This is a genomic window from Bradyrhizobium sp. 199 (assembly GCF_023073355.1).
Taxonomy (GTDB): domain Bacteria; phylum Pseudomonadota; class Alphaproteobacteria; order Rhizobiales; family Xanthobacteraceae; genus Bradyrhizobium.
Map to the genome: position 1 here is coordinate 1,577,919 of NZ_JADPJI010000005.1, position 53,726 is coordinate 1,631,644.

General features: G+C 64.0%; 58 protein-coding genes and 2 tRNA genes (1 of these 60 only partly in view). 20 read left to right on the forward strand and 40 right to left on the reverse strand.

The window, feature by feature from the left end; all coding sequences use genetic code 11:
- The 3 genes in view from IVB28_RS16055 to IVB28_RS16065 are tightly spaced (at most 26 nt apart) and all read right to left on the reverse strand, a layout consistent with a single transcriptional unit that may run on beyond the window.
- Nucleotides 1-287, reverse strand: the start of a protein-coding gene (locus IVB28_RS16055; RefSeq protein WP_247527431.1) for an amino acid ABC transporter permease. It extends 1,234 nt beyond the left edge of the window; only the first 287 of its 1,521 coding nucleotides appear in the window; its start codon is at nucleotides 285-287; the stop codon falls past the left edge of the window.
- Entirely contained in the window at nucleotides 284-1,489 is a 1,206-nt protein-coding gene (locus tag IVB28_RS16060) for an ABC transporter permease subunit (protein WP_247527433.1), read from the reverse strand. The genes IVB28_RS16055 and IVB28_RS16060 overlap by 4 nt, the downstream gene beginning before the upstream one ends.
- Nucleotides 1,490-1,515: 26 nt before the next feature.
- Nucleotides 1,516-2,532: an amino acid ABC transporter substrate-binding protein gene (locus tag IVB28_RS16065; protein ID WP_247527434.1), complete on the reverse strand. Its 1,017-nt coding sequence runs from the start codon at nucleotides 2,530-2,532 to the stop codon at nucleotides 1,516-1,518.
- A gap of 390 nt (nucleotides 2,533-2,922) precedes the next feature.
- Between IVB28_RS16065 and metC the strand changes: the two genes are divergently transcribed.
- Together metC and IVB28_RS16075 are read left to right on the forward strand one after the other, a co-directional pair.
- A complete protein-coding gene (metC, locus tag IVB28_RS16070) occupies nucleotides 2,923-4,107 on the forward strand; it encodes a cystathionine beta-lyase (RefSeq protein ID WP_247527435.1) in 1,185 nt (394 codons plus the stop codon).
- A 154-nt stretch (nucleotides 4,108-4,261) separates the two neighbouring features.
- Complete coding sequence (locus IVB28_RS16075; protein ID WP_247527436.1) at nucleotides 4,262-5,953, forward strand: Na/Pi cotransporter family protein; 1,692 nt, start codon at nucleotides 4,262-4,264, stop codon at nucleotides 5,951-5,953.
- Between the two features lie 97 nt (nucleotides 5,954-6,050).
- On the opposite strand, the gene IVB28_RS16080 is transcribed toward IVB28_RS16075, so the two are convergent.
- From IVB28_RS16080 to IVB28_RS16105, 6 genes are all read right to left on the reverse strand, one after another.
- Nucleotides 6,051-6,389, reverse strand: a complete 339-nt coding sequence (locus tag IVB28_RS16080) for a lipid-A-disaccharide synthase N-terminal domain-containing protein (protein ID WP_018641850.1) — start codon at nucleotides 6,387-6,389, stop codon at nucleotides 6,051-6,053.
- Nucleotides 6,386-7,123: a glycosyltransferase family 2 protein gene (locus tag IVB28_RS16085; RefSeq protein ID WP_247527437.1), complete on the reverse strand. Its 738-nt coding sequence runs from the start codon at nucleotides 7,121-7,123 to the stop codon at nucleotides 6,386-6,388. Before IVB28_RS16085 ends, IVB28_RS16080 begins: the two co-directional genes overlap by 4 nt.
- A gap of 63 nt (nucleotides 7,124-7,186) precedes the next feature.
- Nucleotides 7,187-8,032 carry a phosphatase PAP2 family protein gene (locus tag IVB28_RS16090; RefSeq protein ID WP_247527438.1) on the reverse strand — a complete coding sequence of 282 codons (846 nt, stop codon included), beginning with the start codon at nucleotides 8,030-8,032 and terminating at the stop codon, nucleotides 7,187-7,189.
- 1 nt (nucleotide 8,033) lies between these two features.
- Nucleotides 8,034-9,776 (reverse strand): glycosyltransferase family 39 protein, encoded by a 1,743-nt coding sequence (locus tag IVB28_RS16095; RefSeq protein ID WP_247527439.1) that lies wholly within the window; start codon nucleotides 9,774-9,776, stop codon nucleotides 8,034-8,036.
- Nucleotides 9,777-9,826: 50 nt separating this feature from the next.
- Complete coding sequence (gene pbpC, locus IVB28_RS16100) at nucleotides 9,827-11,887, reverse strand: penicillin-binding protein 1C (protein WP_247527440.1); 2,061 nt, start codon at nucleotides 11,885-11,887, stop codon at nucleotides 9,827-9,829.
- 131 nt (nucleotides 11,888-12,018) lie between these two features.
- Nucleotides 12,019-17,223, reverse strand: a complete 5,205-nt coding sequence (locus IVB28_RS16105; protein ID WP_247527441.1) for an alpha-2-macroglobulin — start codon at nucleotides 17,221-17,223, stop codon at nucleotides 12,019-12,021.
- A 403-nt stretch (nucleotides 17,224-17,626) separates the two neighbouring features.
- Here IVB28_RS16105 and IVB28_RS16110 point away from each other — a divergent pair.
- Nucleotides 17,627-17,703 (forward strand) — tRNA-Arg (locus tag IVB28_RS16110).
- A 131-nt stretch (nucleotides 17,704-17,834) separates the two neighbouring features.
- Nucleotides 17,835-18,077 (forward strand): hypothetical protein, encoded by a 243-nt coding sequence (locus IVB28_RS16115; protein ID WP_247527442.1) that lies wholly within the window; start codon nucleotides 17,835-17,837, stop codon nucleotides 18,075-18,077.
- A gap of 67 nt (nucleotides 18,078-18,144) precedes the next feature.
- On the opposite strand, the gene IVB28_RS16120 is transcribed toward IVB28_RS16115, so the two are convergent.
- Complete coding sequence (locus IVB28_RS16120) at nucleotides 18,145-19,431, reverse strand: hypothetical protein (protein ID WP_247527444.1); 1,287 nt, start codon at nucleotides 19,429-19,431, stop codon at nucleotides 18,145-18,147.
- A gap of 115 nt (nucleotides 19,432-19,546) precedes the next feature.
- Between IVB28_RS16120 and IVB28_RS16125 the strand changes: the two genes are divergently transcribed.
- Nucleotides 19,547-19,774 (forward strand): DUF2171 domain-containing protein, encoded by a 228-nt coding sequence (locus IVB28_RS16125; protein WP_247527446.1) that lies wholly within the window; start codon nucleotides 19,547-19,549, stop codon nucleotides 19,772-19,774.
- Between the two features lie 354 nt (nucleotides 19,775-20,128).
- Here IVB28_RS16125 and IVB28_RS16130 read toward each other — a convergent pair whose 3' ends face one another.
- On the reverse strand, nucleotides 20,129-20,278 hold the full coding sequence (locus IVB28_RS16130) for a hypothetical protein (RefSeq protein ID WP_247527448.1): 150 nt from the start codon (nucleotides 20,276-20,278) through the stop codon (nucleotides 20,129-20,131).
- Between the two features lie 259 nt (nucleotides 20,279-20,537).
- On the opposite strand from IVB28_RS16130, the gene IVB28_RS16135 reads away from it, so the two are divergent.
- Nucleotides 20,538-20,699 (forward strand): hypothetical protein, encoded by a 162-nt coding sequence (locus IVB28_RS16135; RefSeq protein ID WP_247527450.1) that lies wholly within the window; start codon nucleotides 20,538-20,540, stop codon nucleotides 20,697-20,699.
- Nucleotides 20,700-20,988: 289 nt separating this feature from the next.
- Here the strand turns inward: IVB28_RS16135 and IVB28_RS16140 are convergent, their stop codons facing one another.
- The 3 genes from IVB28_RS16140 to IVB28_RS16150 form a co-directional block, all read right to left on the reverse strand.
- A complete protein-coding gene (locus IVB28_RS16140; protein ID WP_247527452.1) occupies nucleotides 20,989-21,783 on the reverse strand; it encodes a hypothetical protein in 795 nt (264 codons plus the stop codon).
- A gap of 176 nt (nucleotides 21,784-21,959) precedes the next feature.
- Nucleotides 21,960-22,178, reverse strand: a complete 219-nt coding sequence (locus IVB28_RS16145; RefSeq protein WP_247527453.1) for a hypothetical protein — start codon at nucleotides 22,176-22,178, stop codon at nucleotides 21,960-21,962.
- A gap of 90 nt (nucleotides 22,179-22,268) precedes the next feature.
- Entirely contained in the window at nucleotides 22,269-22,505 is a 237-nt protein-coding gene (locus tag IVB28_RS16150) for a hypothetical protein (RefSeq protein WP_247527455.1), read from the reverse strand.
- A 259-nt stretch (nucleotides 22,506-22,764) separates the two neighbouring features.
- Between IVB28_RS16150 and IVB28_RS16155 the strand changes: the two genes are divergently transcribed.
- Nucleotides 22,765-23,112 (forward strand): DUF6481 family protein, encoded by a 348-nt coding sequence (locus IVB28_RS16155; RefSeq protein ID WP_247527457.1) that lies wholly within the window; start codon nucleotides 22,765-22,767, stop codon nucleotides 23,110-23,112.
- A 125-nt stretch (nucleotides 23,113-23,237) separates the two neighbouring features.
- Here the strand turns inward: IVB28_RS16155 and IVB28_RS16160 are convergent, their stop codons facing one another.
- On the reverse strand, nucleotides 23,238-23,483 hold the full coding sequence (locus IVB28_RS16160; protein WP_247527459.1) for a pentapeptide MXKDX repeat protein: 246 nt from the start codon (nucleotides 23,481-23,483) through the stop codon (nucleotides 23,238-23,240).
- Between the two features lie 335 nt (nucleotides 23,484-23,818).
- Here IVB28_RS16160 and dctP point away from each other — a divergent pair, with 335 nt between their 5' ends.
- From dctP to IVB28_RS16175, 3 genes are read left to right on the forward strand one after another with little or no spacing between them, the layout of a single operon-like run.
- Nucleotides 23,819-24,841 (forward strand): TRAP transporter substrate-binding protein DctP, encoded by a 1,023-nt coding sequence (dctP, locus tag IVB28_RS16165; RefSeq protein ID WP_247527461.1) that lies wholly within the window; start codon nucleotides 23,819-23,821, stop codon nucleotides 24,839-24,841.
- Nucleotides 24,838-25,392 (forward strand): TRAP transporter small permease, encoded by a 555-nt coding sequence (locus tag IVB28_RS16170; protein WP_247527462.1) that lies wholly within the window; start codon nucleotides 24,838-24,840, stop codon nucleotides 25,390-25,392. The genes dctP and IVB28_RS16170 overlap by 4 nt, the downstream gene beginning before the upstream one ends.
- On the forward strand, nucleotides 25,389-26,747 hold the full coding sequence (locus IVB28_RS16175) for a TRAP transporter large permease (protein WP_247527463.1): 1,359 nt from the start codon (nucleotides 25,389-25,391) through the stop codon (nucleotides 26,745-26,747). The genes IVB28_RS16170 and IVB28_RS16175 overlap by 4 nt, the downstream gene beginning before the upstream one ends.
- Nucleotides 26,748-26,865: 118 nt before the next feature.
- On the opposite strand, the gene IVB28_RS16180 is transcribed toward IVB28_RS16175, so the two are convergent.
- Nucleotides 26,866-27,549, reverse strand: a complete 684-nt coding sequence (locus tag IVB28_RS16180; RefSeq protein ID WP_247527464.1) for a GntR family transcriptional regulator — start codon at nucleotides 27,547-27,549, stop codon at nucleotides 26,866-26,868.
- A gap of 229 nt (nucleotides 27,550-27,778) precedes the next feature.
- Here IVB28_RS16180 and IVB28_RS16185 point away from each other — a divergent pair, with 229 nt between their 5' ends.
- The 4 genes from IVB28_RS16185 (at nucleotide 27,779) to IVB28_RS16200 (ending at nucleotide 31,662) form a co-directional block, all read left to right on the forward strand.
- On the forward strand, nucleotides 27,779-28,387 hold the full coding sequence (locus IVB28_RS16185; protein WP_247528565.1) for a TRAP transporter small permease: 609 nt from the start codon (nucleotides 27,779-27,781) through the stop codon (nucleotides 28,385-28,387).
- Nucleotides 28,387-29,652 carry a TRAP transporter large permease gene (locus tag IVB28_RS16190; protein ID WP_247527465.1) on the forward strand — a complete coding sequence of 422 codons (1,266 nt, stop codon included), beginning with the start codon at nucleotides 28,387-28,389 and terminating at the stop codon, nucleotides 29,650-29,652. The genes IVB28_RS16185 and IVB28_RS16190 overlap by 1 nt, the downstream gene beginning before the upstream one ends.
- A gap of 25 nt (nucleotides 29,653-29,677) precedes the next feature.
- Nucleotides 29,678-30,661 carry a TRAP transporter substrate-binding protein gene (locus IVB28_RS16195; protein ID WP_247527466.1) on the forward strand — a complete coding sequence of 328 codons (984 nt, stop codon included), beginning with the start codon at nucleotides 29,678-29,680 and terminating at the stop codon, nucleotides 30,659-30,661.
- Between the two features lie 74 nt (nucleotides 30,662-30,735).
- Entirely contained in the window at nucleotides 30,736-31,662 is a 927-nt protein-coding gene (locus IVB28_RS16200; protein ID WP_247527467.1) for a dihydrodipicolinate synthase family protein, read from the forward strand.
- Nucleotides 31,663-31,664: 2 nt separating this feature from the next.
- Here the strand turns inward: IVB28_RS16200 and IVB28_RS16205 are convergent, their stop codons facing one another.
- Genes IVB28_RS16205 through IVB28_RS16220 form a run of 4 tightly spaced genes read right to left on the reverse strand, consistent with a single transcriptional unit; the run spans nucleotide 31,665 to nucleotide 37,387 of the window.
- Nucleotides 31,665-32,576: a hydroxymethylglutaryl-CoA lyase gene (locus IVB28_RS16205; RefSeq protein ID WP_247527468.1), complete on the reverse strand. Its 912-nt coding sequence runs from the start codon at nucleotides 32,574-32,576 to the stop codon at nucleotides 31,665-31,667.
- Nucleotide 32,577: 1 nt separating this feature from the next.
- Complete coding sequence (locus IVB28_RS16210) at nucleotides 32,578-34,581, reverse strand: acetyl/propionyl/methylcrotonyl-CoA carboxylase subunit alpha (protein WP_247527469.1); 2,004 nt, start codon at nucleotides 34,579-34,581, stop codon at nucleotides 32,578-32,580.
- A gap of 4 nt (nucleotides 34,582-34,585) precedes the next feature.
- Complete coding sequence (locus IVB28_RS16215; RefSeq protein ID WP_247527470.1) at nucleotides 34,586-36,190, reverse strand: carboxyl transferase domain-containing protein; 1,605 nt, start codon at nucleotides 36,188-36,190, stop codon at nucleotides 34,586-34,588.
- 24 nt (nucleotides 36,191-36,214) lie between these two features.
- Nucleotides 36,215-37,387: an isovaleryl-CoA dehydrogenase gene (locus tag IVB28_RS16220; protein ID WP_247527472.1), complete on the reverse strand. Its 1,173-nt coding sequence runs from the start codon at nucleotides 37,385-37,387 to the stop codon at nucleotides 36,215-36,217.
- 112 nt (nucleotides 37,388-37,499) lie between these two features.
- Between IVB28_RS16220 and IVB28_RS16225 the strand changes: the two genes are divergently transcribed.
- On the forward strand, nucleotides 37,500-38,528 hold the full coding sequence (locus IVB28_RS16225; RefSeq protein WP_247527473.1) for an AraC family transcriptional regulator: 1,029 nt from the start codon (nucleotides 37,500-37,502) through the stop codon (nucleotides 38,526-38,528).
- A gap of 10 nt (nucleotides 38,529-38,538) precedes the next feature.
- Here IVB28_RS16225 and IVB28_RS16230 read toward each other — a convergent pair whose 3' ends face one another.
- The 4 genes from IVB28_RS16230 to IVB28_RS16245 form a co-directional block, all read right to left on the reverse strand.
- On the reverse strand, nucleotides 38,539-39,918 hold the full coding sequence (locus tag IVB28_RS16230) for a TIR domain-containing protein (protein ID WP_256466990.1): 1,380 nt from the start codon (nucleotides 39,916-39,918) through the stop codon (nucleotides 38,539-38,541).
- Between the two features lie 264 nt (nucleotides 39,919-40,182).
- Nucleotides 40,183-40,554 carry a DUF3551 domain-containing protein gene (locus tag IVB28_RS16235; protein ID WP_247527475.1) on the reverse strand — a complete coding sequence of 124 codons (372 nt, stop codon included), beginning with the start codon at nucleotides 40,552-40,554 and terminating at the stop codon, nucleotides 40,183-40,185.
- A gap of 146 nt (nucleotides 40,555-40,700) precedes the next feature.
- Entirely contained in the window at nucleotides 40,701-41,192 is a 492-nt protein-coding gene (locus tag IVB28_RS16240; RefSeq protein ID WP_247527476.1) for an Lrp/AsnC family transcriptional regulator, read from the reverse strand.
- 246 nt (nucleotides 41,193-41,438) lie between these two features.
- Nucleotides 41,439-41,744, reverse strand: coding sequence for an ETC complex I subunit (locus tag IVB28_RS16245; RefSeq protein WP_247527477.1), 306 nt, complete (start codon nucleotides 41,742-41,744; stop codon nucleotides 41,439-41,441).
- 254 nt (nucleotides 41,745-41,998) lie between these two features.
- On the opposite strand from IVB28_RS16245, the gene IVB28_RS16250 reads away from it, so the two are divergent.
- A complete protein-coding gene (locus tag IVB28_RS16250; protein WP_247527478.1) occupies nucleotides 41,999-43,171 on the forward strand; it encodes an OpgC domain-containing protein in 1,173 nt (390 codons plus the stop codon).
- A gap of 42 nt (nucleotides 43,172-43,213) precedes the next feature.
- On the opposite strand, the gene IVB28_RS16255 is transcribed toward IVB28_RS16250, so the two are convergent.
- From IVB28_RS16255 to IVB28_RS16280, 6 genes are all read right to left on the reverse strand, one after another.
- On the reverse strand, nucleotides 43,214-43,408 hold the full coding sequence (locus IVB28_RS16255) for a hypothetical protein (RefSeq protein WP_247527479.1): 195 nt from the start codon (nucleotides 43,406-43,408) through the stop codon (nucleotides 43,214-43,216).
- A gap of 1,190 nt (nucleotides 43,409-44,598) precedes the next feature.
- A tRNA-Pro gene (locus IVB28_RS16260) sits at nucleotides 44,599-44,675 on the reverse strand.
- A gap of 97 nt (nucleotides 44,676-44,772) precedes the next feature.
- On the reverse strand, nucleotides 44,773-45,258 hold the full coding sequence (locus tag IVB28_RS16265) for a DUF192 domain-containing protein (protein ID WP_247527480.1): 486 nt from the start codon (nucleotides 45,256-45,258) through the stop codon (nucleotides 44,773-44,775).
- Nucleotides 45,259-45,472: 214 nt separating this feature from the next.
- Nucleotides 45,473-46,135, reverse strand: a complete 663-nt coding sequence (locus IVB28_RS16270) for a cold-shock protein (protein ID WP_247527484.1) — start codon at nucleotides 46,133-46,135, stop codon at nucleotides 45,473-45,475.
- 197 nt (nucleotides 46,136-46,332) lie between these two features.
- A complete protein-coding gene (locus tag IVB28_RS16275) occupies nucleotides 46,333-47,094 on the reverse strand; it encodes an NAD-dependent protein deacetylase (RefSeq protein ID WP_247527486.1) in 762 nt (253 codons plus the stop codon).
- Nucleotides 47,063-47,338: a hypothetical protein gene (locus IVB28_RS16280; RefSeq protein ID WP_247527488.1), complete on the reverse strand. Its 276-nt coding sequence runs from the start codon at nucleotides 47,336-47,338 to the stop codon at nucleotides 47,063-47,065. The genes IVB28_RS16275 and IVB28_RS16280 overlap by 32 nt, the downstream gene beginning before the upstream one ends.
- Between IVB28_RS16280 and IVB28_RS16285 the strand changes: the two genes are divergently transcribed.
- Nucleotides 47,337-47,501: a hypothetical protein gene (locus IVB28_RS16285; protein WP_162832225.1), complete on the forward strand. Its 165-nt coding sequence runs from the start codon at nucleotides 47,337-47,339 to the stop codon at nucleotides 47,499-47,501. The two genes, IVB28_RS16280 and IVB28_RS16285, sit on opposite strands and share 2 nt — an antisense overlap.
- A 64-nt stretch (nucleotides 47,502-47,565) precedes the next feature.
- On the opposite strand, the gene IVB28_RS16290 is transcribed toward IVB28_RS16285, so the two are convergent.
- Nucleotides 47,566-47,856: a hypothetical protein gene (locus IVB28_RS16290; RefSeq protein WP_247527490.1), complete on the reverse strand. Its 291-nt coding sequence runs from the start codon at nucleotides 47,854-47,856 to the stop codon at nucleotides 47,566-47,568.
- Between the two features lie 280 nt (nucleotides 47,857-48,136).
- Here IVB28_RS16290 and IVB28_RS16295 point away from each other — a divergent pair, with 280 nt between their 5' ends.
- Nucleotides 48,137-48,367: a hypothetical protein gene (locus IVB28_RS16295; RefSeq protein WP_247527491.1), complete on the forward strand. Its 231-nt coding sequence runs from the start codon at nucleotides 48,137-48,139 to the stop codon at nucleotides 48,365-48,367.
- Between the two features lie 196 nt (nucleotides 48,368-48,563).
- Here IVB28_RS16295 and IVB28_RS16300 read toward each other — a convergent pair whose 3' ends face one another.
- The 5 genes from IVB28_RS16300 to IVB28_RS16320 all read right to left on the reverse strand — a co-directional run bounded on the left by IVB28_RS16300 (nucleotide 48,564) and on the right by IVB28_RS16320 (nucleotide 50,439).
- Entirely contained in the window at nucleotides 48,564-48,761 is a 198-nt protein-coding gene (locus tag IVB28_RS16300) for a hypothetical protein (protein ID WP_247527492.1), read from the reverse strand.
- Nucleotides 48,762-49,424: 663 nt separating this feature from the next.
- Nucleotides 49,425-49,571 carry a hypothetical protein gene (locus tag IVB28_RS16305; RefSeq protein ID WP_247527493.1) on the reverse strand — a complete coding sequence of 49 codons (147 nt, stop codon included), beginning with the start codon at nucleotides 49,569-49,571 and terminating at the stop codon, nucleotides 49,425-49,427.
- Nucleotides 49,572-49,718: 147 nt separating this feature from the next.
- Nucleotides 49,719-49,856, reverse strand: a complete 138-nt coding sequence (locus tag IVB28_RS16310; protein ID WP_247527494.1) for a hypothetical protein — start codon at nucleotides 49,854-49,856, stop codon at nucleotides 49,719-49,721.
- Between the two features lie 34 nt (nucleotides 49,857-49,890).
- Entirely contained in the window at nucleotides 49,891-50,091 is a 201-nt protein-coding gene (locus IVB28_RS16315; RefSeq protein ID WP_247527495.1) for a hypothetical protein, read from the reverse strand.
- A gap of 51 nt (nucleotides 50,092-50,142) precedes the next feature.
- Nucleotides 50,143-50,439 carry an HU family DNA-binding protein gene (locus tag IVB28_RS16320; protein WP_247527496.1) on the reverse strand — a complete coding sequence of 99 codons (297 nt, stop codon included), beginning with the start codon at nucleotides 50,437-50,439 and terminating at the stop codon, nucleotides 50,143-50,145.
- 351 nt (nucleotides 50,440-50,790) lie between these two features.
- Here IVB28_RS16320 and IVB28_RS16325 point away from each other — a divergent pair, with 351 nt between their 5' ends.
- A complete protein-coding gene (locus tag IVB28_RS16325) occupies nucleotides 50,791-51,282 on the forward strand; it encodes a hypothetical protein (RefSeq protein ID WP_247527497.1) in 492 nt (163 codons plus the stop codon).
- Nucleotides 51,283-51,517: 235 nt separating this feature from the next.
- Nucleotides 51,518-51,820, forward strand: a complete 303-nt coding sequence (locus tag IVB28_RS16330) for a hypothetical protein (RefSeq protein WP_247527498.1) — start codon at nucleotides 51,518-51,520, stop codon at nucleotides 51,818-51,820.
- Between the two features lie 241 nt (nucleotides 51,821-52,061).
- Here the strand turns inward: IVB28_RS16330 and IVB28_RS16335 are convergent, their stop codons facing one another.
- The 4 genes from IVB28_RS16335 to IVB28_RS16350 form a co-directional block, all read right to left on the reverse strand.
- A complete protein-coding gene (locus IVB28_RS16335) occupies nucleotides 52,062-52,226 on the reverse strand; it encodes a hypothetical protein (protein WP_247527500.1) in 165 nt (54 codons plus the stop codon).
- A gap of 134 nt (nucleotides 52,227-52,360) precedes the next feature.
- Nucleotides 52,361-52,567 carry a hypothetical protein gene (locus IVB28_RS16340; RefSeq protein ID WP_247527501.1) on the reverse strand — a complete coding sequence of 69 codons (207 nt, stop codon included), beginning with the start codon at nucleotides 52,565-52,567 and terminating at the stop codon, nucleotides 52,361-52,363.
- 381 nt (nucleotides 52,568-52,948) lie between these two features.
- A complete protein-coding gene (locus tag IVB28_RS16345) occupies nucleotides 52,949-53,200 on the reverse strand; it encodes a hypothetical protein (protein WP_247527502.1) in 252 nt (83 codons plus the stop codon).
- 168 nt (nucleotides 53,201-53,368) lie between these two features.
- The gene (locus IVB28_RS16350) at nucleotides 53,369-53,572 is read right to left on the reverse strand and encodes a DUF2934 domain-containing protein (protein ID WP_247527503.1); all 204 of its coding nucleotides are present in this window, start codon (nucleotides 53,570-53,572) and stop codon (nucleotides 53,369-53,371) included.
- Nucleotides 53,573-53,726: the final 154 nt, after the last annotated feature.

The window sequence follows — 53,726 nt, forward strand, 5'->3', positions numbered from 1 at the left end:
TTGGCCTGGATGTAGGGCCAGCAGGCGCCGACTACAAAGCCAGCGTTCTCCGTGAGGCATGCCGTGCGGTCCTTGCCGCTCCACACCGCATCCACCATCAGGAACCTGACGGATGGAACGATGGTGAACCACAGCAGCAAGGCGCCGACGATCGTGAGCAGGATGTTGGTCGGCGAGTTGAACAGGCGCGTCCGCATCAGCCCGACAAAGCCCGTTGTCTTCACCGGCGCTGGACGCTCGGTGAGGAGATCCTGACGGACGAAGCTGTTCGAGGCGATAACGCTCATGCGCCCAGACTCCGGCTGACGCGCCAACCATAGACGCTCATGACGGCGCTGGTGAGGAGCGAGATCAGGAGATAGATGCCCATCGTCATGGCGATGATCTCGATCGCCTGCCCGGTCTGGCTCAGCGACGTGCCGGCGAACACGGAGACGAGGTCAGGATAGCCGATCGCGACCGCCAGCGACGAGTTCTTGGTGAGATTGAGGTACTGGTTGGTCAGCGGCGGCACGATGACGCGCATGGCCTGCGGCACGACGATCAGCCGGAGCGTGGTGCCGCGGCTGAGGCCCAGCGAGGCCCCTGCCTCCATCTGTCCGCTATGGACGGACAGGATGCCCGCGCGCACGATCTCGGCGATGAAGGCGGCGGTATAGGTCGACAGCGCCAGCGTCAGCGCGACGAACTCCGGAATGATGCGCGAGCCGCCGGCGAAATTGAAACCCTTCAGCTGCGGCAGCTCGAAGGTGAACGGCACACCGAACACCAGCGCCGCGGCGAGCGGCAGACCGAACAGCAGACCCAGCACGTAGGGCCAGATCCGGATCACCAACCCCCGCTGAAACAATGCGCGCCGCGCATAGAAGCGCAAGACCAGTGCCGCGACGATGCCGAGCGCCAGCATCGCCAGGAACGGCTCGAGGCCGCTCTGGCCGATCGGGCTGGGAATGACGAGTCCGCGGTTGCTGACAAAGGCAATGCCGAACAGCGAGATGCTCTGCCGCGGATTGGGCAAGGCCGCGAGCACTGCGAGGTACCAGAACAGGATCTGGAACAGCAGCGGCAGGTTACGGATGATCTCGACATAGATCTCGCCGACGCGCGACAACAGCCAATTGGGCGAGAGCCGGCACAGCGCGACGATGAAGCCGATCAACGTGGCGAAAACGATGCCCACCACCGAGACCACGAGCGTGTTGAGCAGACCGACCACGAACACGCGCAGGAACGTGTCCGAGCCGGTGTAGGAGATCAGCGTCTGGTTGACATCGAAGCCGGCATTGTTTCGCAAGAAACCGAAGCCGGCGGCGATGTGCTGGTTCTCGAGATTGGCGCGGGCGTTTGAGACAATCTCGTAGCCGATCCAGCCCAGGATTGCCGCGAAGGCAAACTGGACCGCGATGCCGTTCCAGCCTGCCTTGCCGCCCAGAATGCGCCTGATCTTCAGCGCGATCTGGGGCGGCGGTTTTCGGGCCTCGGTGCTCATGCCGCTGCCAGGCGGATCAGGGGCGATCAGCGGATCGGCGGCGCGTACTGCAGGCCGCCCTTATTCCAGAGATTGTTGAGACCGCGATTGATGGCGAGCGGCGAGCCTGCGCCGACGTTGCGATCGAACACCTCGCCGTAATTGCCGACCGTCTTCACGATCCGCACCACCCAGTCCTTGGTCAGGCCAAGCTGTTCGCCGAAATTGCCGTCGCTGCCGAGCACGCGCTTCAGCTCGGGATTTTCCAGCTTCGCTTTCTCGTCGACGTTCTTCGAGGTCACGCCAAGCTCTTCGGCGGTGATCATCGCGAACAGCGTCCACTTCACGATGTCGAACCACTGGTCGTCGCCGTGGCGCACCATCGGACCGAGCGGCTCCTTCGAGATGATCTCGGGCAGCACCATGTGCTCGTTGGGATTGGCGAGCTTCAGGCGATTGGCGTAGAGGCCCGACTGGTCGGTGGTGAAGACGTCGCAGCGCCCGGCTTCATAGGCCTTGACGGTTTCATCGTTGGTGCCGAACGCGATCACCTCATACTTCATGTTGTTGGCCTTGAAGTAGTCGGCGAGATTCTGCTCGGTCGTGGTGCCGGTCTGCACGCAGACCGAGGCGCTGTTGAGCTCGAGCGCCGAATTTACCTTGAGCGACTTCTTCACCAAGAAGCCCTGCCCGTCATAATAGGTCACGCCGGTGAAGTTGGCGCCGAGCGAGGTGTCACGCGAGATGGTCCAGGTGGTGTTGCGCGACAGCACGTCGATCTCGCCGGATTGCAGCGCGGTGAAACGGTCCTTGGCGGACAGCGGCACATATTTGACCTTGGTGGCATCGTTGAAGATCGCCCCCGCGATTGCCTTGCAGACGTCGACGTCGAGCCCAGTCCAGTTGCCCTTGTCGTCGGGCGAAGAGAATCCCGGCAGGCCCTGGCTGACGCCGCAGGACAACATGCCCCGGTCCTTGATGGTCTTGAGCGTTTGCGCGTCGGCGGATTGGGCGGAGAGGCCGGCGGTGAGAGCGAGGGTGAGAGCCAGGGTTACGCGTTTCATGAGCTTTGGGCCTTTCAAGGTCGTCTCAAGGTCAGGAATGTTGTCTCAGGATCGCTCCGCCAGGGCAAATCCTACCAGGACTTGCCTTGCAAGAGTCATGCTGGAACCTTGCCGAACACCCGCCCATCCCGAGAGGCCATAACCTAATCCCCGCCGCAGGCGCCCGCCTTTGTGGCTGTGGCGCAAGGTCCGGTCAGACGATGGATCGAAGGTCGCGGCTGCCCCTCAACATGCGGCGACTGAATAGCACCTGCGCATTGGAGAGCGGCTGGCCTGCCGGGTCAAGGGGTTGACGGGACTCTTCTGTGTTCTGTTATTAAAGATGGCGGCCTTCGGCCGACCCGCGAGGCACCAGGTGCGCGGCGGAAACGCGGTTATGAAAGCAGACGCATGGATTCCTCGCACCCCCAAGAGCAGCACGCCGAGACCCGGCTGGTCACCTCCGGCCGCGACACCAAGGCGCAGAAGGGGTTTGTCAATCCGCCGGTCTTTCACGGCTCGACCGTGCTCTACCCCACGGCCGAGGACCTGCACGCGCATCGCGGCGAGTTCACCTATGGCCGCCACGGTTCCCCCACCACCAAGGCGTTCCAGGAGACGCTGATGGCGCTGGAGGGGCCGCAATGCGCTGGCGTCGGCATCGTGCCGTCGGGGCTGTCAGCGATCTCCACCACACTGCTCTCGGTGCTGAAGACCGGCGACCACATCCTGGTCTGCGACAACGTCTATCGGCCCTCGCGCAATTTCTGCAACGGCATGCTCGCGCGCTATGGCATCGAGACCACCTATTTCGACCCGATGATCGGCGCGGGCATCGACAAGCTGTTCAGGCAAAACACAAGAGCGGTGCTGGTGGAAGCGCCGGGCTCGCAATCCTTCGAGATGCCCGACATCCGCGCCATCGCCGAGGTCGCGCATGCGCGCGATGCGCTCGTCATCGACGACAACACCTGGGCGACGCCGCTCTATCACCGTTCGCTCGACCAAGGCGTCGACATCAGCATGCAGGCCGCCACCAAATATATCGGCGGGCATTCCGATATCATGTTCGGCACCATCTCGGCCAATGCCAAGGCCTGGCCGATGGTCGCCGAGGGCATCCGCCTGCTCGGCGTCTGCGCGGGCCCCGACGACGTCTTCCTCGCGCTGCGCGGCCTGCGCACGCTGTCGGTGCGGCTGGCGCAGCATCATCGCTCCGGGCTCGACATGGCGCGCTGGCTGGCCGGGCGGCCCGAGGTCGCGCGCGTGCTGCATCCGGGCCTCGAGACTGATCCGGGCCATGCGATCTGGAAACGCGACTTCACCGGCGCATCCGGCCTGTTCAGCATCGTGCTGAAGCCGGCGCCGCAGAAGGCGGTCGACACCATGCTCAACACGCTCAAGCTGTTTGGCATGGGTTTTTCCTGGGGCGGCTTCGAGAGCCTTGCGATTCCCTTCGACTGCGACGGCTATCGCACCGCGACCAAGTGGGCGCCCGGCGGCCCGACTTTGCGGCTGCATATCGGTGTCGAAAGCGTCGAGGATCTCAAGGCCGATCTCGATCGCGGCTTTGCTGCCCTCAAGGCGGCAATGTGAGCCTGCGCACAAAGCAGCGCGCCCACGGATGTGGCATCGCTCCGGTAGGAACGTGCCCGTGCCGTAAACGTTAACGGCGACGCGCCAACAAATGGTTTGAACCTCAAGCATTTGGCGCTAGCCTCACCAATCGACTCCAATCCGGACACGGAGCATGGGAACGTTGGTTCTGCTCGATCTCATGGGCGGCGTTGCGCTGTTGTTGTGGGGCCTGCACATGGTCCACAGCGGGATTCTGCGCGCCTTCGGCCCCGACCTCAGGCGCCTGCTCGGCAAGGCGCTGAGCAACCGCGTCAGCGCCTTCGCCGCCGGACTCGGGCTCACCGCGCTGCTCCAGAGCAGCACGGCGACCGCCCTGATCACCTCTTCGTTCGCAGCCGAGGGTCTCGTCAGCCTCGCCGCCGCGCTCGCCATCATGCTCGGGGCCAATGTCGGCACGACGCTGATCGTGCAGGTGCTGTCGTTCAACATCGCAGCCGTTGCGCCGGTGCTGTTCGTGCTCGGCCTCGTCGCCTTCCGCTCCGGTCTGCGTTCGCGGATCAAGGACATCGGCCGCGTCTGCATCGGCCTTGGCCTGATGCTGCTCTCGCTGCACATTCTGCTCGACACGCTGGCGCCGGCCGAGAACGCGCCCGGTGTCCGCGTCGTGATGTCCGCCATCACGGGCGATCCTGTCCTGTGCATCGTGATCGCCGCCCTCGTCACCTGGGCGGTGCATTCGAGCGTCGCCAGCGTGCTCCTCATCATGTCGCTGGCCTATTCGCAGTTCATCACGCCTGATGCGGCGCTGGCGCTGGTGCTCGGGGCCAATCTCGGCAGCGCCATCAATCCCGTGTTCGAGGGCGCCAAGCGCGACGATCCCGCGAGCTATCGCCTGCCGGTCGGCAATCTCGTCAACCGCGTGATCGGGATTGCCCTCGTCCTGCCCTTCCTGGGCGCGATCGCCGGGCACATGCACGCCTGGCAGCCCGATCTCGCCAAGATGACCGCGGCTTTCCACATCGCCTTCAATGTCGGCACGGCCGTTATCTTCATCGGCCTGCTCGACACCATATCGCGCCTGCTCACCCGCCTCTTGCCGGACCGCGTGCAGGAGGCCGACCCGGCCCGGCCGCGCTATCTCGACGAGACCGCGCTGGAGACGCCGTCACTGGCGCTCACCGACGCCGCCCGCGAAACGTTGCGCATGGGCGACCTCGTCGAGGTCATGCTGCGCAAGGTGATGGCCGCGATGATGACAGGCGACCGTGCGCTGGTCGACCAGGTCTCCAAGATGGACAATTTCGTCGACGGTCTCGACGAGGCCATCAAGCTCTACGTGACCAAGCTGATGCGGGGCAGCCTCGACGAGAGCGAAGGGCGGCGCGCGATGGAGATCATCTCCTTCGCCATCAACCTCGAACATATCGGCGACATCATCGACAAGAGCCTGAGCGAGCTCGCCACCAAGAAGATCAAGCGGCGCTTCCAGTTCTCGGCGGAAGGGGCCGACGAACTCGCCGCCTTCCACAAGCGGACGATGGACTCGCTGCGGATCGCGTTCGGCGTCTTCATGTCGGGGGATGCCAACGAGGCACGCAAGCTGCTGGTGGAGAAGACCGCGCTGCGCAACACCGAGCTCGCCGCGGTCGAACGGCATCTCGACCGCCTGCGTGAGGGCCGCCCCGAAACCATCGAAACGACGTCGCTGCATCTCGACGTGCTGCGCGACCTCAGGCGCATCCACTCGCACATCTGCTCGGTCGCCTATCCCGTGCTGGATGCGGCCGGCGAGCCCTATCGCAGGACCGAGGCGGAGACAGCCGCCCTGCCCGCCTCCGGCGCGGCCTCGGCATTGCCGCGCTAAAGCGCGATGCGATTAGGATGAATCGCCATCGCGCTTTAGGTTGTTGTTCAAGCATGATCTTTTCGGAAAACCGCTGCGCACTTTTCCGGATCGTGCTTTAGCGCTCCAGCGTCTTCGAAGCGCGGCCGCGGTTCTTCACGATCAGCATGATGTTGCGGATATAGATGATGGTCGCAAGCGATTGTCCGAGGATGATGACCGGCTCGCGCTTGACCACGCCGTAGACCAGCGTCATCAGCCCGCCGCCCATCGAGCAGAACCAGAACGCCATCGGCACCACGCTGTTGCCGGCGCGCTCGCTCGCGATCCACTGCACCAGAAACCGCGCGGTGAAGAACAACTGCGCGACGAGGCCGAATGCCAGCCAAAAATCGAACTTGGCGACGAAGACGTCGTAGAGATAGTTGCTCAGCGCCTGACCGTATTGGATGATCATGCGTTCACCTCAGTCACATCTGGTGTCGGTTTCTTGCGGCGGATCAGCCACCACACCCCGGCGAGATCCATGATGCCGATCCACAGCCGGTCGAAGAATCCGTAGTTCGACACGCCGGAATGGCGCGGCCGGTCGATCACGTCGACATAGGCGATGTCGTAGCCTTCGCGGCGGACCAGCGCCGGCAGGAAGCGATGCAGCCCGTCGAAATAGGGCATCATCAAGAAGACCTCGCGCCGGAATGCCTTCAACCCGCAGCCGGTATCCCGCGTGCCGTCCTTGAGGATGGCGTTGCGGACGCCGTTGGCCACGCGCGACTGGAATTTCTTGAAGCCGGTATCCTTGCGTCCGACGCGCTGCCCCGCAGCGAGCCCGACGCGCCCCGCTCCCTTCTCGACCGCCGAGATCAGGTCCGGCAGGAAGGCCGGATTGTTCTGGCCGTCGCCGTCGAGCGTCGCCACGATTGCCCCGCGCGCCGCGCGCACGCCGCTGCGCACGGCCGCGGATTGGCCGCCTGACCTGGCATGGCGGAGCTGGCGCAGATTGTCCCGCTGCGCCATGAGCGCCGTGAGCCGTTCGCCGCTCGCATCGGTCGAGCCGTCGTTGACGTAGATAATCTCATAGGCCCAGCGGCCGTCGAGCGCCGCACCAATCTCCGCGATCAGCGGCGCGATATTGTCGGCTTCGTTGCGCACGGGGACGACGATGGAAACCGAGGGCTGGGACGTCGACAAGATCAAGGCTCGTGGGTTGGATTGGCCTCCTGGGGAACCAGTCCCCCCGGCAGGCAGCCGCTTTTATGGGGCGGATGCCCCGCGGGCAACCCTTTTGAGGCGGCCCGAGACCGCCCCTGCAAGAGGCACGATGGTGCCGTCGGCGCGGATGGCAAAGCCCAGCCTTCGGGCCGCGAACCAGTAGCGGACCGCCATGGCGCCGACTGTGCCGACCAGGGCGCCGGCCACGACGTCGCTCGGGTGATGTGCGACCAGCACCAGCCGCGTCAACAGGATCACGATTGCGTAAGTGAACATGAACACGCGCAGGCGCGGCCACAGTGCCGATACGGCAAACGCCAGGGAGAACGCTGCCACAGCATGACCTGACGGCAAGCTCGCATAAGCCCCTGTCCCCTCGAACGGCACGAAGTTGAACGGATTGGCCTTGCCGCCGACGAACGGACGGCCGCGGCCGATGATGTATTTCAGGATCTCGGCCACGAATGCCGACACGGCAATCGACAGAAACACAAACTGCAGCCGCGTACCGAGACCAAGCAGCAGCGTGCGGCGAGGCCCGCGAAGCGATGCCGCAACGAACGCCAACACCACCAGTGCTCCCCCAAACACCGAGAGCAGGTACTCATCCTTGCCGAAATCGGTGAGGATGCGGATCGGCCATAGGCCGGGCGTGCCGCGCGCTGGCATCAGCTGGATCTCGGTCTGGTCGAACGCGACCATGAGAACAATGACCAGGGCTGCGCCCGCTGCGCTGAGCCACAGCGAATGCCGCGCCAGTTTTCGTGCGGCCTCTGCGCGGCGCGAATGTGAGGGCGTGCGAACCAGTTGCGTCAGGGCGTGCCGGAACACGGCCAGCAATTGCGCGGGATAGCCCGGACGTGGCGCGGTGCTGGTCGGGGTCGACATCCTATTCGGTGCCTTCCGACCGGAAAATCGAGATCGAGATCGCGCGGCCTTGCGAGAAATTATAGCCGTCGATGCGGCTGCCGACCTTGTAGCGAAGCCCTATAGCCTCGGCGCGCTGCACGAAGCTGCGCTCCGAACGCTGCTCGATCAGCGCAAAACGGCAGCTGCCCTGCCGCAGGAAATCCGCCGCGCCCGAGCCGTCGGTCAGCAGGGTCTGGGTGCCGGTCAGGAAGACCAGGCTCGGCTCGTGATAGCCGGCAGCGGCAGCCTTGGGCCCGACGCAGGTGACATTGCGGAGCGCGCGCGCGACCTCGATGCTCGGAAACAGGGGGGTCAATGACGGCAGCACGATGCCATACACGACCACCGCCAGCATAAGGGCTGCGACCAGCGCGTTGAGCAGCGAGCGTTCGGCGCGATTGTTGTCGTAGAGCCACCAGGCGAACAGGCCGAAGATCAGCGAGGCCGCGATGAACGGCCAGGCCACGAAGGCCGGTTGCCGCGTCAGCATCACCGCGCCGACCACCGCGACGATCGAGGCGGCGGCCGGGATCGCGAACCACCAGGCCGAACCGCGCATCAGCCAGGAGCGCGACAGCACGCGCCGCTCCACCGCACCGGCGGTGAGAATGGCGATCGCGGGATAGAGCGGCAGCACGTAATGCGGCAGCTTCGTCAACACCGCCTCGAACACGATCCAGGACGGGATCAGCCAAGCCAGCAGGAACTGCGCGCCGGGCTCACGCCGGGCTCGCCACACAGCGGGCGCCGCCATCGCCGCGAGCGGCGCGCCCGGCCAGAACGTGATCCAGAACAGCGCCAGGTAGAGTCCGGGCGGCGCGCCATGGGATTCCTGGGCGCCTAATTTGCTCAGCATGTCGCCGCCGACGGAATCGGCGAAGAAGGTTTCGCCCGCGCGCCAGAAGATCGCGACGAACCAGGGCAGCACCAGCACCAGCATCCACATCAGGCCCCAGACCGGGCGCAGCCGCCACAGCCAGGACGAGTCGCGGTCCACGATTGCCAGCGCAACGATGGTCAGCCCGGCGAACATCAGGATCAGCGGGCCCTTGATCAGGATGCCGACGGCCAGCGCGGTCCAGAAGATCGCGGGCCAGCTCCAGGGCGGATGCGTTTCGTCCTCCGCGCGCTGCCAGGACAGATAGGCCCGCGCCATCGCGCCCATCGCCGCGACCACGCAGAGCAGCAGCATAGCGTCGGTCTTGGCGAGCCGCGCCTCGACGCCGAGCAGCACCGAAGCGCACATCATCAGCGCAGCCAGCACGGCGGCACGCCGCGTGACGAAGCCGAGCGCGGCCCAATAGGTCATGAGCACCGCGCCGATCGCCCCGAGCAGCGACGGCAGCCGATACACCCAGATGCGCAATTCGGCCTTCGGCAGCTTCAGCGCCGATGCAGCTTCAACCGCGGCCGACTGCAGCCAGTAGATGCCGACCGGCTTCTTGTAGCGGACGTCCTCCTGGAAGCGGATGTCGACATAGTCGCCGCTCTCGACCATTTGCTTGGTGGCCTGGGCAAACCGCGCCTCGTCGCGATCGATCGGCGGGATGGTGAAGAAGCCCGGCAGGAACAGTAGCAGCGCGCAGAGTACGAGGAAGCCGACCGCGCGCGCGTGGCTCGCCGTGACGACATCGAGCATGCGCACGAGCCCGCTGCCCGGATTTGAAGGCGATTTCGTCTCGCGGGGCGCTCCAAAACGGGGGCTTGGGTAGGTCTCGGCCATTGGTTCCGCTTACGCTGAAACCGCCATCGCCACAACCGCTTGAGACGGACTCACTGAATTCGAATGACAACTGTGTCCGCGGCGCCAGTGGCGTCGATCACGGTGAGCCGCGCAAAGCCGGGACCGGGCGGGTCGATCAGGCGCTGGCGCCGGCCGTCGATCTCACCGAGTGCCGTGCCGTTAACCATGACGGTCATGGGCAGAACGCCGCCGGCGACCTTGACCGGCATCGCCGCGCTCTCCTGCCCTCCGGAGCGATCGACATCGATCCGCGAGCCGTTCAGCGGAAATTGAATGTGCAGCGCCTGCTCCCGGCCGGTTCGCACCAGTTCCCCCACGGGGCGGAACCGCTTCAGCGGCAACGGCAGCTTGGCGTTGCTGGCAACCAGGGTTCCTCTCGGCGGCTTCGGCAATGGGACCAGCGTCTTGCCGGTACGGGCGAAGGCATCGAACAGGATCGGCGCAGCGGCGACGCGGCCGATCAGGCCAGGGACCGGCGCGCCGTCGGGTCGGCCGACCCAGACGCCGATGGTCATCCGGCCGTCGAACCCGACCGACCAGGCATCGCGATAGCCGTAGGAGGTCCCGGTCTTGAAGGCGATGCGGTTGTGAGCGGCATTCTCCGGCGGCGGCGTTCCCAACAGCACGTTGCCGACCTGCCATGCCGCGACCTGATCCAGCAGCCGCAATGGCTCGCGGTCATCCCTATCCGCGATGACCTCGCGCAGCGGCTTGGTGGTGCCGAGGCGGGCGAAGCCCGTGTAGAGCTGCGTGAGATCCTGCAGCGTCACGCCGACGCCGCCGAGACCCATGGCGAGCCCGGGCGCTTCGTCCTTGGGCAGCACGAGATTGCCGCCGGCCTGCCGCAACCGCGACGCCAGCCGGCTGGAGCCGACACGGTCGAGCAGCACGATCGCCGGCACGTTCAGGGACAATTGCAGCGCCTTCTTCACGGGCACGGTGCCCTGGAAGGTCATGTCGAAATTTTCCGGGGCATAGGAGCCGTAGCGGACGGGACGATCGTCAATCAGGCTTTCCGGATGAATGAAGCCATCCTCGAAGGCGAGCCCGTAGATGAAGGGTTTCAGCGTCGAGCCCGGCGAGCGCACTGCGCGGGTCATGTCGACCTGCCCTGCCCGGCTTTCGTCGAAATAATCGGCGGAACCGACGCGGGCGAGCACGTCTCCGCTGTCGTTGTCGACCACGATGATGCCGACCGAGATGTTCGGCCCGAGCGCAATGGCGCGGTCGCGCGCCAGCGGCTCCAGCACCTTCTGCAAGTTTGCGTCGAGCGTGAGCTTGACGACCGGCGCATCCTTGACCGTCGACAGCGCGGTGTCGGAAGCGTGCGGCGCCAGGATCGGCATCGGCTTGCGCAACTTTGGCACCGGCACAGCCTTGGCCTGCCGTGCGTCGTCGGCGCTGACCACATGCTCCTCGACCATGCGGTCGAGCACGCGGTCGCGCGCCTTACGCGCGGTCTCGGCATGGCGGTCGAGCCGGCGCGTTTCCGGCGATTGCGGCAGCGCGACCAGCAGCGCGGCCTCCGCCAGCGACAGGCGCTTCGGCTCCTTGCCGAGGTAGCCGATCGAGGCGGCGCGGATGCCTTCGAGATTGCCGCCATATGGCGCCAGAGCGAGATAGAGATCGAGAATCTGCTCCTTGCTCATGCTGCGCTCGATTTCGATCGCGCGCACCATCTGCCGCAGCTTGGCATAGAGCGAACGCTGCCGCCGCGGCTCCATCAAGCGGGCAAGCTGCATGCTGATAGTCGAGCCGCCGGACACAATGTGGCCGCGCGTTGTGAGCTGCAAGGCGGCACGCCCCAGCGCCAGCGGATCGATGCCGTCGTGGGCGTAGAAGCGCTGGTCTTCATAGGCCAGCAGCAGCTTTAGATAGGTCGGATCGACATTGGACCTGGCATCGACCGGCAGCCTCCACCGGCCATCCGCCATCGCATAGGCGCGCAGCAGCTTGCCGTTGCGGTCGACGATCGTGGTGGAGACCCGGCGCGCTTCGTCGAGCGGCAGCGGTCCGAGCGAGTAGACCCAACTGACGAAGCCGATGATGGCGAGGATGAGGGTCAGAGCAGCGGCAGAGAGGAGACGCATGAAGCTGCGCCCGCCGTCCCCGTCATTCCGGGGCGGCTCGAAGAGCCGAATCCGGAATCTCGAGATTCCGGGTCTGATCCTTCGGACCATCCCGGAATGACGAGATACGTTGTCAGCCTCGCTCATCTCACTCACTTCGCCGCCCGTACCTCGACGTTGCCCGTGCCGGTGCGGCCATAGCGCGAGGGATTGTACATGTCCTCGACATAGGCCTGCGGCAGCACGTATTTGCCCGGCGAGACCGCGCGCACGACATAGGCGACGGTGAAGACCGACTTGGAGTCCGAGGCGCGATCGACCGCCGCGGTGAAGCGATCGTCGCGGAACTCAGTATCTTCAGGCTCCTCGCCATCCTCGATCCAGTCCAGCGTGCCGCTGTCGCCCGACGACACCAGCTTCGGGTTGTCGATCTCGAGCCCCGCGGGCAGATAGTCGGATACCATGATGTGGCCGTACTCGGGCTTGGCCTCGGTGATCTTCAGCACCACCGCGAAGCGCTGGTTCTGCTTGACCTTGCTGATGTCGGCCGGCTTGCCGTCGAGCGTGAAGTAATTGCGCTCGATCTTGAAGCTGTTGGATGCCGCCGGCTCCGGCGTCACCGGCGAGCCCGACACCGAGACCACCGCCTGCACCGGAGCATCGCCGGTGTTGGTGATCTTGAGCGGCTTGCCGTCCAGCGTCACAGCCTTGTAGCTGCGATAGAGCGCGGTCTTGACCGGCTGGCCGTCCACTTCCATGGACAGGTTCTCCTTGGCGAGCGCGCGTGCGGCCAGCACCAGCCACGCATTCTCCTGCGTAGAGGTGTAGGGCGTGAGTCCGCGCGCGGTCTCGACCCGCGACACCGCTTGCGTCAGCGTCGCCTTCGGCGCATTGCCTTCGCTGGCAAGCGACACCAAGGCTGCGGCATCGCGAAGCTGCGAGCCGTAGTCGGTGCGGCCGAACTCCAGCACCGGCTTCGGCGCGAGGCTGTCGAGCGCGGCGCTGTAGACCCGCTCGGCGCGGTTGCGGTCGCCGACGAGAGCGAGCGCCGCCGCGAGCTGCGACTTCGCGATCGGCGTTGCCAGGTTGGCAAGCTTGGTATCGGCGAGATAGCGGAGATCGCCGATGGGCGCCGCGCCATTGCGCGCGAGCACGTAGAGGCCGTAGGCAAGATCGCGCCCGCCGTCCTTCTCCGGCTCGTTGCCGTTGACGACGGAGTTGCGGATACGGTCGAGCGCGTTCTTGAACAGCACGTCCGGCACCACAAAGCCCTTCTCGCGGGCGCGGGTCAGGAAGTCCGTGACATAGGCGTCCAGCCAGGCATCGTCGCCGCCCGCCGACCACAGACCGAACGAACCGTTCGAGCCCTGACGTGCGAGCAGCCGCTCGATCGCGTCGCGGATGCGCTGGTCGACCTCGGTGTCCATGGCCAGATGCGCGCCGGCCGCAAGGTCATTGACATAGAGCAGCGGCAAGGCGCGGCTCGTGATCTGTTCCGAGCAGCCATAGGGATAGCGATCGAGCGCCTTGAGGATCGTCGCGGCGTCGAGCGCGGTCGACAGACTCGCCGAGACCGAGACGCTGCCGGTGCCCGGCACGAGGTCGGAGAACATGTCGGAAGTCAGCGTCAGGCTCTCGCCTTTCGCCAGCGTCCGGATCGACCGCCGTGCCAGCACCTGCGTCGCCGCCTTGACATCGAGCACATAGTGGCGCGCCAGCGCCAGGCCGTTCGGGCCCTTGATGTCGACGTCGAGTGTCGCCGGCCCCGCCGCGGTCGCATCGATCGCAAGCGCGAAGGAGTTGCGCTGCTTGGCGGCGAGCTTGACCGTGGTCGCGGGATTGCCCGTCATCTTTACCGGACCGCCGGTCTTCACGTTGATGACGTAGTCGCCAGCCTGGCCCTCGACATTGTCGATCTCGAGGTTGACCGTGCCATGGTCGCCATTGAGCAGGAAACGCGGCAGGGTCGTGGTCAGCACCACGGGGTCGCGGATCACGACATCGGTGTTGGCGCGGCCGAGCTTGGTCGCCGTCCACGCCACCGCCATCACGCGCGCGGTGCCCGCGAACTCCGGAATATCGAAGCTCACTTCCGCGGTGCCATCAGCGGCCACCGTGACGATGCCCGAATACAGCGCCAGCGGCTTTTGCGCGGGCGGGGAGCCCTGGAGCTCGCCAGCACCGGCGTCACCGCCGGACTTGATCTGGCCGCGCGTGCCGGACATGCCGTCGATCAGCTGCCCATAGAGGTCGCGGATCTCGGCACTCAGGCGGCGCTGGCCGAGATAATAATCGTCCGGAGCCGGCGGCTTGTAATTGGTGAGGTTGAGGATGCCGACGTCGACCGCGGCGATCACGATCTTGGCGTCCTCGCCCGGATTGAGCCCGTCGAGCTTGACCGGGATCTTCAGCGCCGCGTTCGGGCGGATCAGCGCCGGCGGCGACAGCTTCACCTGCAACGTGCGGGCCTGCTTGTCGATGCCGAACCATTTCAGCCCGATCGCCCGGCCCGGCATGCGCTGGGCAGCGGCATCGAGCGGACGGCGCAGCGTCGCCACCACATAGGCGCCGGTGCCCCAATCCTTGCCGATCGGGAGCTTCACCTGGGCGGTGCCTTCCTTGACGTCGATGGTCTGCGTCGTCAGCAGGCGATCGCCGAGCACGTTGACGGTCAGCTTGCCGGCGCTGCGGACATTGACCGACACCGTCATGGTGTCGCCGGAGGAATATTGCGGCTTGTCGATCGAGGTCTCCAGGAGGTCCGGCGTGTCGGCGCTGCCGTCGGAATACCAGCCGACGTCGAACTGCACCGAGGTCACCGGGCCGTCGGCCTCGTTCGACTTCACATCGAGCCGGTAGCGGCCAGGCTGGGCGGCCAGCGAAAGCCGCGCCGGCTTGTCGGCTGCAACAGTCACGTCACCATCGGCAACGCGCGAGGTCGACTTGACCGGCTCGTACTCCCAGTAATTGTTCTGGCGATACCATTGATAGCGTGACTCCATCTTCAGGAGCTCGTAACGCAGGCCGTCGCGGCGCAGCCTCTCACCCTCGGGCGAGACGAACACGATTTCGAACTCGGCCTTGTCGCCCTCCGCGACGTTCTTGTCGCCGAACAGCGGCTTGACGCCGATCTGCGCCGCGGTGGGCGCGACCGGCAGCACGATCTTGCGCTCGACGGCGCGGCCGCCGGTCTCGACCATCCGGACGAAGATCTGTGCCTCCTGCGGACGGGTCGAGGCCGGCTGCTTGTCCAGCGTCACCGGGAAGGTCGCAACGCCATTGGCGTCGGCCTCGGGCAGGTTCTCCAGCGGCGAGCGCTCGTTCGAGGTGGTCTCCTCGTCGGCGACGCCGAACTGGTAGCCGGCAAAGCCCGGCCGTTCGCTGGCGGGCGCGACCAGCATGTCGCCTTCGAGCGCGAGGCCCGCGGCCGGCGCGCCATAGAGGAAATGGCCGTCCGCCTTCAGCTCCACTGGAGCGTTAGCCTTGATCAGCTTGTCCTTGGCGGACAAGTCGAATTCGATCCTGTCGGGGACGTAGTCCTCGACCATGAAGGTGGTCTCGCCGACCGAGGAGCCCTTCGGGTCGGTGAAGGCGCGCACCCGCCAGGTCCCGGTCGGCACGGCTGAATTCAACGGCACGGACAGCGTACGGCCGCCAGCGCCCTGATCGGACAGCACGGCGCGGCGGAATTCGACGCCGTCGGGGCGCTCAATCACCAGCGTCAGCGGCCCGCCGGCGACGGCATTGCCCTGCCCGTCGCGCAACAGCGCTGTGAGATAGACGGTCTCGCTGGAACGGTAGACGCCGCGCTCGGCATAAACGAACGCGTCGGCGCCGGCAGGCACCGCGCGCCCCGAAACGCCGCGGTCGGACAGGTCGAAGGCGGAGGATTTCAGGCTGAGGAAGGCATAGTCGGCCTTCTCGCCGGTCACGGTGAGCATCGCCGGCGACAGGCCGCCCTCGCCGCGCGCAAGTCCGGCCTCGAACAGCACGTGACCGGACTCGTCTGTCTTGCGGGTGGCCAGGATCTCGTTGTTGCGGGCAACCAGCCGCACCTCGGCCTTGCCGATCGGATCGGTCGAGGCCAGCGAGTTGACGAACACGTGGATGCCGTCATTGCCGGAATAGGCCGACACGCCGAGATCGGAGATGATGAACCATTGCGTTGCGAGCTGGTACTCGTCGTCCGAGCCCGGCCCCTTCGCGGCCGCCGTCATCACGTAGACGCCCGGCTGGAGCTCGCCGAGGGCCTGATCGACCGGGAATGCCGTGGTGACGTCCTGGTTCAGCGTCATCGCAGTCGCGAGCTCGCCGGTCCAGACCTTGACGCCGCGCTCGTCGCCGAGATCATTGAGCTGATATTTCGACAGCGTCTTCTGGAAGTCGCTGTCGACCACCGTGTTGATCAGGTTGCGGTCACCGATGCGGAACACGCTGATATTCACCGCGGGCGTGTTGACGCTGACCACGGGAATGCCACGCTGGCCGGTCCTGGGGAGCACATAGGCCCGGCTGGTGAAGCGCACGAAGGGTTTACGGTCGCGCACATAGACGTTGAACTCGGCCGATTTCGGCAGGCCTTCCTTCACGGTGGACGGCAGGCCGGCGCGCAGATTGATGTTGTAGCGCTCGCCGTGCTTCAGCCCGTCGACGCAGAGCTGCTTGCCTTCGGCCGACAGCGCCGGCTTGTCCTGGCCAGCCAGCGCCAGGAACGGCGCGAAGTCGGTGCGTTTTGCCAGCTCCTCCGAGAACTGGAAGCAGGCGCGCGGGCTCGCTGAATCCGAGTCCACGGTGTAGTCGAGCAGCCGGAAGCCGTGCTCATCCCGCATTTTCTCGTACTGGCCGCGGACGTCGGCGACCTCGCGCATATCGAGCGACAGCCGCAGCGCATCCAGCGCCGGCCGCCACAATTTCCGCTCCGCCAGCGACTTGCCGAGCACGGCAAGCGCATCCGCCTCCTCGCCCGGGTTGCCGGCCCGCTGATAGGCGATGTAGGCGGCGGTCGAGGCGCGCTCCAGCAGGAAGGTCTGCTCGCTCGAGCTTTTCGGCAGGATCTGGAAGATGACCTTGGCGAGCCGCAGCCAGTTGCCGGTATCCTCCGGCGTGGTCGCCGCGATCTGGCCGAGCACCGACAGTCCCGTGCGGTAATCATTGCGCCGGAAAGCGGCGTCGGCATCCGTCTTCAACGTCGCGTTGGTCTTGGCGACCGGCCCCGCCTCGCTCTTGATCTGCGCCTCCAGCTTGATCGCGGAATCGGCGAGATCGTCGCGCTTGAAGGCTTTGTCGGCGGCTTGCGCGGCGCTAAGGCCGAGCGCCAGCGCGGCGCAGAGTGTGACGGCGCGAACAAGACCGATCATGATGGACTCCCGGAAATTGCGGACAGCCGCCCGCAGGCAGCATGAAATGCTCGGAAAGGTGACGGACTCAAGGCGATGGAACCAAAGCTGCAAATCGTCGCATTCGCCATGATAAGGCAAGCCCAGAGGAGACCGATCAAGATACTGTCGCGCACGCCGCCCTGATGGCGCAGCAGTACCAGATCCGTCGACCGGCGGCCGTATCCCGGAAGCTGGCCAGCGTTACCGGCGATGTGATCCATCGTCCAGTCCGCTGCCGCTCAACCCGGCACCCTGACACGCCACCGTTCCGCTTTGTCGCGGCATTGAGGAAAACGGTTCGGTTCAGGCTTGGCGAAACACCCAATTTTTCATAATGGCATGCTAGATGAACCCAGCTCCCCAAGCCGGGGCGGCTCAAGACGGTCCCGTAGCTCAACTGGATAGAGCATCAGATTTCTACTCTGAGGGTTGCAGGTTCGAATCCTGCCGGGATCGCCAGCCTCATTTACCAATCAACCTTACCAGTCAACCGCCCTTCACGAACGCGTGGGTCCCCTCGCCGCGGGCTTTGAACCGCGCAGATCGGGCCTATCTATGCGCCGGACGTATTGCGCTTGATAAGGATTTTAATGCCGCCTTCCGAATGGACGAGAATGGCTATCGCATCTGCGGTGGCGATCGTCGCGATGTCGTACCTGGCAATCGACGCAGGCCTGGTGAATACCAGTGTGATCAAAAAGCCGATCGAGGTGGCGCAGGCATCCATTATTGGCGGCGCGATGGGCCAGCATCACCTCGCCTTTGCCGTTCAGGAATGGACCCGTCGCGGCCACGAGAAGCCGCAGCTGGAGCATTGCCTGGCGATCGATTGATCGAGGCCGCCCCTCCTGGGCTGTCGGCCTCCTGGGCTATTGGCCTTCGGGGCCATCGGCGAAACATTCATCCTTCACGGCCTGCCCATTGATGTGCCGCCCACCAGCGCGCAACCGCGGCGGTGAGATCGCCCCACAGCTCTGTCGGCAAATCCGGGACCGTTACCCGGACGCTGTACTGATCCGTGATCGCGTCGTGAAACCACTCCGTCGCGGCGAAGTCGAAGCCGAAACTGCCGGCGTGGCGGATCGGGAAGCCTTCTGCGCGCAGTTCGTTGCTCATGTCGTCGGCAGCCTGCCGCGCGCTGGCTTCGTCGAGGGGTCGCTTGCCCCGGAGGGTGGCGTAGAGACCGTGGGTGAAATGGAGTTCGGCCGATCGTGCCGGGAGCTTCGCAGCGAAATATCGAGCCATCCTACGGCTGTTGTGCAAGATCGCCGCGACGCGTCGCTTGGTGAGGGCCTGGTAGGCCGCGCTACCCACAAAGGGCGGGAAATGCGCCGGCAACGCCGCACCGCCAAGCAGTCGCACCGCGTTGCGGGTCTCGGATGCCAGGCGCGTCCATTCAGGACGTCCTGCCCCCTGCCGGGTCTCATTCCCGTGCACGAATACGGCCGAGCCGAGCCGGCCATATTCCGCCCCGAGCGAATCGAGCTTGTTGTGGCTTCGCACCAGCACCAGCGGAATTCCGTATCGGCGGGCCCACTTCAGAACACGCCTGATCCGACCCGAACGGCCGGCGAAGCATGTCGTGTCGAAAACCAGGAGATCGAGACCCGAGCCGTCACTTCTAAGCGCGGCTTCGAAAGCGCCGGCGAGAGAGCAGGAATCCAACAAGAGAATTCGTGGCGAATTTCCCGAAGCAAACGCAACGCGCAGCGGCAGACTCAAAGTCACGTGCCGCAAATGAGCAACAAAGCCCCGGATCAGCTCCAGCGTCTCGCCGTAGGAGCCTGGAAGCACCAGGATATCAGCCTTCTCGACGATGTGCGCGGAGGCCAGCAGTACGGCGGCGATCGCGGCCATGCCTGAGGCGGTATAGATCGCCGTGCTCGCGCAGCCGCGGTCGAACTCGTAGAATGAAGGACCGCGCACCGTCAGATCGGCCCGCTGGTAGTCGTAACTGAATTCGAAAGGCCCGCTGACGCGATCGGCCGTGTGCGACCACGCTGTCTCCGTCGCCTTCCAGTCGTGCAGCTCCTGCTCCGCCCTCAACGCCGCGGTGATCTGGAATTTGGACCTGACGATATCGTCGACGGAACGCGGACGCGGCAAATCGAGCCGATGTCTCAGGCAGCCGTTCAACAGCCTGAGCTCCTCATGCTTCCGTTCCAGATAGGCCTGAATGGTCTCCATGCGCGTCTTGTCGATCCGATCGACCGTTCAACGTGCGGAAAGCGCCTTGGGTCCACCCCGGTCTGCTGCAACGAACATCGGTCTTGGCGGTTGAGACCTAAGCAAGGAGAACAACATGGCTGACATCAGAGAGCACATGAAAATCATCGGCAAGGACGGCGCACATGTCGGCACCGTCGACCGCGTCGAGGGCAACCGGATCAAGCTGACACGCAAGGACGGCCCGGAAGGTCACAAGGACCATCATCACTACATCGACACGAAATATGTCGGTGCCGTCGAAGGCGATATCGTCAAGCTTTCAGTGAATGCCGACGCCGTTCCGAAGACGGAAGCTGCCTAAGACCTTAGGCCCCTTCGGGGGCTTTTTGTTTGTTCACGATCCGACTCCGCTTCGTTCGCAAGGCACGAATCGCGATCGTAAAATGAGGTGCGGAGCGTTCGTTAACGACGGGTTGCGTCTAGATCGATCATGCGCTCACAAGCACGCGCCGCCCGGCACAATAAAATGCGAAAGCAGCGTGGAACGAGATCACGGTCGGCGCGTTGGTTGCTCGAAATCGAGTGGTGCCGACCTCCCAGCCCCGGTCGGCTTTGAAGGGCCCCGTGCTTGTCCCCCGAGCACGGGGCCTTCTCATGCTGATCAACGGGCCGACCGACCTCGGCCTGACATTGCCAAATTTCCCCGAGAATGCCCTCAGTCCGCCCGCTCGTCGCGCCGCTCGCGGGCGAGCTCGTGCCAGGCGAGCGCCAGCTGGATCAAGCGCTGCCGATCGGCACCTTCCGATGCCGCCGCCCGCTTCATCGCCGCCTCGGCTTCATGCTGTGGGTCGTACTTGGGACACATGAAGCCGACTCTATCCGGCCATCTGGACAAGCGCGTGGCAATTTCGTCCGTATGATTGCGGGGTGACGTCGCCGCCTCCCGGACGGGTGAGCACCCGGGCACCTTGCCTCACCGCATGCATGCGCTGATTGCGAAGCCATCAGGCTGAGCTTCATTCGGACGATCTGTGAATGGCGTCACAGTCTTGGCCCGACATCTCGGCTAAACCATGTCTCGACGCTTTCAGAAGCGCACGAGGACATCGATGGTGTTTTCCGTCATGACACAACACGCAGCAGCCTCAGCCAACGTCCCGACGCGACGACACAGGAGCGACCTGGTCGGCGTCGCCTATCTCGGGACAATCGGTATCGTGATGCTGGTCTGGATCACCGGCCTGGTCTGGGGCACGATCGCGTTCTTCAACTGGCTCGTATCTTGATGCAAGGCGATCCATCCCCTGCAAGGCTCGCCGCCGGAATCATGCGCCTAAAACAGGCAGTGCAGCGCCTGCCCTAGCTTGATCCCACCGCAAACGATCATGGCCCAAAGCGCCAAGCTGATCTGGATTGCATCCAGCATGTCCCACGTCCCCGCGAATCATCCCGACATGTTTGTTCTGAGACTTGCGTGAAGCGGCAACGAGCGCCAGCGCCGATTTGAAGCAATCGCCGGCTCATAAGAAAAAAGGCGGGCCGGGCCCGCCTCTACGCTTCGATCCGGCTTGGACCTCAGTAGCAGGCGCGCGGATCGGCCTGCACGTACTGGCCACTCGGATAGCGGTAATAGCAACTGCCCTGCGCCCAATAGTAACCGGGCTGGGACGCGGCGGTGGCGCCCGCGATGGCCCCGGTTGCCCCGCCGAGAACCGCGCCGGCAGCAGCCCCGGTTGCGTTGCCCGAAATCAGTCCTCCGAGCAGGCCGCCGACGATGGCGCCGCCAAGTGCGCTCGCGCCCGGATCAGCCGCTGGCGGAGGCGGAGGTGGCGGCGCATAGGCGACTGGAGGCGGCGCCGGAGCATAGGCCACCGGCACGTCGTCGTAATACTCCTCCGAGATGTAGGCGGGCGGGCCGGCCATTCGCTGCGGATAATAATACCAGACACCGCCAACGTCCCACCACCAGCCTGAGCGGCCGTTGTGGACTTCGCGGCGCCAGCGCCCGCCGTCCCAGGCGCGAGTGCCGCGATAGGTGTGTCCGCCCCAGTCGCGAGTCGGAGCGGGACCGCGGGCGACATAACGTCCGGGCGGCGGGCCACCGGCGCCGTGCGGCGCCGGAGCGCCGCGCGGACCAGGACCCGCATGGGGCTGGCCACCGGGTTGCGGTGCGGGCCGGGCCGCCTGCTGCGGCGGCGGGCCCTTGCGCATGTTCTGATTGTTCGGGGGCGGTGCCCCTGCGGCCGGGCCGGCCGGAGGCTGGCCGGCATCCCTTGCCGGCCTGGCGTCCTGGGCCTGCGCCGACAGCGCGAGCAGCGACATGGCCGAAACCATGGGAATGATGATCTTCATGCGGATGGACGCACTCATGCGTGCTTGACCCCCTGCTCTTTGGATTGCCGTGATACCTGGCGCGATAGACGATTCGCCTCGCGCCGGGCTTGATGCCGGCTGACATAGCTGACCTGCTTTGGTCGGCGAAGTCCCGTTACAAATGATTAAGATCAGGGCAATTTTTCGGCCCGAGCGGCCGCGCTGGACCGCTTCTAGCGGGCCGGCTCGATGACGTTGCAATTGCGACGGCCGGACATCAGGCAATCCTGCATCTTGCTCGCCGCGGTTAGGTCCCGGGCGAGCCACCAGCCGATCCCGAGGATCACGATCGCGATGATCAGGCCGCCGATCGCGCCGCGGCGGTTGTCACCGGAGGGAGGCTTCGGCCCGGATTTCGGCTTCTCGCCCGGTTGGGGCTGGGATGTGGACATGGCTATCTGGTCGCGCGGGAAGCCCGGCTTATCACCTCTGTGACGTCCCGTCACATCTCCCGTTAGGCACGTCAGTCCTGCGTTTCAGGCTCAGCCTCGGGTCTGCCGGATCGCATCCTTACGCGAGGTTTCGACCGCCGGAATCGCCTGCTGGACCCGCGGGGCGCAGGTCGTGAGCACGAACGCGGTCTGGGTGCATTCCCAGTCGGCTCCCAGCAGGGCACTCTCGATCGGCTGCGGACGGCCGAGCAGCAGCATGGCACCGCCAACGGCTACCAGGGCGAAGGCAATTGCGAGCGCCTTCAGGTTTAATCTTGAGGTCGTCATGCCCGTGCTCCATATCGGGCGGACGCTAGGCGTCGCCCTCGTGGTCCCTTATGAGGGACATCACAATTCGGCAGTTTTTCCGGGCTACGAGAGATCGTGGGGGGCGATTTTTCGTTGACCTGATCGGCTGCGATTATGGGTGGCTTCGCGACGCGCGCCGATGTACACGCTTCTGCATCGCGTGGCGCCCGCTATGCCCAGCCGACGTTCCAACACGCAGTGATGTAGGCCCGAAAGTGAGGAAGACAAGGTTCGTTCGATGAGTGGATTTAAGGAACCAGGCTTCTCCGACCGACAAAAGGCGGCACAGGAAGCACGCAAAAATCTTTTGAACAAGTTCAAGTCGCAACCGGCTCACGACGATCCGGCGGTCGCGGCACGACGCGCCGAGCGCGAGACACTCGCGGCCAAGCGCGCCGAGGCAAAGGCAACGCGCGAAGCCGAAAAGGCCGAGCAGAAGCGCGTCGCGGAGCAAGCCGCAGCCGCGGAGTCTGAGCGGATCGCCCGCGAGGCGGAAGAAGCGGTCGCCAAGCTGGCTGAAGCCGAGGCCGACCAGAAGGCCAAGCGCGACGCCCGCTACGCCGCCCGCAAGGCCAAGCGCAAGTAACGGTCACACCTCACGTTCAATTGGGTTGAACTGATACCTTGCTTCCGGGGCAGTCCACGCGACTGCCCCAGGAAGTTGAAGAGTGCGCGTCTGCGTATCGCAAACGCTGCAGCGCCGGTCGAAGATCAGTTCTTCTTCATCATCCCGTCGTCTTTCTTCATCCCGTCCTTCGACATGGGGTCCTTCTTCATCCCGCTGTCCTTGGACATGGTGTCCTTCTTCATCATGCCGTCTTTGGACATCGTATCCTTCTTCATCATCCCGTCATCCTTGCCCATCTTGTCCTGAGCAAAGGCGGCCGGCGCAAACGCGAGCCCAAGCGAGAGAGCGGCAGCCGAGAGGCCGAGCACGATGCGGGTGCGAATGGTCATGGATCATCTTCCCTTCGAGGTGGTGTTTGTCAGCGACGGACGCCGCTATTCAATCTCGACGGATGGACGGCCTGCGTTGTTACACCACCGCCAATAAATTTTGGCGGCTCCGCTGCGATGTGTCCTTCCGAGGAGCCCGGAGGCTGCAGTGGGGACCGGGAGTGTGCAGCGCAGCACGACTGGCACTTGCCGCGGCGTTTGGTCTCGAACTATCAGATGAGAGATCATCGGATGAAAGACCGGCTAGGATGGGCCTACGCGCCGCTCTCAAAAACCCAGATCCAAATCACGCCAAAACAAGAACCGTTCAAAGAACCGCCCAAGGGGATCACACCATGCTCACGCGCCGTCATCTGCTCGCGACCGCCGTCGCCGCGCCCGCCATTGTTCGCTTCGGCATCGGTACGGCGCAGGCCGCGACCACACTGAAGATCTCGCATCAGTTCCCGGGCGGCACCATCGACAAGGGCGATTTCCGCGATCGGCTCTGTCGCATGTTCGCCGCCGAAGTCGCAAAGCGCAGTAACGGCGACATCGCCGCCGAGATTTATCCGAACTCCTCGCTGATCAAGACCAACGCGCAGTTCTCCGCGATGCGCAAGGGCGCGCTCGACATCAGCCTCTATCCGATGCCCTATGCCGGCGGCGAGTTGCCCGAGACCAATATCGGCCTGATGCCCGGCCTCGTGACCACCTACGACCAGGGCCTGCGCTGGAAGAAGGAGCCGGTCGGCAAGGCGCTGACAGACTTCCTCGCCGACAAGGGTATCATCCTGCTCACCTGGGTCTGGCAGGCCGGCGGCGTCGCCAGCCGCTCCAAGCCGATCGTCGCGCCGGAAGACGCCAAAGGCCTGAAGGTGCGCGGCGGCTCGCGCGAGATGGACATGGTGCTGCAGACTGCCGGCGCTTCGGTGCTGTCGGTGCCGTCGAACGAAATCTATGCTGCGATGCAGACCGGCGCCTGCGACGCCGGCATCACCTCCTCGACCAGCCTGATCTCGTTCCGTCTGGAAGAGGTCGCCAAATCCCTGACCTCAGGTGCGGGCGCCTCCTACTGGTTCATGCTCGAGCCGCTGATGATGTCCAAGGCGATCTTCGACAAGCTGCCGAAGAACCAGCAGGACATCCTGCTCACGGTGGGCACCGAGCTCGAAGCCTTCGGCCGCAAGGGCGCGCAGGATGACGATGTCGAGGTTGCCAAGGTCTACGAGAAGGCCGGCGCCAAGGTCTCGGCGCTCGACGCCGCGACGGTCGGCAAGTGGCGCGATATCGCCCGCGACACCGCCTGGAAGGATTACAGCGCCAAGACCGCGACCGCGGCGAACCTGCTCAAGCTCGCCACCGACGTCGCGGCATGAGCCACGGTCCGCTTCCGGATCGCGACGACCCGGCAAACGCTGTCGCAAGGACGGGCCTTGCGGCAGCGATCGATCGCGGCCTTGCCATCCTCAACACCATCATCGTGGTCTTCGCAGCGGTGGCGCTGGTCGCCGCTTGCGCGATCCTGAGCTACAGCGTGCTCAGCCGCGCGCTGTTCAAGGCCGCCAATTACTGGCAGGACGAGGCCGCCGTGTTCCTGCTGGTCGGCGCGACCTTCATGACGGCGGCCTATGTGCAGCAGAACCGCGGCCACATTGGCATCGAGGCCTTCGTCGGCTTGCTGTCGCCACTGGCGAACAAGATCCGGCTCTGGATGGTCGACGCCGTCACGTTCCTGTTCTGCGCCTTCTTCACCTGGAAATCCTGGACACTGGCCCATGAAGCCTATGTCGACGGCCAGGTCTCCAACTCGATGTGGTCGCCGCCGCTCGCCATCCCCTACTCGCTGATGGCGCTCGGCATGAGCCTGCTGTGCATCCAGATCCTCGTGCAGCTTGCGCTGCCCTTCACCGGAGCCAGGCGTCCATGAGCGTGTTCGGTATCGGCGTTGCCTACGGCGTTGCGACGCTGCTGATAATGTTTTCGGGCATGCCGATCGCGTTCGCGCTCGGCGCGGTCGCGGTCGTGTTCATGGCCATCTACATGCCTTCGGCCTCTCTCGATACGGTGACGCAGAACGTCTACGAGGAAATGGCCTCGATCACGCTGCTGTCGATCCCGCTCTTCATCCTGAAGGGCGCCGCGATCGGCAAGTCGCGCGCGGGCCAGGATCTCTATTCAGCGCTGCATGCCTGGCTGCATCGCGTACCCGGCGGCCTCGGCGTTGCCAACGTGTTCGCCTGCGCGCTGTTCGCGGCAATGGCCGGCTCCTCGCCCGCAACCTGCTCGGCGATCGGCTCGGCCGGTATTCCCGAGATGCGCAAGCGCGGCTATTCCGGCGGCTTTGCCGCCGGCATCATCGCCGCCGGCGGCACGCTCGGCATCCTGCTGCCGCCCTCGATCACCATGATTCTGTTCGCCGTCGCTGCGGAAAAGTCGCTGGGACGGCTCTTCCTCGCCGGCATCGGCCCCGGCCTGCTGCTCGTCACGCTGTTCGGCGCCTATGCCGTGATCCGCTTCCGCCAGGAATATGCGGCGGCCGAAGCGATCTACAAGAAGGGCGGGCCGGAGGCTGCGATCCTCGCCCGCGACGAGTATACGCTGGCCGAACGCTTCAGCGTGCTGCCGCGCGTGATCCCCTTCGTGCTGCTGCTGACCGGCGTCATGATCGCGCTCTATGGCGGCTACGCCACGCCGTCGGAAACCGCCGGCCTCGGCGGGCTATTGGCGCTGGCGCTGATCGCCGCGATCTACAGCGTGTGGCGGCCGAGCGACCTCGCCCCGATCATGAAATCGACGATCCGGGAATCGACCATGCTGATGATGATCATCGGCATGTCGCTGCTCTATTCCTACGTGATGAGCTATCTGCACATCTCGCAATCGGTCGCCGAATCCATCGTCGCGATGCATCTGCCGCGCTGGGAGCTGCTCTTTTCGATTCTCGTCATGGTCGTCGTGCTCGGCTTCTTCCTGCCGCCGGTCTCGATCATCCTGATGACCGCACCGATCATCCTGCCTCCTTTGCGCGCCGCGAATTTCGACATCATCTGGTTCGGCGTGGTCATGACCATCGTGATGGAGATGGGGCTGATCCACCCGCCGGTCGGCCTCAACATCTTCGTCATCCGCAACGTCGCACCGGACATTCCCTTGCGCGAGGTAATCTGGGGCACGCTGCCGTTCGTGCTGCTGATGATGCTCGCGGTGCTGCTGCTATGCCTCGTGCCGGGAATCTCGACCGGCTTGCCGGATCTGGTGATGGGGCCGGACGGGGGCAGGTGAGGTAATCACAGCTGCCGTAAGGTGGGCAAAGCGAAGCGTGCCCGCCACCTGTTGGCGATCACGCGGAGATGGTGGGCACGGCGCCAACGCGCCCTTCCCCACCCTACGAATGCCGTGGTTACGGCTCGCGCTTCCGCCGCGACTTCGGTGCGTTCGCCACGACCTGCAACAGATCCTTCCGCACGGCCTCGATGTGCCGTTCCAGGTAACGGCAGGCTTCCTCGACCTTCTGCGCGCGGCAGAGCGCGATCAGATGGGCGTGCTCCTTTTCGGCGGTCCCCATCGCCTTGGTGTTGGAAAGCTGGAGGCGGGTGTAGCGGTCGCTGGTCTGGAGCAGCGACAGCACGATCGTCCGGGTACGCGGCTGCGGAGCGTGCACGTAGAGCGCCATGTGGAAGTCCGCGTTGAGCTGGCCCCATTCGCTGACATTGCGCGCCTTGATCGCCTTCTCGAAACTTTTGTGGATGTCGTCGAGCCCGTCGAAATCCTCTAGCGTGAAACGCGGCGCCGACTGCGCCAGCAATCGAGGCTCCAGGATCCGACGCAGGTCGAACACATCGTTGATCTCATCCAGCGACAGCTCCGAGACGATGGCGCCCTTCTGCGGCACGATTCGCACGAGGCCTTCGGCTTCCAGCTGAAACAACGCTTCGCGAACGGGGATCCGGCTGACCCCGTAGGCCTCACCAAGCGCATCCTGGCGCAGTTGCGATCCGGCCGGATAGGTGCCGTCGAGGATCGCCTGGCGGAGCTGATCGACAATCGCGGCTGACAAGGTGCGATGCTTCAGAGGCTGTTTCATCTGTCCTTCCGTTGTCCTTTCCCGTCTCGTTCGGCCGACGCGGTCCCTGTCTTGCATGTCGAGGTGCCCGGCAAAAGCAAGCACTCCACAAACGAAGTACCCAGCAAAAGCGCGCCCTGCTGCCGAAATTGATCGTAATCTCCGTTTGACTCCCAGAATGTATAAATTATACATTTGGCGATCGCACGACAATTCTTCGGGGTTGGGCCTCTTCATGATCGACCAGACGATGCCGGCCACGCGCGCGCTCAGCGTCCGACGTACGATCGTCCGGATGTCGAGCGCCCTGCTCGCCTTGGAGCGCCTGGCGCTGATGGGCCTGATGTACCTCCTCACCGGATTGATCCTGGTGAACGTCGTTACGCGCTACTCGCATTTTCCGATCTACTGGATCGATGAATCCGCTGTTTATTGCGTGGTCTGGCTGACCTTCATCGGGGCGTCCGCGATGACGCGGCTGCGACTTGATTTCGCGGTAACCATGCTAACGGAGCGTCTTTCGCCGACGCACCAGAAGCTCGCCAAGGTGATGTCGACCGGCTTCGTCTTCGTGTTCGGCGTCGCGCTGATCGTGACTTGCGTGCTGTGGATGGACCCGATCGGTCTTGCCCGCGCCGGCTTCGACGGGCGCAAGCTCGCGGCCGAAACCTTCAACTTCCTCTACACGGAGCGCACCCAGACGCTGAACTGGCCGACCTGGGTGATGTACCTGACGCTGCCGATCTTCGCGGTGTCGATGACGATTCACGGTCTAGCCAATCTCCTGGAAGATATCGGGCTGGTCCCGCGCACGCCACTGACCGGCTTTCAGCTCTCCGAGCTGGATGGGGTGAACTGATGATCACGTCAGCAGCCTTCATGGCGTTCATGCTGGTCGGCGTGCCGATCGGGCTTTGCCTGTGCCTCGCCGGCCTCGTTTATATCGCCGCATCCGGCAATCCCGTGTTGTTCCAGTCCTATCCGCTCCAGCTGTTCGGCGGCGTCGACAGCTACGGCCTGATCGCCATCCCGCTCTTCATCCTGATCGGCGAGATCATGAACGGCGGCGGCATCACGCGGCGCATCGTCGACATGGCGATGGCGTTCGTCGGCTCGCTCAAGGGCGGGCTCGCCTACGTCAACATCCTCGCCAACATGTTCATCTCCTCGATCCTGGGATCAGCGACCGCACAGGTGGCGATCATGGCCCAGATCATGGTGCCGGAGATGGAAAAGAAGGGCTACGACAAGACCTTTGCGGCCGGCCTCACCGCCTATGGCGGCATGCTCGGCCCGATCATCCCGCCGTCGGTGATGTTCGTGGTCTACAGTGTGCTGGCGCAGGTCTCGGTCAGCGACATGCTGATCGCCGGCATCGTGCCGGGCGTCATCCTCACCGTGATGTTCTGCCTCGTGATTGCGCTGATGGGCTATGTCTACAATTATCCGCGCGCGGATTATCAGACGCCGCGCCAGCGCGTCATGACGATCCTGCGCACGTCTCCGACGCTGCTGATCCCGATCGTCATCGTCGGCACCATTCTCGGCGGCCTCGCCAACGCGACGGAATCGGCGGCCGTCGGCGCGGTTGCCGCAGCGCTGGTCGGAAAGTTCTGGACCAAGGAGTTCGAGTTCTCGCAATTACCGCAGATGATGCTGCGCAGCGCCATCTATTCGGCGATCGTGCTGTTCCTGGTCGCGGCGGCGGCGGTGTTCTCCTGGGTCCTGATCTTCGGCAAGGTGCCGCAGGAGACCGCCGCCTGGATCCAGACCGCCGCCAAGGATCCCGTCAGCTTCATGCTGATCTGCAACGTGATCCTGCTGGTGATCGGCACGGTCATCGACGGCATTCCCGGCCTGATCATGACCGTGCCGATCCTGCTGCCGGTCGCGACCGAGGTATATCACATCGATCCCAGGCATTTCGGCGTGGTGGTGGTGATCAACCTCGTGCTCGGTCTGCTGTCGCCGCCGGTCGGGCTCTGCTTCTTCGTCGCCGCCGCCGTCACCGGCGCCAAGCCCGGCAAGATGTTCATGGTGACGCTGCCCTTCTTCGTCATCTCCTGCGTCCTCCTCGTGCTGCTCTCGCTCTACCCCTCGCTCTCGCTGATCCTCGTCAAATAGGCCCACCCAAAAGGAAGCCCCGACCATGCCGCTCTCACGCCGCCGCTTTCTCGCCGCCAGTGCCGCCGCATCGGTGTTTGCGCCGTCGCTGGCGCTCGCCCAGGCCAAGGAATTCCGTCTCGGCCTGATCACGCCGAACGGCCATTCCTGGAACAAGGCCGCGCTGAAATTCGGCGAAGATCTCAAGGCCGCCACCAATGGCCGCCTGACATTGACCGTGTTTCACTCCGGCCAGCTCGGCAATGAGACGGCTATGATGCAGCAATTGCAGTCGGGCGCTCTCGACATGGGCTTCATCCAGGCCGCCGAACTCGGCTCGCGCGTGCCGCACATCGCCGCAATCAACGCGCCCTACATTGTCCGCTCGACGCCGGCGGTGGCAAAATTCGTGCGGCATCCGGCGGCGGTGAAGCTGTTCGACGTGCTGCCGCAGGAGACCGGCACCATCGGGCTCGGCTGGGGCATCACCGGTATGCGCGCCGTGTTCTCCTCCAAGGATCTGAACACGCTGGCCGACATCAAGGGCATGAAGCTGCGCATCAACCCGACGCCCGTCTATCGCGATTTCTATTCCTCGCTGGGGGCTGCGCCGACTCCGATCCCGACGCCGCAGGTGTTCGACGCAATGGCCAACGGCCAGGTCGACGGCCTCGAGGCCGATCTCGAATTCTCCTGGAATCAGCGCTTCGACAAGGTGTCGAAGGTGATCCTGCAGATGAATGCCGTCTTCATGCCGATGGCGGCGGTCGTCTCGGGACGGGTCTGGCAGTCGCTCCCCGCAGCCGACCGCGAGCTGATTACCAAGACGATCAAGTCGACGCTGGATGCGCAGATCGACGAACTCGCTGGCAACGAGCCGACGCTGATCGAGAACTTCAAGAAGGCACCGATCCCGATCCGCCAGGTCGACGCCAAGGATACCGAGGCCGTCATTGCCGAGTTCGACAAGATCTGGCTGCCCAAGGCACCTGTTCTCGCCGAGCTGCGCAAGGCCGGCGCGACGCTCTGATCCAACCCGCCATCCCTTTCAAAACACCCGGCGGATCCAGCCCCCCGCCGGAAAAATCCACTCGGAGTCAAACCATGAGCCGCCGCGTTTCCTGGGAAGGCGTCTTCCCGGCCGTTACCACGCAATTCAATGACGATTTGTCGCTCAATATCGACGCAACTGCCAAGGTGATGGACGGTCTGATCCGCGACGGCGTCTCCGGCCTGATCGTCTGCGGCTCAGTCGGCGAGAACACCTCGCTCGAGCGCAAGGAGAAGGTCGCCATCATGGAGACCGCGAAGTCGGTTGCGGCCGGCCGCGTGCCCGTGCTGTGCGGCATCGCCGAATTCACCACCGCGTTTGCGGTCGAAACGGCCAAGGAAGCCGCGCGTGTCGGCATCGACGGCGTGATGGTGATGCCGGCGCTGGTCTATTCGTCCAAGCCGCACGAGACCGCCGCGCATTTCCGCGCCGTCGCCAGCGCCACCGACCTGCCGGTGATGCTCTACAACAATCCGCCCATCTACAAGAACGACGTCACCCCTGACATCCTGGCCTCGCTCGCCGACGTCGACACGGTCGTTTGCTTCAAGGATTCCTCCGGCGACACGCGGCGCTTCATCGACACGAGGAACATGGTCGGCGACCGCTTCGTGCTGTTCGCCGGTCTCGACGACGTCATCGTCGAGAGCGTCGCGATGGGTGCGGTGGGCTGGGTCTCCGGCATGTCGAACGCCTTCCCGCGCGAGGGCGAGACGCTGTTCCGCCTCGCCAAGGCGGGCCGCCTTGCGGAGGCGATGCCGCTCTACGAATGGTTCATGCCGCTGTTGCATCTCGATGCGCGGCCGGACCTCGTCCAGTGCATCAAGCTGTGCGAGCACATCATGGGCCGCGGCACCGCGCTGACCCGCCCGCCGCGCCTGGCGCTGCTGCCGCAGGAGAAGGCCGAGGTCGAGGCGATGATGGCCAAGGCGCTCAAGAACCGGCCGCGTCTGCCGGATGTGGGGCTGAAGGCGGCGTAAGCCTAGTTCGCGACGCGCTTCTTCTTCGCGTTCAGCGCGGACGCCACGCGGCTCACCGGCGGCTTGCCCAGCACCCGGCTCATCTCGTTGGTCGCGGCCAGCAGCCGGTCCATATCGACGCCCGTCCTGATCCCCATGCCCTCGAGCATGTAGGCGACGTCCTCGGTCGCGACATTGCCGGTCGCGCCCGGCGCGTAGGGACAGCCGCCGAGGCCGCCCGCTGCGGCGTCGATGACCCGCACGCCCTCCTCCATCCCCGCATAGAGATTGGCGAGCGCCTGGCCGTAGGTGTCGTGGAAATGCATCGCGAGCTTGGCGGCGGGAATGTTGGCGGCAACCGCGCGCAGCATCTCCTTGGCCTTGGCTGGCGTGCCGACGCCGATGGTGTCGCCGAGCGAGATCTCGTAGCAGCCGAGCTCGAATAGCGCGCTTGCGAGTTCGGCCACCGCCTTCGGTTTGATCTCGCCGTCGAACGGGCAGCCCAGCACGCAGGAAATATAGCCGCGTACCATGACACCATCGGCCCTGGCGCGGGCCAGCACCGGCTTGAAGCGCTCGATGGACTCCGCGACCGTGCAATTGATGTTGGCAAGGGAAAAGCCTTCGGAGGCCGCCGCGAACACCGAGACCACATTCGCGCCTGCGGCGCGCGCAGCCTCGTAGCCCTTCTCGTTCGGTACCAGCACGTGGAATTCGGCGCCGGTCACATGGCTAACGCCGCGCAGCACAGCGTCCGAGCTGGCCATTTGCGGGATCGCCTTGGGCGAGACGAAGGCGCCGACCTCGACCGTATCAAGACCAGCCGCGACCAGCGCCTCGATGAAGGCGATACGGGCCTCGACGCTGACCGGAACTTTCTCGTTCTGGAGCCCGTCGCGCGGCCCCATTTCGACGATGCGGACCTGATCGCTCATGTCACTCCCCCGCAGCCTCGACCACGGCGAGTTCGACGCCCTCCTGCACGATGTCGCCGACCTTGCACCTGATGGATTTCAGCACGCCGGCATAGGGCGCGCGCAGCGTCTGCTCCATCTTCATCACTTCGAGGGTCAGGATCGGCGCGCCCTTCTCGAGCGTGGCGCCCTCCTCGGCCAACACCGCGACGACCGTTCCCGGCAGTGGCGCCGCGATCTTGTCCGCGCCGGCCTGCTCCTCGCTTTCGCCGCCGAACGGATCGACCCAGTGCAGGTCGAAGCGGCCGTTGCGCGTCCGCAAATATAGCTCATGACCGTCGACCACGGCCGCAACGGACGATTTGACGCCGTCCAGCGTGAGGTCGAAGCCACCTTCCTTCGCCGCAACCGCAAACGCCAGCTCGCGTTCGCCGATCACCAGCATCGAGGGCCCGCTGCCGTAGTTCAGCATGATCTTCTGCTCCGGTCCGTGGCCAACACGGAAGGCAAAGCCGCGCTGACGACGGCCGACCGGTTGCCAGCCGAAGGTCTGCCAGGGCGAATTCGCCTGGGCACCCGCGGCCCGTTGCTCCTCATTGATAATGGCCGCCACCGCGGCACAGAGCTCGAGCTCACCCGGCGCCGGCGCGGCCTGTGTCAGCACCGCCAGCTCGCGCTCGATGAAGCCGGTGTCGATCGCATTGGTCCGCACCTTGGGATGCGTCATCAGCGCCGACAGGAACGGGATGTTGGTGACGATGCCGCGAACGTCGGACTCTTCCAGCCCGCGGTTCAGCCGCTCGATCGCGACATCCCGCGTTGGTGCCCAGGCGATCATCTTGGCCAGCATGGCGTCGTAATGTGGCGAGACCGTATCGCCCTCGCGATAGCCGGCGTCAATGCGCAAGCCGCCGGTCTCCGCCGGCAGACGCCAGGTCGAGATCCTGCCGACCGACGGCATGAAGTTCTTGGTCGGGTTCTCCGCGTAGACGCGCGCCTCGACCGCGTGGCCGTTGAGCCGGATCTCATCCTGCTTCAAAGGCAGCGCCTCGCCGAAGGCGACGCGCAGCTGCCATTCGACGAGGTCGATGCCCGTGATCAGCTCGGTCACGGGATGCTCGACCTGCAGGCGCGTGTTCATCTCGATGAAGAACACGTCCTTGCCATCCGACACGAACTCGATCGTGCCGGCGCCGACATAGTTCACCGCGCCCGCCGCCTTTCGCGCCGCGGCACAGACCGCCTCGCGCTGGGCAGGATTGAGCGTCGGCGACGGCGCTTCCTCGATCACCTTCTGGTGCCGCCGCTGCAAGGTGCATTCGCGCTCGAACAGCGACAAGAGATTGCCATGGCTGTCGCCGACGATCTGCACCTCGATATGCCTGGGATTGTCGACATATTTCTCGATCAGCATACGGTCGTCGCCGAACGCGGCCTTGGCCTCGCGCTTGGCGCTGACGATCGCAGGTCCAAGCTCGTCTGCCGAACGCACGATGCGCATGCCGCGGCCGCCGCCGCCCGCGGACGCCTTGACCAGGATGGGGAAGCCGACCTTCTCGGCGGCCTTCGCCAGCGTTGCATCGTCCTGCGCCTCGCCGTGATAACCGGGCACCAGCGGCACGCCTGCCTTCTCCATCAGCGCCTTGGAGCCGGACTTCGACCCCATCGCATTCATCATCGCGGCGGTCGGGCCGACGAAGATGAGGCCGGCATCGAAGCAGGCCTGCGCGAACTCGGCATTTTCCGACAGGAAGCCGTAGCCGGGATGCACTGCCTCGGCGCCGGTCTTGCGCGCGGCTTCGATCAGCCGCTCGACGTTGAGATAGCTGTCGCGGGCGCGTGCGGGCCCGAGCAGCACGGCCTCGTCGGCGAGAGCGACATGCATCGCGTCGCGATCGGCCTCGGAATAGACCGCGACCGTGCGCAGCCCCATGGCGTGGGCGGTGCGGATGACGCGGCAGGCGATCTCGCCGCGGTTGGCGATCAGGAGCGTGCGAAAACGCCGGTAGAGCTTTGAACGGTCCATCCCATCACATCCTGAACAGGCCGAATTTCGTCGGCTCGATCGGCGCATTCGACGCCGCCGAGAGGCCAAGGCCGAGCACCAGCCGCGTGTCGGCCGGGTCGATCACGCCATCGTCCCAGAGACGCGCGGTCGCGTAATATGGGTGGCCCTGGCTCTCATATTGCGCGCGGATGGGTTCGCGGAATTTATCTTCCTCGTCCTTCGACCAGCTATCACCCTTGGCCTCGATATTGTCGCGGCGGACCTGGCTCAGCACCATCGAAGCCTGCTCGCCGCCCATCACCGAGATACGCGCGTTCGGCCACATCCAGAGGAAGCGCGGTGAGTAGGCGCGTCCGCACATGCCGTAATTGCCGGCGCCATAGGAGCCGCCGATCACGACGGTGAATTTCGGCACCGAGGCGGTCGCGACGGCCGTCACCAGCTTGGCGCCGTCGCGCGCAATGCCGCCGGCCTCGTATTTCTTGCCGACCATGAAGCCGGTGATGTTCTGCAGGAACACCAGGGGAATACCGCGCTGGCAGCACAGCTCGATGAAATGCGCGCCCTTCAGCGAGCTCTCGCTGAACAGAATACCGTTGTTGGCGATGATGCCGACCGGATAGCCCCAGATATGGGCGAAGCCGCACACCAGCGTCGTGCCGTACAGTTTCTTGAACTCGTCGAACTCGGAGCCATCCACCACACGCGCGATGATGTCGCGCACGTCGAACGGCTTGCGGCCGTCGACCGGCACCACGCCATAAATCTCCTCCGCCGCAAACAGCGGATCGCGCGGCTTGTGCATATTGAGGTTCGGCCGCACCGACGGTTTCAGCGTGCCGACGATGCGCCGCGCAATGCCGATCGCATGGGCATCGTTCTGGGCGTAATGGTCGGTCACGCCAGACTGCCGCGAATGCACGTCGGCGCCGCCGAGCTCCTCGGCACTGACGACCTCGCCGGTCGCGGCCTTCACCAGCGGCGGGCCACCGAGGAAGATAGTGCCCTGGTTCCGGACGATGATGCTCTCGTCCGACATCGCCGGGACATAGGCCCCGCCGGCGGTGCAGGAGCCCATCACGATGGCGATCTGCGGAATGCCCTGCGAGGACATCTGCGCCTGGTTGTAGAAGATGCGGCCGAAATGGCGCTCGTCCGGGAAGATCTCGTCCTGAAGCGGCAGGAAGGCGCCGCCGGAATCCACCATGTAGACGCAAGGAAGGTTGTTCTGCCGCGCAATGTCCTGTGCGCGCAGATGCTTCTTCACCGTCATCGGGTAATAGGTGCCGCCCTTGATGGTGGCGTCATTGGCCACGACCACGCATTCGCGGCCCGCGATGCGCCCGACCCCGGTGACGACGCTGGCCGAATGCACGTCGCCGCCATAGAGACCATAGGCCGCGAGTGGCGACAGCTCCAGGAATGAGGTGCCGGGATCCACAAGCAGATCGACGCGCTGGCGCGCCAGCATCTTGCCGCGCGCGGTGTGGCGATTGCGTGAGACCTCGCCGCCGCCGCCGGCGACCTGACTGAGCTTTTCGCGCAAGTCCGCGACGAGGCTGCGCATGGCCTCGGAATTGCGCGCAAAGTCTGACGAAGACGGATCGATGCTGGAATGGAGCGGCATGATGATTCCAATGAGGTGAAGGTTTTAAGCCGTCTCGGCCATCAGTTCGCGGCCGATCAGCATGCGGCGGACCTCCGAGGTGCCGGCACCGATCTCGTAGAGTTTTGCGTCGCGCCAGAGACGCCCCACAGGGAATTCGCTGGTGTAACCGACGCCGCCGAGTGCCTGGATCGCCTCACCCGCCATCCAGGTCGCCTTCTCCGCGGAATAGAGGATCGCGGCGGCCGCGTCCTTGCGCAAGCTGCGCGCGTGGTCGGCGCGGTCGCAGGCGCGGCCCACGGCGTAGACATAGGCGCGCGTCGCCTGCCAGGTCGCATACATGTCGGCGAGCTTGCCCTGCATCAGCTGGAAGTCGCCGATCGGCTGACCGAATTGTTTGCGCTCGTGCATGTAGGGCACCACCGCGTCCATGCAGGCCGCCATGATGCCGAGCGGGCCGCCCGAGAGCACCGTGCGCTCATAGTCGAGGCCGGACATCAGCACCTTGACGCCCTCACCCACCTTGCCCATCACGTTCTCCTCCGGCACCTCGCACTCGTCGAAGAACAGGGGATAGGTGTTGGAGCCGCGCATGCCGAGTTTGTCGAGATGCTGGCCGTGGGTAAACCCCTTGAAGCCCTTCTCGACGAGGAAAGCGGTCATGCCGCGCGGTCCAGCCTCCGGATCGGTCTTGGCGTAGACGACCAGCACGTCGGCATCGCCGCCGTTGGTGATCCACATCTTCGAGCCGTTGAGCACATAGCGGTCGCCGCGCTTGTCCGCGCGCAGCTTCATCGAGACGACGTCAGAACCGGCGCCCGGCTCGGACATCGCGAGCGCGCCGACATATTCGCCGGAGATCAGCTTCGGCAGATAGCGCTGGCGCTGCGCGTCGTTGCCGTTGCGGCGGATCTGGTTGACGCAGAGGTTCGAATGGGCGCCATAGGACAGGCCAACGGCAGCGGAGCCGCGCGAAATCTCCTCCATGGCAACGATATGGGCGAGATAGCCCATGTTGGAGCCGCCATATTGCTCCGGCGCCGTCATGCCGAGCAGGCCGAGGTCGCCAAAGCGCTTCCAGAGGTCGGCCGGAAATAGATTGGCCTTTTCGATCTCGGCGGCACGCGGAGTGATCTCGGCCTCCACAAACGCGTGAAGCGTATCGCGCAGCATGCTGATGTCTTCGCCCAGATCGAAATCGATGCTCGGGATGTTCAAGGCGATTCCTCCGTATTTTGGGGACCGAACCTAGCGGGGTCGGAGCCCTTCTGGGGTCGAAAAGGTTGCATTTTCCGCCAAACTTGGCGAGGATTTTCCCTCGGGAGTTCCGATGCCTTTTCAAGCCGCAACCGCCATCCCGCGCCGCGCCGTCACCCCCGCCGCCTTTGTCCGCGGCGTGGTTGCCGCCTACGCGCGATACGGACTGGACCCGGCCGAAGCGCTCCAGCGGGGTCAGGTAGCGCCAGACCTCGTCAATTCTCCGGATGGGCGGGTCACGGCCGCCCAGTTCGAGGCCCTGGCAGGCCATGCCATGCGCGAGCTCGACGACGAGGCGCTGGGCTGGTTCTCGCGGCGGCTGCCCTGGGGCACCTACGGCATGCTGTGCCGCGCCTCGATCACGGCGCCGACGCTGGAGGTCGCCCTCAAGCGCTGGTGCCGGCATCACCGCCTGCTCACCGGGGACGTGCTGCTCGATCTCGAGGTCGGCGAAGAGACGGCTGTGGTGTCCATCCGGGAGCTGCGCGATCTCGGGCTCGTGCGCGAATTCTGCCTGGTCACCCTGCTCCGCTACGTGCTCGGTTTCTCCTGCTGGGCGGTCGACTCCAGGATCGCGCTCCGCGCAGCGGAATTCCCGCACGCGGAGCCCGGCCACGTCTCGGTCTATCCGACCATCTTTTGCAGGAACGTCCGCTTCGATGCGGACCGCGCCTGCATCGTTTTCGACAAGCACTATCTGTCGCTGCCGCTCACCCGCAGCGCCGCCGATCTCGACAACATGCTCAAGGGCGCGCTCAGGCTGACCGTGCTGCCCTATCGGCGCGACCGCCTGCTGGTCGAGCGCGTCCGCCGCATACTCCGCAATGCGCGCGGACGCAGCCTTGGGGCCGAGGACGTCGCCAGCGAACTTGCGCTCTCGACCCGCACCATGCATCGGCGCCTGCGCGAGGAAGCAACCTCGCTGCGCGATCTCAAGGAAGAGGCGAAGTTCGAACTGGCAAAACAGGAGCTGATGCGGGGCCGCGCCCCGATCAAGCGGATCGCGGAGATCGCCGGCTTCCGCAGCGAAAAGAGCTTTTCCCGCGCCTTCCGCAGCTGGACCGGCGCAAGCCCGCGCGAGTTTCGCGGCCGGTATCGGTGAGGCGCAGGCGTCACGCCGCGGTCTCGATATCCGAGGCTGTCAGCGCCTTGACGGCGTCTTCGAGCGCCTTGGCGCCGTCGGTCAACTCCTGCTCGGGTCGCTTCATCATCTGTGCGACGCGCGCGCAGCTCCGCGACAGGAACTCGATGTTGAGCAGCCGCATGGCTTTGAGGACCGTGCGGTAGCGTTCGACGTCCGGACCGACAAGGCCGGGCCGAATGACGGTTTTGCCGTCGGCCGACAGTCCCAGCGCTTTGTACATCTCGCGCGCGAGGATCGGCCAGTAGTCCAGCAGACGCGCCATCTTCTCACTTTCGACGTCGTCGAATGCCGCCAAAAAGTCTTCCGTACTGATATTGCCTCGCGTGCGCGATTCAACCGTCAGATCCTCGATCACGCGTGGGATCTGCTGGATCCGGCGCTCGCGCTCGTCGGACGATAGCGCGTCGCCAGAGAATTTCTGGATGATCTCGGACCTGAACCGATAGCCCATGCGGATGGCGGTCAAGAGCGAGAGCTGCTTGCTCGACAATCCGGTCAGCGGCCCGCCGACCTCCTCGATCGCCAGGAATTCGCAGCGATAGTCGCCATCGCCCTGGACACGAGCTCGGTGCAGCAGGGTCCGATAGCGCCGGCCGCCGCGCCCGATCAGCACGGCCTGCGGCGAAACGAACTCGTTCTCGCGCGCCGCAAGCAGTATCTGCGCGGTTTCCTCAAGCCATTTGTAGACGAAGTTCTGCCTTCCAGTTTCCGTATTTGCCAGCTTCTGGACCTTGCACCAAGGTACGGACTGCGCCTGGATGGTGAAGAGATCGCCGAGCACACTGTCGTCGCCCATGAACTGGGCCGCAGGTGGAATCTGCCCGTTGGCGAGTTCGGCGTCGAGCGCCACGAAATGCACGCGCGGATAGCCGTCGAATTCGCGAATCTCGCCAAACAGACTGCTATCGAGCTTGCCGACCAGCACGCGTAAGTCGTTGACATTGACCTCGATGGCGTTCCTCTCGAAAATGCCGATCAACTCCCTGATGAGTTGATCCTTGCTCGTCAGCATCTGCAGATGGCTGAGCGGACCCGGCGGGTTCACGTTCGGGCGGATCAGGCAGAATATCCGGCGATCAGCGGCTGCCGGTTTTGCGGCGGCAAAATATCCGGCCTCATAAAAGCACCAGGACCAGTCCTCATAGGGCGCTCCGTAGAGCAGAAACAGGCTTTGTGCCGTGAGAAGATGATGCTCGATAGAGCGCCGCCATTCATTGCCGCGCGGGATGTCCTCCGAAATGAAGACATCCATTTGTCCATGCGAAGCGGTCTCAATGACCTTCTTCATCGCTCGGGCCGTCCGGCCGTATTCCGAGCGGTGACTGATGAAAATCGGGTTGGGAGCCATCACGCGCTTCCCCTGGGTACAATCCGGCCCGTTTACAATTCGGGCGACCTCCGCGGAGCATGGACCCGCGCAGATTGCGGCCCTGTGAAGGAGATCACAGTGCCGCGTCTAATTTTGGGGCTGACGTGCTTACCCTTCGGCCTTGCCAGGGGCGGAGCTCGCGCTCAGACATGCGCTCCGCGATGTCACGCGGCTCTCATGTTTACGAGCCCCCGAGACAAGCTCGGGGGCCGCAAACTTCAAAACCGGTTTTGAAGTCAAGCGTCAGTTGGAGTTGGTCTGGCCGCCCGGGCGAAGCTTGGTGCGGGACTGCGAGTGCTTCGGTTGATAGGCGAGAGAATCGCTCGTGCTTTTCGCACCGCTCTGCGAACACACGCCACCGATACCGCCGGCGGCGGCGCGGCAAGCCTCCATCGTTGGATAGCCGCAGCCGTGAGCGGCCTGCGCGCCGTTGGTGATGCAGTATTCTTCCGCCTGCGCGGCCGGTGCAGTCATCATGAAAAACGCGGAAGCGAACAGCATCGCAGCGGATGCGACGAACGTCTTCGAGGTCGAGGTCATGTTGTCTTTTCCTGCTTCAGGGTCCCACAAAACAGCCTCGGCATGCGACGCAGGCTGAGGGTTCACACCTTGCATCTAGGCGGCGCACCGGTTCCGGCAAACTTGGTTCAGCGCATTGCAGAACTTCGCAAATAACATGTCACAGTTATGTGAGTTACTAACGTTTTATGCCTGATTAGTGATCGGGCTTTACGGGTCGGCGCGCCGGAGCGAGAGCGCCCCTAGCCCACCGACGCTGCCGCGACGTCCTGCAACGGCAACGGGACGTCCTTGGCAACGCCCAGCACCGGAAAGCTGCGAACGTTCTTCACATCCGGCATTGCCGCGAAATGCAACAGCTGCTGGCGCATGCTCTCGACGCTCGGCGCCACGCATTTGAGGAGATAGTCGGTGTCGCCCGAAATCCGCCAGCACTGCTGGATGCGCGGGATCGCAGCGATCGAACTCTCGAACGCCTCCAGCACCGGCTGTGCCTGGCTGCCGAGCTGGATCGAGACGAACGACACAACCTCATAGCCCAGCCGCCGCTCGTCGATGACCGCGCGCACCGCCCGGATCACGCCGCGGCTGAACAGCGATTTCAGCCGCCGCAGGCAATTGGGCGCGGACACGCCGACGCGCAGCGCCAGCTCGTTGTTGCGCACCCGTCCGTCCTGCTGCAGCTCGGAGAGTATCTTTAAGTCGACGCCGTCGAGCTGGTCACGCCCCGCCATACCCCACCTCGTTATGGTCGTGTCATGCGGGGCAGCGAAGCATGGGGCGGAATTGGTGCCAAGGGCTTACGCGAGCCGTTGCTGCATCGTCGTGGCCGGGCTTAGCCGCCAGGGACGCGTCGCATCCGCTCGCCTACGCCCCGGCGATCCACGCCTTGATCTGCCGCCAAAAACGCGGATGCCGGGGCAAGCCCGGGCACGACGGTTCACGAAGTCCTCGGCAGGCGGCCTACCCGCCCGGCCCCCTCAATGCGTCCAGGGCTCGCCGCGGCGGAACGAGAAATTGTCCGCATAGGCAACCGGGCGGCGGATCGAATCCTGCGGCTCGATCACTTGGTAGGCGATGCCCTTGCGCTCGCAATAGGCGATCGCCTCCTCCTTGGAGTGGAAGCGCAGCGTGATCTGCTGCTTCATGTCGCCGGAGGACGTCCAGCCCATCAGCGGCTCGACCGAACGCGGCTGCTCCGGCTCGTAGTCGAGCTGCCATTCCTTGGTCTTGGAGCGTCCGGATTGCATCGCGTTCTTGGCGGGCTTGAAAATCCGTGCGGTCATTGGCGGTCCGGCCTCTTCGTCTTTATCGTTCGATTTCGATGCGTCACGGTAGCAGTTGGTGGAAACCTCAGGGATAGTATAGAGACACCGATTGGGAACTGATCGGTGATTCCGGCCCCCCGGCACCTCGCCAACGGTATAGTCATTATGCTGCACCGTGACAATTGCGTACCCGCCTGCTGCGCCGGGGTCCCGCCCGGCGGCTTTGCCTCGCCGACATCAGTGTAACCGTCCCCTCCGAGAGCTCCCGTCGCATGGCCTTCCTGAACATCAATGCCACGCTCCCTGAAAAAGGCCGTGACCTCAGGCTCGACCTGTTTCGCGGCGTTGCGAATTGGGCGATCTTCCTCGACCACATTCCCGACAACGTCGTGAACTGGATCACGACGCGCAATTACGGCTTTTCTGACGCCGCCGACCTGTTCGTCTTCATCTCCGGCTACACCGCCTCGTTCGTCTATGCGCGGATGATGCTGGACCGCGGCTTCCTCGTCGGCGCCACCAGGCTCACCAAGCGGGTCTGGCAGCTCTACGTCGCCCACATCATCCTGTTCGTGATCTATATCGCCTCGATCAGCTATCTGGCGCTGCGCTTCGGCGATTCCGAGATGATCAACGAGTTCAACGTCGCCGGCCTCGTCGACAACGCCACCGAGACGCTGCGCCAGGGCCTGTTCCTGCGCTTCAAGCCGCTCAATCTCGACGTGCTGCCGCTCTACATCGTGCTGATGGGGCTGTTTCCGCCGGTGCTGTGGTTCATGCTGCGCAAGCCCGATCTCACGATGGTGCTGTCGATCGTGCTGTGGCTGGTCGCGCGTCACTTCGGCTGGAATCTGAACGCCTATCCGGCCGGCCAGTGGTACTTCAACCCCTATTGCTGGCAGGTGCTGTTCGTGTTCGGCGCCTGGTGCGCGATGGGCGGCGCGCGCCGCTCGGTCACGCTGATCAACGCGCCGGTCACGCTCTACCTCTGCCTCGGCTATCTCCTGTTCGCGCTGATCATGACCATGGCCGGGCGCTTCCCCGCGTTCGGCGGCATGTTCCCGGAATGGCTGTTCTCGGCCTTCAATCCGAACGACAAGACCAACCTCGCACCCTATCGCTTCATCCACTTCGTCGTCATCGTGATCCTCGTGATCCGCTTCGTGCCGAAGGAATGGCCGGGGCTCGAATGGAAGGTTTTCGATCCCTTGATCGTCTGCGGCCAGCAATCGCTCGCCGTGTTCTGCGTCGGCGTGTTCTTGTCTTTCGTCGGCCATTTCGAGCTGTCGATGAGCTCGGGCTCGCTGCTCGCGCAGATCTTCGTCAGCGTCGCCGGCATCGCGATCATGACGACCGTGGCCTATTACATCTCGTGGTCGAAGAAGCAGGACAAGCCGTTGAAGCCGCCGCCCAAGCCAGCAGCAACCGCAGCGAAGGCGGCCTAAAGGCAGAGCGACGATCTTGCGCCTGATGCCAGCGATATTGGCTCAGGCCGCCTCCTCGCCGTCGAACTCGGTGAATTTCCTGTAGATCCAATCGCGGCCGTCATGACGGCGCCAGACCTTGCCGACCACGAGCTGCCCGTTGATCGAGCGGCGGGGCACGATCACAGTCCAGAGGTGCCAGATCTCGCTCCAGCTCGATTGTGGACCGGCGGTTTTGAAGTTGCGATCGAAAGACATGGCGCAGAACTCACAGGATACGCGCGCTGCGACGAACCGTGACCTCGTGTGAGCACGAATTGCAGGCAGCCCATCGCAGGCCAGCACCGACCTGATAACGGTTGCCAAAGCGGCCGCAACAACGGCTCGTCCTTAACCTAACCGGTCAACCTTACTTCTCGTGGCTTCGGACCGGAATCGGTTGAAAGCGAGCGGCGTTTTTTTTAGAGTGCTCGTGATTTGAGATGGCCGCGCCGACTTGGGCGCGTGGCAATTCGATTGAGCTGACGTCAGATTTTGAAATTGAATTTCGAGACGATTCGTCGGGACGACCAAAATGAATTTGCAATGTGCATGTCTGCGTCTGGCGGTGCGAATGGCGCCGGCCGCAAGGACGCCGGCGCAAGAGCCGCCGCAAGCCGCCAACGACAACCAGACGCTCTGGCCCTTCGTTCCGTTTCCGCCGGGCTGGCACGCTTCGGGTTGATCTGCCGGATCGGAGAAAAATGACGTCCGACAAGCGCAACGCCGCGCAAGCGGAATATCATCGCTTGGCGGCGTCCGTTTAGACATTGGGCGCTGAAATCCCCAACACACATATGTCTATGGCGACGCCCAAAGGTTCGATGCGGCGTCGGCAATTCTGCCCGGCCTGAGGCCCGCCGCGATCAGACTAGGGGCCTGCGCCTGCGCTTGACGCAGCCTGTGCGTCGGACTGAAGCGTGCGTTGCGCGCTCGTCGAAGTCTGGACGCTCGATCACGCCGACGCGGGCAAATTCCATTGTCGCGCCCTTGGTCGGACCGCAACCAATCAGGGCGCACCGCGTTGCAGCTTTTTCCCGTCTATAAGGGGCACGCGAGGTGTCGCGATCCGCGTGCGCCGCCTGCCCTCATGTCCATGCGAGCTGGAGCGCGGCCGGTGAACTTTCGCGAACGAGCCGAAACCAGTGAGCAGCAGGGACCAGGGCAAGCGTGCCACGTTGATACGCCTGAGAAACTCGCGGAGACGCCGGAGCCCGAAAGCTCTCTGCTCGCATTGTGTGGGCTCGGCCTTGCGGGGATAGCGATGCTGGGCTGGATCTGCGCCCTCGCTTGGATCGCCTGGCGCCTGGCCAACTGGCTGTTATTCTGAAGGCGGCGCCGGAAAGTTAAAGTTAGAGGCTCAAACCGGTAGGCATCGGGCTTGAGTGTCCCCCGGGGGAGGTCGGGACTGGTCGGGGCAGCTGGATTCGAACCAACGACCTGCAGTACCCAAAACTGCCGCGCTACCAGGCTGCGCTATACCCCGAATGTCCGGCGAGCCCCGTCGATACACGCTTCCAAAGGCGCCAGCAAGCTTACAAACTGGCACCAGCAAGGCTGGCAACGCCCCTCGCCTGCCCGCCTTATTTGCTGCCGAACAGCGGGTGGCCAACGCGGTCGCCGGGACGGATGCCGTATTTCTGCGCCGTTCCCGCCACCACCTCCAGCACGGCCCGGGCCGGCCCCTTGGACGAGATGATCTTGGTCGACATCGGCTCGGTGTTCTCGGCGATGCGCAGGATGCGGCCGTTGGCGCCGATGAAGATCATGTCGAGCGAGACATAGGTGTTCTTCATCCACATCGAGATTTCCTGCTCGGGATGGAAGTCGAACAGCATGCCCTTGCCGTCCGCCAGCTCCTTGCGGTGCATCAGGCCGGTCTGCTTCTCCTCCTCGGTCGTCGCCATTTCCACCGAGAACACCTGCACGCCGTTCTTGGTGACGATCTCCAGCGGCTGGAAGCTGGCGGCGCCGGCGGGCACGCTGGCGACGGCACAGCCGGCGATGACGAGGATGGCGGCAAGCCAGCCCTTCAGTGCGGACCAGGCAGCCTTCCGATCAAGATTCATGGGTGACACTCGAGGCGTGGGACGGGAGCCAGTCCTTACGCGGCAGGCGCCGGAAAAGCCAGAGGCGCGCCGGCCTGCCGGCACGCCTCTGCTCACGATTGCGGGAATTGGCGCTCAGATAGCGTTTTCAACCAAAGTGGAGCGGGTTCGCGTCAAGAAAACGCGTCAAACCGGAATCCATGGCTTTGGCTCTGATTGCATCAGAACCGAAGCTCTAGTGCGACTGCAATCCCGGCGATCCGGTCTCGGGATGGATCTCGGCCGCCATCATGCCCTTGGAGCCGGGCCCAAAGCGGACCAGGACATACTGGCCGGGCCTGAGCTCGGTCATGCCGAAGCGGCGCAGCGTCTCCATGTGCACGAAGATGTCGGGCGTGCCCTCGCCGCAGGTCAGGAAGCCGAAGCCGCGCAGCCGGTTGAACCATTTGACCTGGGCCCGCTCCAGCCCGCTGGTCGCGGTGACCGTGACATGGGTGCGCGGGGGAAGCATCTGCGCCGGATGAATTGCAGTCGACTCGTCCATCGAGACGACGCGGAACGCCTGGTAACCCTTGGCGCGCTGAATACACTCGACGACGATGCGGGCGCCTTCATAGGCGGTCTGGAAGCCATCGCGCCTAAGCACGGTAACGTGCAGGAGCACGTCCGGCCAGCCATTGTCGGGAACGATGAAGCCGTAGCCTTTGGAGGCGTCGAACCATTTGATGACGCCATGGACTTCGACGAGATTGGCGCTGGCCTCTCCCAACCCGCTGAAAGGACTGAGCGCGCTGTCGCGGCTGGAGCTGCCGTGTTCGCCCGGCGTGATCCGCCCGGACGATACTCCCTGCCCGGGAACCCCGAGCTTCTTGGACTCAAATCCGTCCGACGACCCCATAACCCCGGACCCCACACTGCCATGCAACCCGCCACATTGGCGGAGCTCGAATCACGCGTCTTAAGAGAATGTTCTCAATTCGACGCGACGCGAATCTTTCGACTCAAAAGATAACACTCCCGGTTGCGAGGCATAGACAAAAAAGAGATTCGCCGGAACCTATGAACAGCTTGCGCAGCCGCGAATCAACTGATGCCTCAATTGCCGGCAAAGGGCCCCAGCGTTTCGCCGATGTCGTGGTGGATGACGAGATCCGCGATGTCGTCCTGTTCGGTCGGCTCGCGATTGATGATCACCAGGCGTGCCCCGGCATCCTTCGCCATCATGGGAAAGCCCGCCGCCGGCCAGACGACGAGCGAGGAACCGATCGCGATGAAGAGGTCGCAAGCGCGCGACAACGCGGTGGCGCGCTGCATTTCTTCCTCCGGCATCATCTGTCCGAAGGAGATCGTGGCGGTCTTCACCGGCGCCGCGCAGGCGGTGCAGTTGGGCGCGGCCCCCTCGCTGTCGAAGCGATGCTTCACCCAGTCGAGCGGATAGGCCTGCCCGCATTCGATGCAGCGCGCATAAGTGGTATTACCGTGAAGTTCCACCACGTGCTCGCTGGCGAAGCCGGAGGCCTGGTGCAGGTTGTCGATGTTCTGGGTGATGACGGCGGGAACCTTGCCGGCGCGGTAGAGCGAGGCCAGCGCGCGATGACCGCGGCCGGGCTTCGCCGCCGCAAAGACCTCCTCCATCGCAAAACGGCGACGCCAGGATTCGTCTCGCGCCTCCTGGCTCGCGACGAATTCGTCGAACGGGATCGGACGGTTGCGCGTCCAAATTCCGCCGGGCGAGCGGAAGTCGGGAATGCCGCACTCGGTCGAGATGCCGGCGCCGGTGAACGGCACGATGGTCTTCGCCTCGGCGATCATGTCGCCGAGCCGCTCAACGCCGCTTTGAAGTTCCGATGCAATCAATCGCGGCCTCCCGATTCGTTTTGCCCTGCAGCAACCATGCGCAAGCGGCAAGATTGTTGACGCTCTTATCAAGCGCTAACGTGATGCGCTCGGCAATTTTTTCCGACCTTCCCATATCACAATCCTGCAATGCCGCCTCCCCATTGACGCCCCATTCCGAAGCATCAATGGATGAGTGAATGCGACTCAAGGTCATGCGGCGGCAGTGCTTGAGCTCAGTAAGCAAACCCGAGGGGATGGCCATGACCGAAGACGAAGAACGCAAAGCCCGTGAGCGCGATGAGATCGCCGCCCGTGTTGCCGCCTTCCGTGCCACGCAGGAAAAATTCAAGCGTGAGCGCGAAGAGTATTTCGTGTCGACGCTTGAGAACGCCAGAAAAGTCGAACGGCCCTCGCTTTGGCCGTAAGATACATCTGATCAATGCGCATGAAAAAAGCCCGGAGCATCGCTCCGGGCTTTTCGCTTGCCGATTACCAATGGCGCCAGTGGTGATGGCGCCGGTAGTACGGTCCGCCGCCGTAATAGGCGTAGGGGCCCGACCCGTAATAGTAGCCGGGACTGTCATAGTAGCCGTAGCGGGGACCGTAATAACCGTACGGGTGCGACGCTGCGACCGCGCCCGCTGTGATCGCGCCGGCGGCAAGGCCGAACGCGAGGCCCGGGCCGATGCCGCGCCCGCGGGCCTCGGCAGGCGCCGGGGCTGCAACCGCGATTACGCCGACGGCTGCGACGGTGGCCAGAACTGCCAATGTCTTCTTCATGCTCTCCTCCTTCGCGTGTTGCAGAGATAACGAGGAGCGCCTGCGATGGTTGCGCGCAGGATGCGGAACCCGCCGGCGCAAAAAGTCGACGCAGCCCGGAACGAAATGCCGGGGCGCGCATTGCCGTCTTGACTGCGGGAGCCTCCGCCATCCGGGCTGAGGCGACAGCACGAAGCCCCGTCAGCATCTCCGCGATGCTGGCGGGGTTTTGGTTTCAAGGGGAGCAGATGGCAGCACACGACGATTGCTGCCAACGGGGCGACCGATCGAGGAGGAAGGCTTGCCCCTAGCTGCTTTGCTGGCCCGTATCCGCAAGTTGGTTCCCAGATCCGACGATCAGCATTATGACGAGATCGTTCGCAGCTTCGGGGTCGGCGCGCTGCGTCCACCGGCGACGCCCATGAGCGACCGCGAGCTGGCGCGGGCCATCGCCGAGTTCCTGAAAGAGCAGCCGTCGAGCGAGTCCATTGCGACGCTTGGGCGTCGGATCGACCCGTCCTCTCCGGTCTAGTTCTACGCGAGCAGCCCGGAACCAGGATTGCGCGCGGACGTTGGGTTTCTTCACGCATAGCGGAAGAGGCCGGCATGCCCGCGTGGCTCGAAGTCTTGCTCAACCTGTCCGGCTACGCCGCCTTCGTGGCGCTCGCCTCGCGCGGCACCATGTGCCCGTAGGCGCCGGCCGAAGATTGTATCCACGGCGAGGAGCGCTAATTCGCGCGCGCCGCTTGGCCCGCCGTGCGCACCAGCCGGTCGGCTTTGACCGCAATGCGGGTGTCCTCGACCTGCGGCCGCAGCGAGAAGCTGATCACCACGAAAGCGAGACAGAACAGCGTGCCGACAATGGCGACACGCCGGTAGGTGTGCCGGTCGCCTTGGTAAAAGGACGGCTCTGAAAAAGGTGTCATGACAAATGGCTTCTTGGCAAAGTCGTTTCTTGCTTGTCGTTGCCAGACACCTATCCCAAGCAGCGGCAAGCGCAACGCGATTGGGCTTTTAACCTAACTGAATAGGGTTATCGGCTTCCGCGCAAATGATCGTTAGGAATTGGGCGCAACACGTCCGGTCACGGCGAGTCGGTTTGCGTATCGCGCAAACCGGGGCTGCAACGGTTTACGGCTCGCCAACCGGCTTTGTTCCAGCTTCGACACCATTTCGTTCTCGAAGAACGAATCGGAATCGAAGAAATCGGCCCAGAGCAGTTCTTAACAAAACATGTGGATGACGCGCACGACGAACCGATCACGTCGCATCACGAGGCGAGGCATCAGGAGACGTCGATGCCGGCGGCGGCACTAGCGGCACCGATGGCTTGCCTCTGCGCAAACGCGGGTGCCGATCGTACCAGAACACTTTGAAGATCTCGGCAAGAAACCAGCACGCATCCATGTCGCTCTCCATCGCCGCACTCCCTAACGAGGAGACGTAGACGGGACTGTGCGAGGCCTCACGCTGTCTCGTTCGACACGCGCGAGCTGCATCCGCGCCTGCAGGCGCAACATGTTCTGCATCCGACTCCATTTCGTTCTCGAAGAACGAATCGGAGTCGAAAAATCGGCGCGGAGCGATTGCTAACGATCGATGAAAGCGAGCGACGCAATGTCTTCAGCGGTCGTCGGCACGATCTTCGGCGACAGGAATTTGGAGACCACCGCGAACACGATGACGATCTCGCGGCAAGGTTCGCATTGAAAGCTTTTCGCGGAGATCGCAATCATCGACTTGGCGCATCGGGGGCATGTCATGCAGGCCGAACGCTGACGACACATGTTCGTTCCCAAGACATCTGTTTCGTTCCCAAGACATCTGTTCGCTCCCAAGACATCGCCAGCGGATGTTTGCGGACGATTGGGAAAAGCCGCCGATCAAGCCGCCCGCTTCGCTTTGCCGTTCTGCGAGAAGCATTCCAGGATCTGGATGCGGAGCTCTTCTGCGGCCGGCCCCTCGAGCTTCCTGAGCTCGTTCCAGAGCCTGATCACTTCACGTTGCTTTTCGACGGTCATGAGTCACCTCCAAGCGGTTACTTAAGGCGGCTCACTAGAACAAAATGAGAACAAAAAGTCCAGCCCCCTCGCTGGCGATTTCCCATGTCACGTCGAACTTTTTCAGCCCCGGCCGGCTCGCAGGAGACCGCAGAGCGCGCCAGGACAGGCCGATCGGCGCTCTCTGTGGTTTGTCGTGATCGTCGTGGTGATGCTCGGTATCGCGCTGGCCGAGCACGACCTTGTCCTCAGCCATTGATCGTTGCGCAGCGTCGCGAAAAAAGCCCGCCGCAACGTCAGAGGCGCCTTAGACGGCGTCCTTGGCCACCTTCAGCGGCGAGGCCTTCACCGACTTGCTCGCGGGCTTGGCCGCATACTGCATCGGCTCCTTGGTGAAGGGATTGACGCCCATGCGGGCTTCGGTCGCCGGCTTGTTCACGACCGACATCTTGACGAAACCCGGAATGACGAACTCGCCGGACTCGTTGAGCTCCTTGTAGCCGACGGTGGCCATGTATTCGATCACCGACTTTACGTCGTTCTTGGAAAGCTGCGTGCCCTCGGCAATTGCATCAATCAATTGAGTCTTCGTCATCTTCGCCATGTCTGAATTCCTTTTGTGCGCGCGAGCAACTCTGCTGTGGACGCGGCTTGAAGCGCGGGGACGCGCTGCTGATTTCATGCCAGAGGCCATGAAGTGACGGGGCTTAGACCCCATCGAGGCCGAAAACGCAAGCAGGGGTTCTGCGGAGTTCCCTGCTTGCCGTGCAAGATGCCGCAGGGCATGTCGCCAGGCTTTTTGAACCATTCGGCGGCTGGCGCGTCTTATCATTGAAGTCCCCAAGCTTCACCCCACCAGAAGGCCCCGCTTCCCCCAGGCGGGGTTTTCGCTTTTGGGGGCATGGCCAATCGCCCCGGCTGATATAAGGGTCTGAAGTTGTCTCGCGGGGTGCTCATGAAGGTCGCTATCGTCGTCGCAGGTTTGATCGTTGTCGTCGTTGCGGCTCTCGTCGCGATCCAGCCGAGCTTCTTCAAGCCTCCGTCCCTCGCCCTCGCACGAAAGTCCGACATCTTCGGCTTCTCGCCCGGGATGACGTTCGAGGAGACCAGCAAGCTCGTCAGTCAACGCCACTATCTCTGCCGCCAGAGCCGCAGCTCCCACTCCTTCGAATGCGACATCAACGGCGCCAAGGTCACGGTCGACAGCGACGAGGCCGACGCCAGGCACCCGGTCCGGCGCGTCAATGCGACGCTGAACAATCCGGGGTCGCCGGAAGCTGCCGTCAAATCGATCTCCGAGCAGTTCAACGCGCAAGCCATCAAGGACCGGGAGGGATGGACATGGATAGTCGGCCGTGGGCTCAAGCTGAGTTATGACGGCCTCGCCTTGAACCTCGTGGATGAGGCCGCGGGGACACGGCCGCGCAACGAGGAAGCAAAGCGCTAAAAGCGTGATCCGAACCCGGGGGGCCGCGTTAGCGCGAAGTGCGCAGCAGTTTTCCGAAAAGATCATGCTTAAACAACAACCTGAAGCGCGGGGGCGATTCATCCTGATCGCATCGCGCTTTGGAGCGTGAAGTCACCTCAGCGTGAACCTTGTGGCTCGGCTTGCCTTGTTGACACTTCAGTAACCCAACGCCGCCAAGCTCGGTTCAGTATCGTTGCGTTGGAGTATCCTGACAGTGCTGGATTTTAACGAGCTGCGTGAACTCGCGGCTGATGTTCGTGTCTTTGTCGATGTCGCCGAGGACAAGGCCGAAGCGCTCAGAGCCGTCATCGCGGCCTATGACGTGGTGCTGGCGATCTTCCCCGCTGACGAGGGCATGGGCCTTCACGTCATCAAGGGCAGCCAGATCCTGGACGAGATTGCAAAATCACGGAGCCATGCGATCTACAGCCACACGGCCGTCGCGGTCCCCGACCTGCAACATGCCCAGGCGCTCAAGCTGCTGACCGCCCCGGTCGAACAGCGGATTGCGGCCTAAGCTTAGCTCTGAAAGTCTGCCGCGGTCCTCCCTCGCCACGAACGCGGAACGCGTTGCGCGGAGATCACGGCACGTACTTCAGGGCATGTTGCGACGAGGCGAGCGAACCTTCGAGGTGAAGCGACGGGAGCACGGCCTCCATGGCTATTCCGATGACGGCCACGCCGTCAGGCCGCCAAGAACTGACGCGAAGAGATTGACGATCCATCCCATCGCCCCGCGTGTTCACGGCGCTCTCTCGTCAGTGCTCCAGCAAAAAGACCGCAGAGCCGATCACGATACAACCGAGGCCGACGACGGCCGTCGCGATTTCGACGGCGTTTTCCAGGCCGAAGAGCCTGATGACGGCGCTCGATGCGGCAGACAGTCGGACATCCGCGATTGCGCTGAGCAGGGCTTGAAGCATAACGATTGGTCGCGCCGTCGTCGGCGGGGTTCAACCACCGAAGGTGCAAGATTCACGTTCAGGCCGCGTGGTTCCCCCAGGGAATGGCGCGGCCTGTTCGTGTCGCTCGCTTCGCCGGAAGATGTCCGGACGACCTAGACAGCTCGCCGCTTGCGTCGCAGGCCGATCCGCGTGCCCGGAAGATTGAGGCCAAGCTCGATCGATCGCGACCTGATCGACGCAATCGGTCGCTTCAGCTTCACGATCATCAAGGTGAGGCTCTTTCCGGTTTCACACATGGATCGAAGGAGCCGGTCGTCGTCGTCCGACCAGCGTTCGTGATTGTACGTGCGGGCAGCCATGGGCGTTGCCTCTGAGGCCAGTGAGGCGGGGCCAGTCGCGGGGAATTTCAAAGGACCCAGCTTCGCCTTGTTCTGAGCGCGGCGGCTGGGTGTCAGTTGAGGAGCGGCTTGTTACGCTGCCGCCTGACGCAGAGATAGTTTCGGGCAGCTGTTTTTCAACTGACTTACGGATTTGTAATCGTATCATCGAACGAGAGACGACTGATCAGATCCTGCACTGCGCGTGAGATGTGACCGCAAGCAGGCTGCTTCCAAGAGAGCTTCAAGTCTCGCGCGCTTTTTCTTTGAACTTCGACCCGGCCGAACGTCTTACAGTTGAAGCGTTCAAAAGCTTCACGCCTACAGAGAACCCCGCTTTCCCCCGCAGGGTTGCGCGCTGCATCAGCTCACGAGCGATTTCAAGCCCCTCTTTGCCGTTGACCCCTGGGCCGCTTCCACGCACCTTTCCGTCGGGCAGGGTTTTGAGGAAAAATGATGCCGAAAACCCTTGTGGAATTCAGAGCGCAGAACCTTCGTTTGCTTGAGCGGCTTTGTCCCGACGATCCCCGCTACATCGAAGCCTGGCTGAAGCAATTCGATGAGCAGAACGGGATCATCACCGAAGTTCATTCGAAGTCCGGCAAAAGCCGTCATACCTCTTCAGCCCGGAAGCCTGCGTCCTCGGGCCGGACCAGGTCATCTCGTTCTTCAGTTCACTCGGCCTCGTAAGATCGCCAAGCGCTTGCTTCGCGATCCGCGAAGTCCATGCGGACCAATGCTTGCGCATGTCGGTCCGCAGCCGGCGCAGGGCGCCGCGTCGTGTCAGGCGGCGCGGCGCTTCTTCCGCGGGCCAGCAGCTTTCGCTTTCGATTTGTCGGAGCTCACCTTCGAGACCCGCGCCACTGCACCCAAAGAGGCCGAGAGGATTTCTCGCTGAGCTTCAAGCCAGTGTCGCTCGGCGTGGCCGTGCTCGGCACCGCCTTGCATCCAAAGCTCGTAAGCACGTTCGCGGATCGCTTGTTCCAAGTCTGACATCTCTGTCCCCTCCAATTTGGAGCGGCATCCTGAGCATGGCCGGTTAACAGGCTCTCAAGCGATCGACGTTCCGTTTCGGGAACGTGCAACGTGCCTGCTCGACGTCTCCTGGAGCACATTGGCGAGTAGACTCGTCCGCGACTTG

Excerpts from the sequence above, each read along its gene's own strand:
- IVB28_RS16060 (WP_247527433.1), bottom strand. The coding sequence starts at position 1,489 with ATGAGCACCGAGGCCCGAAAACCGCCGCCCCAGATCGCGCTGAAGATC.
- IVB28_RS16065 (WP_247527434.1), bottom strand. The coding sequence starts at position 2,532 with ATGAAACGCGTAACCCTGGCTCTCACCCTCGCTCTCACCGCCGGCCTC.
- metC (WP_247527435.1), top strand. The coding sequence starts at position 2,923 with ATGGATTCCTCGCACCCCCAAGAGCAGCACGCCGAGACCCGGCTGGTC.
- IVB28_RS16075 (WP_247527436.1), top strand. The coding sequence starts at position 4,262 with ATGGGAACGTTGGTTCTGCTCGATCTCATGGGCGGCGTTGCGCTGTTG.
- IVB28_RS16080 (WP_018641850.1), bottom strand. The coding sequence starts at position 6,389 with ATGATCATCCAATACGGTCAGGCGCTGAGCAACTATCTCTACGACGTC.
- IVB28_RS16090 (WP_247527438.1), bottom strand. The coding sequence starts at position 8,032 with ATGTCGACCCCGACCAGCACCGCGCCACGTCCGGGCTATCCCGCGCAA.
- IVB28_RS16095 (WP_247527439.1), bottom strand. The coding sequence starts at position 9,776 with ATGGCCGAGACCTACCCAAGCCCCCGTTTTGGAGCGCCCCGCGAGACG.
- pbpC (WP_247527440.1), bottom strand. The coding sequence starts at position 11,887 with ATGCGTCTCCTCTCTGCCGCTGCTCTGACCCTCATCCTCGCCATCATC.
- IVB28_RS16105 (WP_247527441.1), bottom strand. The coding sequence starts at position 17,223 with ATGATCGGTCTTGTTCGCGCCGTCACACTCTGCGCCGCGCTGGCGCTC.
- IVB28_RS16115 (WP_247527442.1), top strand. The coding sequence starts at position 17,835 with ATGCCGCCTTCCGAATGGACGAGAATGGCTATCGCATCTGCGGTGGCG.
- IVB28_RS16120 (WP_247527444.1), bottom strand. The coding sequence starts at position 19,431 with ATGGAGACCATTCAGGCCTATCTGGAACGGAAGCATGAGGAGCTCAGG.
- IVB28_RS16125 (WP_247527446.1), top strand. The coding sequence starts at position 19,547 with ATGGCTGACATCAGAGAGCACATGAAAATCATCGGCAAGGACGGCGCA.
- IVB28_RS16130 (WP_247527448.1), bottom strand. The coding sequence starts at position 20,278 with ATGTGTCCCAAGTACGACCCACAGCATGAAGCCGAGGCGGCGATGAAG.
- IVB28_RS16135 (WP_247527450.1), top strand. The coding sequence starts at position 20,538 with ATGACACAACACGCAGCAGCCTCAGCCAACGTCCCGACGCGACGACAC.
- IVB28_RS16140 (WP_247527452.1), bottom strand. The coding sequence starts at position 21,783 with ATGAGTGCGTCCATCCGCATGAAGATCATCATTCCCATGGTTTCGGCC.
- IVB28_RS16145 (WP_247527453.1), bottom strand. The coding sequence starts at position 22,178 with ATGTCCACATCCCAGCCCCAACCGGGCGAGAAGCCGAAATCCGGGCCG.
- IVB28_RS16150 (WP_247527455.1), bottom strand. The coding sequence starts at position 22,505 with ATGACGACCTCAAGATTAAACCTGAAGGCGCTCGCAATTGCCTTCGCC.
- IVB28_RS16155 (WP_247527457.1), top strand. The coding sequence starts at position 22,765 with ATGAGTGGATTTAAGGAACCAGGCTTCTCCGACCGACAAAAGGCGGCA.
- IVB28_RS16160 (WP_247527459.1), bottom strand. The coding sequence starts at position 23,483 with ATGACCATTCGCACCCGCATCGTGCTCGGCCTCTCGGCTGCCGCTCTC.
- dctP (WP_247527461.1), top strand. The coding sequence starts at position 23,819 with ATGCTCACGCGCCGTCATCTGCTCGCGACCGCCGTCGCCGCGCCCGCC.
- IVB28_RS16170 (WP_247527462.1), top strand. The coding sequence starts at position 24,838 with ATGAGCCACGGTCCGCTTCCGGATCGCGACGACCCGGCAAACGCTGTC.
- IVB28_RS16175 (WP_247527463.1), top strand. The coding sequence starts at position 25,389 with ATGAGCGTGTTCGGTATCGGCGTTGCCTACGGCGTTGCGACGCTGCTG.
- IVB28_RS16180 (WP_247527464.1), bottom strand. The coding sequence starts at position 27,549 with ATGAAACAGCCTCTGAAGCATCGCACCTTGTCAGCCGCGATTGTCGAT.
- IVB28_RS16185 (WP_247528565.1), top strand. The coding sequence starts at position 27,779 with ATGCCGGCCACGCGCGCGCTCAGCGTCCGACGTACGATCGTCCGGATG.
- IVB28_RS16190 (WP_247527465.1), top strand. The coding sequence starts at position 28,387 with ATGATCACGTCAGCAGCCTTCATGGCGTTCATGCTGGTCGGCGTGCCG.
- IVB28_RS16195 (WP_247527466.1), top strand. The coding sequence starts at position 29,678 with ATGCCGCTCTCACGCCGCCGCTTTCTCGCCGCCAGTGCCGCCGCATCG.
- IVB28_RS16200 (WP_247527467.1), top strand. The coding sequence starts at position 30,736 with ATGAGCCGCCGCGTTTCCTGGGAAGGCGTCTTCCCGGCCGTTACCACG.
- IVB28_RS16205 (WP_247527468.1), bottom strand. The coding sequence starts at position 32,576 with ATGAGCGATCAGGTCCGCATCGTCGAAATGGGGCCGCGCGACGGGCTC.
- IVB28_RS16210 (WP_247527469.1), bottom strand. The coding sequence starts at position 34,581 with ATGGACCGTTCAAAGCTCTACCGGCGTTTTCGCACGCTCCTGATCGCC.
- IVB28_RS16215 (WP_247527470.1), bottom strand. The coding sequence starts at position 36,190 with ATGCCGCTCCATTCCAGCATCGATCCGTCTTCGTCAGACTTTGCGCGC.
- IVB28_RS16225 (WP_247527473.1), top strand. The coding sequence starts at position 37,500 with ATGCCTTTTCAAGCCGCAACCGCCATCCCGCGCCGCGCCGTCACCCCC.
- IVB28_RS16230 (WP_256466990.1), bottom strand. The coding sequence starts at position 39,918 with ATGGCTCCCAACCCGATTTTCATCAGTCACCGCTCGGAATACGGCCGG.
- IVB28_RS16235 (WP_247527475.1), bottom strand. The coding sequence starts at position 40,554 with ATGCAAGGTGTGAACCCTCAGCCTGCGTCGCATGCCGAGGCTGTTTTG.
- IVB28_RS16240 (WP_247527476.1), bottom strand. The coding sequence starts at position 41,192 with ATGGCGGGGCGTGACCAGCTCGACGGCGTCGACTTAAAGATACTCTCC.
- IVB28_RS16245 (WP_247527477.1), bottom strand. The coding sequence starts at position 41,744 with ATGACCGCACGGATTTTCAAGCCCGCCAAGAACGCGATGCAATCCGGA.
- IVB28_RS16250 (WP_247527478.1), top strand. The coding sequence starts at position 41,999 with ATGGCCTTCCTGAACATCAATGCCACGCTCCCTGAAAAAGGCCGTGAC.
- IVB28_RS16255 (WP_247527479.1), bottom strand. The coding sequence starts at position 43,408 with ATGTCTTTCGATCGCAACTTCAAAACCGCCGGTCCACAATCGAGCTGG.
- IVB28_RS16265 (WP_247527480.1), bottom strand. The coding sequence starts at position 45,258 with ATGAATCTTGATCGGAAGGCTGCCTGGTCCGCACTGAAGGGCTGGCTT.
- IVB28_RS16270 (WP_247527484.1), bottom strand. The coding sequence starts at position 46,135 with ATGGGGTCGTCGGACGGATTTGAGTCCAAGAAGCTCGGGGTTCCCGGG.
- IVB28_RS16285 (WP_162832225.1), top strand. The coding sequence starts at position 47,337 with ATGACCGAAGACGAAGAACGCAAAGCCCGTGAGCGCGATGAGATCGCC.
- IVB28_RS16280 (WP_247527488.1), bottom strand. The coding sequence starts at position 47,338 with ATGGCCATCCCCTCGGGTTTGCTTACTGAGCTCAAGCACTGCCGCCGC.
- IVB28_RS16290 (WP_247527490.1), bottom strand. The coding sequence starts at position 47,856 with ATGAAGAAGACATTGGCAGTTCTGGCCACCGTCGCAGCCGTCGGCGTA.
- IVB28_RS16300 (WP_247527492.1), bottom strand. The coding sequence starts at position 48,761 with ATGACACCTTTTTCAGAGCCGTCCTTTTACCAAGGCGACCGGCACACC.
- IVB28_RS16305 (WP_247527493.1), bottom strand. The coding sequence starts at position 49,571 with ATGATTGCGATCTCCGCGAAAAGCTTTCAATGCGAACCTTGCCGCGAG.
- IVB28_RS16310 (WP_247527494.1), bottom strand. The coding sequence starts at position 49,856 with ATGACCGTCGAAAAGCAACGTGAAGTGATCAGGCTCTGGAACGAGCTC.
- IVB28_RS16315 (WP_247527495.1), bottom strand. The coding sequence starts at position 50,091 with ATGGCTGAGGACAAGGTCGTGCTCGGCCAGCGCGATACCGAGCATCAC.
- IVB28_RS16320 (WP_247527496.1), bottom strand. The coding sequence starts at position 50,439 with ATGGCGAAGATGACGAAGACTCAATTGATTGATGCAATTGCCGAGGGC.
- IVB28_RS16325 (WP_247527497.1), top strand. The coding sequence starts at position 50,791 with ATGAAGGTCGCTATCGTCGTCGCAGGTTTGATCGTTGTCGTCGTTGCG.
- IVB28_RS16335 (WP_247527500.1), bottom strand. The coding sequence starts at position 52,226 with ATGCTTCAAGCCCTGCTCAGCGCAATCGCGGATGTCCGACTGTCTGCC.
- IVB28_RS16340 (WP_247527501.1), bottom strand. The coding sequence starts at position 52,567 with ATGGCTGCCCGCACGTACAATCACGAACGCTGGTCGGACGACGACGAC.
- IVB28_RS16345 (WP_247527502.1), bottom strand. The coding sequence starts at position 53,200 with ATGACGGCTTTTGCCGGACTTCGAATGAACTTCGGTGATGATCCCGTT.